This is a genomic window from Nocardia sp. NPDC059240, assembly GCF_042753865.1.
In the GTDB taxonomy this organism is placed as follows: Bacteria; Actinomycetota; Actinomycetes; order Mycobacteriales; family Mycobacteriaceae; genus Nocardia.
The window spans coordinates 1-57671 of the sequence record NZ_JBHZAC010000009.1 but is presented as its reverse complement, the minus strand read 5'-3'; the positions used below and the strand labels follow the sequence as shown (position 1 = coordinate 57671).

The following is a 57671-nucleotide window of genomic DNA, read 5'->3' as shown; positions in this document are numbered from 1 at the left end:
GGACCCTGGCCGAGGCGTTCGAACTGGCCGAGGCCGGCGGGGTGGAGAACGTGCTCGCCCACTGCTGGGCGCTGCGCATGAAGATCGCCGCGCTGCACGGTGATTCGGAGGTGGTGGCCGACGGCGCGGAGCGCGTGCTGGCATTGGCGCGGCCGCGCCGGGCGCAGGCGCTGATCGCGTCGGCGCACTGGCATCTGGGCTTCCATGCGCTGAGCCTCGGTGATCCGGAGACGGCGTATCTGCGCCTGCGCACGCTGGCGCAGCCGGGGCACGACGCCCGGCATCCGACCTATGCCCGTTTGGCCGCACTGGATCTGGTGGAGGCCGCTACTCGGGTGGGCCGCCACGCCGAGGCGCTGACGTACTACGCCGACATCCGGGACTGGGCGATCCGCTCCCGGGCGGACTGGGCGATCTCCGCTGCCTATGCCTGCCGGGCGCTGCTGTGCAACGACGACCGCGCCGACCGGTACTTCCGGCGGGCGCTGGCGGTCCGGCGCAGCCGCCACGATCTGAATCATGTGCGCACTCAACTGCTTTACGGCAAGTGGCTGCGCCGGGCCCGCCGCCGTGCCGACGCCGCCGAGCAGCTGCGCGCGGCAGCGGAGGCGTTCGAGCGGATGGGTGCGCAGCAGTGGACGCTGCGCGCCCGGCAGGAGTTGGAGCTCACCGGGCGGCGGGCCGCGCCGGTCACCGCGCACGGCGAGATCTCGGTGCTGACCGCGCAGGAGCAGCGGGTCGCGCGGCTGGCCGCCCAGGGGCTGACGAATCGCGAGATCGGGACCGAGCTGTTTCTGAGCCCGCGGACGGTGGGACACCATCTCTCGCGGGTCTTCGGCAAGCTGGGACTCAGCGGCCGGGCCGATCTGGGTGACGTCGATTTCGACAACGGCATGCGAATCGTGCGACCGCGCTGAGATTTTCGGACCGCGTTGAGCCTTTCGGGGCGGGCTAGTCCAGGTGGACCGACTCGCCCCAATAGCGTGGGTCCCAGTTGATCAGGATCATCCCGGCCACGCTGCCCGTGCAGCCGCCGCACGCGTTGACCTGGATCAACTTGTCCACGTCGGTGTCCCCCGCGAGCACGGCATGCGTGGACAGCCAGACCGCCCGCAGTTCGAGTGCGGCGGGCCGGCCGCAGCGTACGCATTCCGGCAGGGTGTCGTCGGGGTCGTTGCGTCCGATCCGGACTTCCGGCGTGACGGGTGCGCCGGGCCCCAGGGCCTCATCGAGGAGCGGCGAAAATTCTTTGCGCTCACGGTCATCCACCTCGGCAGGCTAACTATTTCCGGCCGCGTCCGCATCCCACACGGGCGGATGCGGGACTGCCGGGTGCCGGATGTTTGACCGACAGACGGGTGGGAAAGCAATGGGGGAGGATATCGTCCGGCCCGGTAATCGAGTCGCCGAAACTCGTGCGCATTTTAAAGGGCAGTCCGGGTTTTGTAATCGGTCGATGTATCGGTCATCGAATCGGTCGTTAATGCGAGACTCGGAATGTCCTATCTCACAATCGGTCTCGGCCGATGAATCCCGCCTTGTCGAATTTGTCCGGTTCTTGCGAAGCGGGGTAAGTTGCGATGTGCGCGAGATCCGGGTTCTCCCAGGGAGGGAACGAGAACAGGCCGAACTGTCCCGGGTATTGAGCCGGGCGGGTGCGGGCCACGGCGGAGGGCTATTGCTGTGGGGCGATCCGGGCATCGGGAAAACCGCGCTGTTGCATGCCGCGGAGTTGTCCGCCACCGATTTCCGGGTGCTCGCCTGCAGTGGATTGCCGGCCGAATCTCGGCTCGAATTCGCGGCGCTGCACGAACTGCTGAACCCGCTCGCCGATCAGCTTCCGTCGCTGCCCGATCCGCAGTCGCGCGCGCTGGCCCGTGCCTTGGGGCGCGATACCGGTCCGGCCGACCCGTTCCTGGTGGGCGCGGCGGTGGTGACGCTGCTGGCGGCGCTCGCCGCGCGCCGGCCGGTCGCGCTGATCGTCGACGACGCCCAGTGGGTGGACGCGGCGACCGCGCACGCCCTCACCTTCGCGCTGCGCCGCCTGGCCGGCAGCCGGGTGGTGCTGCTGGCGGCGGTGCGGGACTGCCCGGCCACCTCGGTGTGGCAGGCGCTGCCGGTGCTGCCCGTCGCCCCGCTGCCGGACGAGGCGGCGCGTGCCCTGCTGGCCGGACGGACCACGGTGCTCGGCGCGCCCCGGGCCACCCGCATCCTGCGGGTCGCCGCCGGTAATCCGCTGGCCCTGCTGGAGGCGCCGCTGGATGCCGAGGAGCTCGCCGGAATCGGCTGGGGCCCGGTGCCTTTCGGTCCGCGACTGCGCGCCGCCTTCGGACCCGCCCTGGCCGAGCTGACCGACCCCGTGCGCACCCTGCTCACCGTGGTCGCCGCCGAGGACCGCGGCACCCTGTGCGCGATCGTGCAGGCCGCCACCGAACTCGGTGTCACCGGCCCGGATTGGGAGGCGGCGCTGGCCGCCGGACTGCTGGCGGTCACCGACGGGCGCGTGGAGATGCGTCACCGCCTGCTCTGCGGCGCCGCCTACGATGCCGCCGACCCGGCGCGCCGGCGCGCCGTGCACCGCGCTCTGGCGGATGCGCTGCGAGGCCCGGACACCGAGGAATTGCGGACCTGGCATCTGGCCGCCGTGGTCGACGCCTCGGACGAGACGTTGGCCCGGTCCCTCGCGGACGCCACGCCCCGGGTGCGGGCGCGGGCCGGAGCGCTGGCCGCGGCGGCGGTGCTGCGCCGGGCGGCCGCCATCACGCCGGATCCGGTGACGGCCGGGACCCGGCTGGCCGGTGCCGCCCGATTCGCTTGGGAGGGTGGCGATATCGAATCCGCGGACCGTCTGCTCACCCTCGCCGAGGCCCGCGCCGGCGTGGCGGATCTTGCGGCGGCGGGCAACGGCCTGCGCGGTCTGCTCGAATTCGTGGCGGGCAATCCAGTGCGGGCGCGGACACTGCTGTTGCGCGACGCCGATGCCCTCACCGGTTCGCCCGCGGCCGAGCTCGCGGCCGGACTGCGCCTGGTGGCCGAGCGGGCGGCGTGGGCGGCGGGCCAGGCCGGGGACACGCCGCTGGACGGTCAGCTCGAGGCCGTCGCGGCCGCGCCGTCACCGATCGTGGCCGCCCATCTGCTGCCCCCGGCCGCCCAGTTGATCGAGTGGGGACTCGGCGAACAGGCCGTCGAACCGTATCTGAAAGTGGCTGGGGGCCTGCGTAATTCGGGGGATCGGGCGGCGGCGCTCGGGGTGCTCCCGCAGCTGGCCGTGCTGCAGTTCGCCACCGGGCACTGGGAGTCGGGCGAGGAGACCCTGGCCGCGGCGTTCGAGCTGGCCACCGGCGCAGGCGCGGACAATCTGCTGGCCCAGTGCTGGAACCTGCGGGCCCGGCTGGCCGCGCAGCGCGGCGACGCGGACGCGGTGGCCGACAGTGTGGAGCACGCACTGGCACTGGCCCGTCCGCACGCGGTGCCGATCCTGATCGGCGGCGCGTACTGGAACCAGGGTTTTCACGCGCTCAACACCGGTGACGCCGAGACCGCCTACCGGCGGCTGCGTGCGCTCTACGAGCCAGGCCACGAGGCCGCACATCCGAGCCTGGCCCGGTTGGCGACCCTCGACATGGTCGAATCCGCCTGCCGGGTGGGCCGTTTCGACGAGGCGGCGGTGTGCGCCGACGCGATCGTGGACTGGGCATTGCGCTCGCGGGCGCGCTGGGCGCTGAGCATCGCCTATGCCGGCCGGGCGCTGCTGTCGCCGGAGGATCGTGCCGAGCACTACTACCGCCGCGCCCTCGCCGTCGGCGACACCCGGCATACCAGCTTCGGCCGGGCCCGCACCCAACTGCTGTACGGCAAGTGGCTGCGCCGGGCCCGCCGCCGCCGCGACGCCGCCGAGCAATTGCGCACTGCGGCCGACGCTTTCGACCTGATCGGTGCGACGGCCTGGTCCGCGCGCGCCCGCACCGAACTCGACCTCACCGGCACCGGGACCAAGGCCGCGGGCACCGGTTCGACCCCGCTGACCGCGCAGGAGTCGCAGGTGGCCAAGCTGGCCGCCCAGGGGCTCACCAATCGGGAGATCGGCGCGGAACTGTTCCTGAGCCCCCGCACGGCCGGGCACCATATGTCGCGCATTCTCGAAAAGCTCGGTCTCACCAGTCGTTTCGAATTGCGCGGTATCGATTTCGACAACGGCATGCGTTTGAAGCGACCGCGCTGAACCGCTTTCGGTCCTTCAGCGAATTTCCGGCAAGTCAGATTCGGGTGAGTTCGAAGATCCGGAACCGGCGTTCGCCGGCCAGCCGCTGCTCCATCGCATAACCGGGCCAGAAATCCAGCGCCCGCCGCCAGGCCCGATCCCGATCGCCACCTGTCAGCTGCCGCACCTGGACCGGGAAACGCTCGGCTCGCACCCGGAGTTCGGCGCGTTCGGCCCCGAGCAGATTGGCCGACCAGGACGGTTGCTGCGGTTTGCCCCAATTCGAGGACACGATCAGGAAGCGTTTCTCGTCGCCCGGATCGGGAACGTAGAGCAGGGTCACGGTGCGGGGAATGCCGGTGCGCCGTCCGGGCACGGTGATCTGCAGGGCGGGCAGGCCCGCCACGTCCAGGATCCCCTTGCGATCCTTGGTGATTCGCCTGGTGAAGTCCTCCAGCGCGAAGACGGCCGGTGCGGCGCGCATGACCAGCGGGCGGCGCGCGAGGGCGCGGCCGAGCCGGGGCAGCGGATTCCAGCGGGCGGGCGCGTCGGGTCTGCGACGCCACTCAGCGAATGCCATGCCCCGATTATGTTGCTACTTGTCCACGCCGGCGCGCGTCACGGCGCCCAACGTGCCCTATCCCACTCGTCCTGCCAATCATGCGGATCGGCGGGCGAGCGGTCCTCTTCGTGTTCCTGCGCCAATTTCTCGTGCCCGTTCCGTGTGGGCGCGCCTTTCTCCGGCCTGGTCTGGCCGGCGGCGGCCGCTTCGGGGATTTCTTCGCCCATGACATCCCTTCGTGCCGGTTATGCACAAAAGGTATCGAATGGGCGATTTCCTGGCTATCTCAGGTGGCGGTCATCTCACGTGTCGCTGTTGTCCCGGAACCACGGGTCATTGGAATTCAGAGCGGTGAGCAGGCGGCGAATGGCCTCCACCCGTAGCTCCTTGCCGGGCAGCTGGTCGAGCGCGCATTCCGGGTCGGCGGGCGGGCCCAGGTGGGTGCAGCCGCGCGGGCAGTCCTCGATGGCGTCGGCAAGATCGGAGAACGCCCCGATGACGTCGTCGGGCGTGATGTGGGCCAGACCGAAGGAACGCACGCCGGGCGTGTCGACGATCCAACCGCCCTCCGGCAGCGGCAGCGCCACCGACTGGGTCGAGGTGTGCCGACCCTTGCCGACCCCGGACACCACACCCACGGCGCGATTCGCGTCCGGCACCAGCCGATTCACCAGCGTGGACTTGCCGACGCCGGAATGGCCGATGAGCGCAGTGAGCTTGTCGTCGAGCAGCTCCAGCACCGGCTCCACCGGATCCTCGATGCCCGCGTAGACGATGGTCAGATCCAAATCCTCGAAGGCCGAAGCGAATTCGGAGGCGGCGTCCAGATCGTGCTTGGTCAGGCACAGAATCGGTTGCAGCCCACCGACATACGCCGCCACCATGGCGCGCTCCACGAACCCGGTGCGCGGCGGCGGGTCGGCCAGCGCCACCACGATGAACAGCTGCTCGGCATTGCCGACCACCACCCGCTCGAACGGATCGGTGTCATCGGCGGTGCGGCGCAACACCGTTCGCCGTTCGGCCACCCGCACGATGCGGGCCAGGGTGTCGGGCTTACCCGACAGGTCGCCGACCACGTCCACCAGGTCGCCGACCACGATCGGGGTGCGGCCGAGCTCGCGCGCCCGCATGGCGGTCAACGGCCGGTCGGGGTCCCCGTCCAGCACGCACCCCCAGCGCCCGCGGTCCACCGAAACCACCATGGCCACTTCGGCATCCAGATGCTGCGGCCGGGTCTTGGTGCGCGGGCGGGTGCCTTTGCCCGGGCGCACCCGGACATCGGTCTCGTCGTACTCGCGCCGCCTCAGTGCCCTGCTCCGGCCAGCATCTCTTCCCAGAGTCCGACGAAGTTCGGCAGGGTCTTGCCGGTGGTGCCGATGTCCTCGATCTCCACGCCCGGCGTGACCAGGCCGATGATCGCGCCCGCCGTGGCCATCCGGTGGTCGGCGTAGGAGCGCCACTGCCCGCCGGTGAGCGGGTTGGGCACGATGGTCAGCCCGTCCTCGGTCTCGGTGACCTTGCCGCCCAGGCGGTTGATCTCGGTGGCCAGCGCCGCCAGCCGGTCGGTCTCGTGTCCGCGCAGGTGCGCGATGCCGCGCAACCGCGACGGCGAATCCGCCAGCGCCGCAAGGGCCGCCACGGTCGGGGTCAGCTCGCCCACGTCGTGCAGGTCGATGTCGATCCCCGCCAGCCGTTCCGGCCCGCGCACGGTGAGCACACCGTCGAAGATGCGCGCCTCCGCACCCATGCGCACCAGGATCTCGCGGATCACATCGCCCGGCTGGGTGGTGTAGCGCGGCCAGTGCGGAATGCTCACCTCGCCGCCGGTGATCGCCGCGGCCGCCAGGAACGGGGTGGCATTGGACAGGTCCGGTTCGATCTCCCAGTCCACCGCGCGGATCTTGCCGGGCGCGACGGTCCAGGTCTGCGCCTTGCGTGGATCCTTGGGCGCGTCCACCCGAACATCGGCGCGCCGCAGCATCTCCACGGTCATCTCGATGTGCGGCATGGACGGCAGCGGCCCGCCGTCGTGATTGACCGTGATGCCCTGCTCGAACCGCGCCGCCGACAACAGCAGCCCGGACACGAATTGTGAGGAGCCCGAGGCGTCGATGGTGACCGGCCCGCCGCGCAGCGTGCCCGTACCGTGCACGACGAACGGCAACTGATTGCCGTCGATGTCGAGGCCGAGTGTCCGCAGCGCGTCCAGGATGGTGCCCAGCGGCCGCACCCGCGCCTGCTCGTCGCCGTCGAAGGCGACGTCCCCGTGCGCCAGCGCCGCCACCGGCGGCAGGAATCGCATGATGGTGCCCGCCAGCCCGCAATCGACCATGGCACTGGAGAATTCGGCCGGCGGGGTGACGGTGAGCGTCTCACCGTCACCCTCGATGCCGGTGCCCATGGCCCGCAGCGCCGCGATCATCAGATTGGTGTCGCGACTGCGCAGCGCGCCGGTGAGGGTGGACGGCCGATCCGCCAACGCGGCGAGAATCAGCGCCCGGTTGGTAATGGATTTCGACCCGGGCAGGGTCACGGTCGCGTGGACGGGAACTCGGACATGGGGCGCGGGCCAGAAAGTCACGTCCCCATCCTCGCAGACCCGCCTCCCCGAGTCTCTTGCCGATGAGTCAGGTTGGGGGGCCGGTCGCGTTGCGGACCACCGCTGGGAGCCGTACCCGGCTTCGCCCGTACCCGGTGAGTTACCCCGAACGTTACGAAATCAGTGGCCCGTTCGCGGATCGGGCAAGATCAAAGGCTGCGCGCGGTCCACAGCAGCCTGGCGTATACGTATATGGGTACGTATGCTTGTTCGGGTGATCGATCCCATCAGCCTCGTTGTCGGTGGCGCGCTCGTCGGTGGTGGCTGGCTCGCGGGCCGCTTCGGCTCCCGGCGCAAGAAGCCCGAGGCGGCCACGTTCAGCCCCGCCGTCTGCGGGTGCGGCCACGACCTCGCCCTGCACGACCGCGCGGCGGGCCACTGCCACGCCGAGAACTTCCGCAAGACCGGGAACGGCTTGAAAGCGTGGGCACGCTGCAACTGTCAGCGCTACACGGGGCCGACCCCGCTGGAGGAGTTCTTCAGCCCGACTCCCTTGCCACCCAGTCCATAACGCCGCAACGCCGGTCCCTGCGACGGGACCGGCGTTGCGACAGTAGATGTTTCGTTACTTTGCGCGTCCGTGGATGAACGGCACGATCTTGCGCAGCAGCTTCATGGTGCGGTCGGTCCGCGTGTAGGACAGCAGCGCCATGCCCGGAATCACGAAGCGCTGCTCCGCGATCGAATGCGGACGCGAGAACTCCAGCAGGCCCGGCGCACCGTGGATGCGCCCGATGCCGGACTCGCGCACGCCACCGAACGGGAGTCCGGAGATGGCCGCGTAGGACAGCACCGAGTTGACCGAGGTGCAGCCGACATCCAGCCGCCGAGCGATCTCCATGCCCTGCTTCTTGGAGTACACCGCCGAGCCGAGCCCGTACTTGCTCTTGTTGGTCAGCTCCACGGCCTCGTCGACGCCGCTGACCGTGCGGATGGTGACGGTCGGCCCGAAGGTCTCCTCGCACACCGCATCCGAGGACTCGTCGGTGTCCACCAGGATGACCGGTTCGATGTAGGGGCCCTTGACGGACTCGGGCCCGCCGAGGACGGCCTTGCCGCCGTTCTTGATCGCGTCCTCGATGTGGCGGCGCACGATATCGATCTGGCTGGGCATGGTCATCGGGCCGTAGGAGGCCTTGGCGTCCGAACCCGGCTTGATGTCGGTGAGGATGCGCTTGACCTCGGCGATGAACTCCGCGGCCACCGACTTGTCCACGTACACGCGCTCCACGCCCGCGCAGGTCTGGCCGGAGTTGGCCGTCGCGCCCCAGGCGACCGCGTCGGCGGCGGCCTTGATGTCGGCGTCCGCGGCCACGATCACCGCGTCCTTGCCGCCGCACTCCAGCAACACGGGGGTCAGCGTCTCGGCGGCCGAGGCCATGATCTTCTTACCGGTCGCGGTGGAACCGGTGAAGGCCAGCTTGTCGACACCGGACTTGACCAGTGCCGCGCCGGTCGCGCCGAAGCCGTTGATGGCGACGAACACGCCGTCCGGCAGGCCCGGATTCGCCTCGGCGAACGCCTTGGCCACGAAATTGCCGATGCCGGTGGAGTATTCACTCGGCTTGAACACCACGCAGTTGCCCGCGGCCAGCGCGTAGGCGATGGAACCGTTCGGGGTGTAGACCGGGTAGTTCCACGGTCCGATGATGCCGACCACGCCCAGCGGGCGGTATTCCAGGTGCGCGGCGAAATTGGCCATGAACGCGCCCGGAGCGACCTTGCGCGGCTTGAGCACCTTCTCGGCGTTGGAGGCGGCCCACTTGATGTGCTCCAGCGCGAGCATCAGTTCCAGGAAGGCGTCGTCGAGCGGCTTGCCGTTCTCGGCGTGGATCAGCTCGCACAACTCGTCGGACTTCTCGACCAGCTTGCTGCCCCAGCGCAGAATGTGCTTCTTGCGTTCGGCGTAGCTGAGCGCGCCCCAGGTGGCGGCGGCTCCGCGCGCCTTGGCGACGGCCGCGTGCACCGCCGCATCGTCATCGATCGGGTAGGTGGCGAGGGTTTCGCCGGTCGCGGGGTTGACCGAAGTCAGCGTGTCGGCCTGATCGAGCGGGGCGGTTTCGGTGGCAGTCATGAGTGTCGGCGATCCCTTGTGAGAGGTTGTTGAGACGAACGTCTCACACCGGTCAAGTGAAGTCAATTGCCATCACATCGCATGCGATTCATTCCTGGTGAGTGTCGGTGGCCGGTGGCAGCATGGTCGACATGTGCGGTAGGTACGCGACAACGACGAATCCCGCCAAGCTGGCCGTCGAACTCGACGCTATCGACGAGACCGGCGACTCGGGCTTCAATCCCAACTACAACGTGGCACCCACCAACCAGGTGCTCACGGTCGTGGAACGACACGACCGCGACCACCCGGAGGATCCGGCCACCCTGCGCGTGCGAGCCATGCGCTGGGGCCTGATCCCGGTGTGGACCAAGACGGCCGAGCCCGGCGTCCCGGTGAAGGGCAAGCCGCTGTTCAATGCCCGCGCGGACAAGGCCGCCACCACGGCCTCCTTCCGCGATGCGGTGAAGAAACGCCGGTGCCTGGTGCCGATGGACGGCTGGTACGAGTGGGTGACCGAGGCCGATTCGCTCGGAAAGGCCGTCAAGCGGCCGTATTTCATGTCCAAATCCGACGGCGGGCGGCTGTACATGGCCGGGCTGTGGTCGGTCTGGCGGGATCGCAGCCTGGGCGATGAGGCGAAACCCCTGCTGTCGTGCACGATTCTGACCACCGATTCGGTCGGGGCGCTGACCGATATCCACGACCGCATGCCGCTACCCATGCCGCGTGAGCATTGGGCGGCCTGGCTGGACCCGGATCACCCGGCCCCGGAGGAGTTCCTGGAAACGCCGTCACCCGCAGCGGTTTCGGACATTCTGATCCGCGAGGTGCCGTCGCTGGTGAACAGCGTGAAGAACAACGGGCCCGAGCTACTGGGGGCCGTGAACGAACAAGCCGGTCAGATCACGTTGATCTGACCGGCCCGCGAGTTGTTCGAATCCGCTACCCGCACTTGACCGACGGGATCGGGATATTCAGCGTGCACTTGAGCGTGTCCGCCGCCGAATCGATGATCTTGGTGATGACGCCGCCGCCGAGCTTCTCGGCCTTGTCGACGTGCTCGTCCTTCTTCGGTTGCTGTCCGCTGTCCGGTGCTCCCGGGTTGGGGAAGCTCGGATTGTTCGGCGCGGCCGTCGCGACGGTGGCCGTGAACGGGGCGGTTCCCAACGCGAGTGCCAGGGTTCCGGCCACGACAGCGGTGCGAATGGACAACCTCATCACATCCTCGGGTTCGAATCGGACCTTGTGGACAAAGGGTTCACAACTAGCTCACTGCTCGTTCCCAAGTAACTCACAGAAAGTCGTTCGAATTGTGAAATGACAATGCCCCCGTCGCGTCATTGCGGCGGGGGCATCGGCTATTCGATTGTTGTGCGCCAGGTCAGACCGTGGCGGCTGCCGTCTCGGACTCCTTGCGGGCCCCGATGCCGCCCGCGGACCGCAGCGGCACTTCCTTCCAGAACAGCACCAGGATGAAGCCGATCAGCGACACCACGGTGGCCGAGAGGAACACCCGGTCCATGGACTTGGCGAAGCCCTCCTTGAAGGGATGTGCCAGCGCCGGATCCAGCTTCTGGATGACCGAGCTGTCGTTCAGCACCTGACCCACGGCGGCGGGAGCGGTTTTCTTATCCGACAGCTGCTTGATGACGTCCTGGTCGGTCTGGCTACCGCCGCCCTTCTGCACGTTCTCGGCGGCAATCGAGAACGAGGTGCCCGGGTGGTTTGCGCTCTCCAGCGACGACGTGATGTTCGGCGCCAGCTGCGTGAACAGCACCGACAGGAACACCGCCACGCCCAGCGTGCCGCCGATCTGCCGGAAGAAGGTCGCGGCCGCGGTGGAGACGCCCATGTCCTTGGGCGGCAACGCGTTCTGCAGCGCCAGGGTCAGCGGCTGCATCAGGTTGCCCAGGCCGAAGCCGGTGATGGCCATGAAGATCATCACGACCCACAGCTTGGTGTCGGCCGAAACCAGGTGCAGCAGGAACAGACCCGAGGTCAGCAGCGCCGCGCCGACCGGCGGGAAGTACTTGTAGCGTCCGGTCCGCGAGATCAGCTGACCGGCCAGGATCGAGCCGGTCATCATGCCCGCCACCAGCGGCAGCATGAGCAGACCCGCCTTGGTCGGGCTCGCGCCCTGGACCACCTGCAGGTACTGCGGCAGCAGGGTGATGCCACCGAACATGGCCGCACCGACCACCACCGAGATGACCACGCCGAGGGCGAAGGTGGAGTTCTTGAACATGCGCAGCGGGATCAGCGCGGCGTCGCCCAGCTTGGCCTCGACGGCGATGAAGGCGGCCACGCCGATCGCGCCCAGCGCGTAGCAGAGGATGGCATGTCCACTGGTCCAACCCCATTCGCGGCCCTGTTCGGCGACCACCAGCAGCGGCACCAGGCCGACGATCAGCGCCGAGATGCCCATCCAGTCGATCGGCACCTTGGTGACGGGACGCTTGGGCAGCTTGAGCACGCGGGTCACCACGGCCAGCGCGATGATGCCGACCGGCACGTTCACCAGGAACACCCAGCGCCAGCCGGTGACGCCCAGGATGTGGTCGGTGCCCGAGAGCAGACCGCCGACGACCGGGCCGACGACGCTGGAGGTGCCGAACACGGCCAGGAAGTAGCCCTGGTAGCGAGCGCGCTCACGGGGAGACACGATGTCGCCCATGATGGTCAGCGCCAGCGACATCAGACCGCCCGCGCCCAGGCCCTGGAAGGCCCGGAAGGCGGCCAGCTCGTACATCGACGTCGCCATCGAGCAGGCCAGCGAGCCGACCACGAAGATGGAGATGGCGGCCAGGTAGAACGGCTTGCGGCCGTACATGTCCGAGAGCTTGCCGTAGAGCGGCGTGGCCAGGGTCGAGGTGATCAGGTAGGCGGTGGTCACCCACGCCTGTGCCGAATAGCCGTGCAGCTGATCGGCGATGGTGCGGATGGAGGTCGACACGATGGTCTGGTCGAGGGCCGCGAGCAGCATGCCCATGACCAGGCCGCTCATGATGACCAGGATTTGCTTGTGGGTGAAGCCGGCCGAATTGACTTCGGGCTCAGCGGCTTCCGCTGTAGTAGTCACGAATTGTTCTCCGCAGGTGCGTAATAGGACTGAAGGTCTTTGTGGGCGGCCATATCGGCGAGCATGCGCTGCCGGGTCACCTCGTAGCCGTCGACGAAGCGGTGCAGCAGGTTCGAGAAGGTGTCTCGTTCCTCGGCGGTCCAGCCGTCGAGCATGTGCCGTAGCGAGTCGTTGCGGCGGGTGCGGATCTGGGCGGCCACCGCGCGGCCGGTCTCGGTCACGTCCAGCACGCTGACGCGGCCGTCGGCCGGATCGGCGCGGCGTTCGATGAGACCGCGTTTCACCAGGCTCGCGACCTGCCGGCTGATGGTGGAGGCGTCGGAGTAGAGCGCCTCGGCCAGTGCGCCGGAGCGCATCGGGCCACCGTGGATCAGCTGGAACAGGATGGCGAACGCCGCGGGTTCGATCTCGCCCTGGGTGAGGGTCGCGATCTGCGCGTTGGTGCGGTCGCGCAGTTTGGTGAGCCGGGCGATCTCGTAGGCGATGGCATCGACGAGGCTGTCGTCGATGGTGCTGCCGAGGCCGTCGTCGATGGTGTCGGTAATCGCCGGTTCATCGTCGTTCACGGTCGGTCTCACCTCCTTGCTTCGGGCAACTTCTTGTATCCGTCAACTAGTTGTACGGCGCAAGTATTCCGATTTGGTTGCCCGATGGCAAGTTTTTTCCGGAGGTTGTGTCTCCGCTCACGGGGCGGCGACGGAAGCTGTCACCGCATTCGTGAGTCGTACCAGGTCAGCGGGGTTCAGCTCGATCTCCAGCCCGCGCTTGCCCGCGCTGCACAGCACCCGATCCCACTCCAACGCCGACGCATCGATGACCGTCGGCAGCCGCTTCTTCTGGCCCAGCGGCGAGATCCCGCCCAAGACATAGCCGGTAGTGCGCTCGGCCTTGGCCTTGTCGGCCATCGCGGCCTTACCGCCGCCCAGTGCGGCCGCCGCTGCCTTCAGCGACAACTTGGTCGGCACCGGCAGCACCGCCACCGCGAGTCCGCCCGAACCCAGCTCGATGACCAGCGTCTTGAAGATCTGCCCGGCGGTGACCCCGAGCTGCTCGGCGAGCGCCTCGACCGCCTCCGCTCCGTACGAGTCATGGTGCGGGTCATGGGAATACGCGTGCACCCGATGCTCGACTTTCGCCTGTACCAGTGCCTTGATCGCGGGGGTCGAAGCAGCAGCCATGGGCTCACCCTAACCATCGAACGCAACCGGATTTCCGGTGCTGGGAACAGGGTGAGCGCCGGGTCTGTTGCACGCCATACGCGCTTCGCAGCAACCGCTGGGCCCACGGTCGGCGAACGCAGGCAGCCCATTCACGAAGGAGGAGTCGGGTGACCGTTCTGGTCGAGGAGCGCCCGGTTTGGACCAGTTTCCTGGCCGAATCCCTGTTCGCGGTAGATTCAATTGCTACGGCGATCGAAGGGAACAGCGTGACGAGCGACGACGACAGGGTCGATCGCCAGCGTGATGACGACGCGGACAGCGAGAGCATCGACGCCGGTGACGACCAAGCGGTCGACTACGACGAAGTGAGCGAAAACGGCGCCAGGAGCGCCGAATCCGCTACGGAACTGGCCGCGCGATTCGAGCGCGACGCGCTCCCATTGCTGGATCAGCTCTACGGTGCGGCGTTGCGCATGACCCGCAACCCGGCCGATGCCGAGGACCTGGTGCAGGAGACCTTCGCCAAGGCCTACCAGGGGTTCAAGTCGTTCCGCGAGGGCACCAACCTGCGGGCCTGGCTGTACCGGATCCTCACCAACACCTACATCAACTCGTATCGGAAGAAGCAGCGCCAGCCCGCGCAGTATCCGACCGACGAGATCACCGACTGGCAGCTGGCGGCCACCGCCGAACACACCTCGCAGGGTCTGCGCTCGGCGGAGATGGAAGCCCTCGAGGCGCTGCCGGACGACGACATCAAGCACGCGCTGCAGGAGCTGCCCGAGGAATTCCGGATGGCGGTGTACTACGCCGACGTGGAGGGCTTCCCTTACAAGGAAATCGCCGAGATCATGGGAACCCCCATCGGCACCGTCATGTCCCGGCTGCACCGTGGCCGCAAGCAGCTCAAGGGCCTGCTCGCCGGTGTGGCGCAGGAACGAGGATTCAACCGGGCGGGCACCGATGCACGCGAGGAGGTAACCCAGTGAGCGACGATATGGACGATCTGGACTGCTCGGCGGTGCTCGCCGATGTCTGGCTGCTCCTGGACAACGAGTGCGACGCCGCCGTGAAGGACCGGCTGCGTGAGCACATCGACCGCTGCTCGCCGTGCATCGAGGCGTACGGCCTGGAGGAGAAGCTCAAGTCGCTGCTCAACCGCAAGTGCGGTGGCGACCGTGCGCCGGACTCGCTGCGGCAGCGCCTGACCATGGAGATCCGGACCAGCTACACGGTGGTCGAGACCCGGACCGACACGGCCGAATAACAGATATACACAAACAGTTGAGCGGCACCACTTCCCGTCGGGATGTGGTGCCGCTCAACAGTTTTCGAGCTATTACCGCAGCTCAGGCGTTCGGCCGCTTGCCGTGGTTGGCTGCGTTCTTCTTGCGGCCACGCTTCTTACGTCCACGCTTACCCATAGGTAATCTCCCTTCAGTCGGTCGCCATTCTTTCACGTGTGGTTGGCTGTACCTTCAGGGGCTACAGGTCACTCGAAAGCGAGAGGTGTTCATGGCTGAGGAAGTGCTGGCCGAGATGGTGTCGACCGTGCAGGAGATCCTGGTCTCCGTCGGCGACGAAGTGAAGGCCGACGATCCGGTGGTCATGCTCGAGTCGATGAAGATGGAGATCCCGGTCATCGTCGAGGGTCCCGGCACCGTTGCCTCGATCAACGTCAAGCCCGGCGATGTGCTTCAGCCCGGCGATCTGATCGCCGTCATCTCCTGACAGTTCTCCCTCGAGAGCACGCAGCCGCAAGCCCCCGACCCGCTGCTGACACACCCTGTCCGTATCGCGTGGGAACATACACCCGACGTGGGAACAGAGGAGTGTGGGTGAATGTCGACACTGAGTGATCTATTGGCAGAGCACACCGACCTACCGGGTGCGGCCGTCGACCATTTGCAGCGGGTGGTGGGGGACTGGCAGCTGCTGGCGGATCTGTCGTTCGCCGATCTGCTGCTGTGGGTGGGGACCGGTCCGATCGCCGAGGGCGCGGAGGTGGTGTGCGTATCGCAGTGCCGCCCGACCACCGCGCCGACCGTGCATCCGGAGGATCTGGTCGGCAGCCTCGCCACCAAAGAGGCGAATCCGCATGTGTTCGAGGCACTGCTGAACGCCGATATCGTCCGGTACGAAACCGATACCGCCCTGACCGGCGTCTATCACCCGCATCCCGTGCACGCGGTGCGCGAGGCGATCCCGGTGCGGGTCGGCGACGACATCATCGCCGTGCTCGGCCGCGACACCGATGTGCAGCGCCGCAAGATGCGCTCCAGCCTCGAGATCGCCTACATGTCGTGCGCGGACGACCTGTGCCAGATGGTCGCCGACGGCACCTGGCCCGCGCTCGAGGATCGCACCGGCGCGCACTCCAGTCCGCGCGCGGGCGATGGATTCATTCGCCTGGATACCGAGGGCACCGTCAGCTACGCCAGCCCGAACGCGCTCTCGGCGTATCACCGCATGGGTTTGCAGAACGATCTGGTCGGCCAGGATCTGGCCCTGACCACCCGTTCGCTGATCACCGACCCGTTCGACGCACAGGAGGTGGTCGGCGACATCCAGGCGGCCCTGGCCGGAAAGGCCGGGCGCCGAATGGAAGTCGAGGCACGCGGCGCGACCGTGCTGTTGCGCACCCTGGTGCTGCGCCCGCACGGCGAGCTGGCCGGGGCGGCGGTGCTGGTCCGCGATGTGACCGAGGTCAAGCGCCGCGACCGTGCGCTGTTGTCCAAGGACGCGACCATCCGTGAGATCCACCACCGGGTGAAGAACAATCTGCAGACGGTGGCCGCGCTGCTGCGCCTGCAGGCCCGCCGCACCGAGAACGAGGAAGCCCGCCTGGCATTGACCGAATCGGTCCGCCGGGTGACCTCCATCGCGTCGGTACACGAAATGTTGTCCATGTCGGTTGACGAAGAGGTCGATCTGGACGAGGTGGTGGACCGCCTCTTGCCGATAATGGCCGATGTCGCGACCGTCCACACCGCCCGGATCAAGGTGCGCCGCGCCGGCTCGCTCGGCGTCTTCTCCGCCGAACGCGCGACGCCGCTGGTAATGGTGCTCACCGAATTGGTACAAAACGCGATCGAGCATGCTTTCGACGCGGGTGAGAACGGGACGGTCACAATCCGTTCCGAGCGTTCGGCCCGCTGGCTCGACGTCATCATCAGCGACGACGGCCGCGGCCTGCCCGATGGATTCAGTTTGGAAGCCTCCGACCGGTTGGGCCTGCAAATCGTCCGCACACTCGTGACGGCCGAATTGGGTGGATCGATCGGACTGCATCCGGGCGCCGATGTCGGCACCGACGCGGTGCTGCGAGTTCCTTTGGGACGCCGCTCCGCGCGTTGATCAATTAAGTTGTTCGACGCATAAGTTCGGGCGTAGTGAAAAATCTGCGCCCGAACTTTCGTTCGAAAGCTCGAATCCCGTTCACCGAGAAATTCGCCCTTTACACACTGAAGCCCGGCACCTGTATTGGTGCCGGGCCGAATTGCGTTGCGGCCCCGAGGCTGGGATGGGCCGTAACGCCTATCGTCTTAGCTGGTCAGACGACGGTACGGGTACGGGTTCGCGCGTTGCGACGCTTCAGCGCGCGACGCTCGTCTTCGCTCATACCACCCCACACGCCGGCATCCTGGCCCGACTTCAGGGCCCAGGAGAGGCAATCAGCGGTGACGGGGCAGCGAGCGCAGACCAGCTTGGCATCGGCAATCTGCGCGAGCGCCGGACCACTGTTTCCCACCGGGAAGAACAGCTCGGGGTCCTCGTCGCGACAGATGGCCTTGTGGCGCCAGTCCATTCCTCTGCTCCTTTGCTAGGGCGCGCGCATGGCGCTGCCCCTTAGGTTTGTGGTCCGTTCACTTGTGCGACTCGAATGTTTCCGCACGGTTGCTTGTGAATGCTTTCACGAACACCGTAGATGTCAATAGATACCTGGTGCACCGTGGGGAAGCTCACGCTGTAAGACCCCTACCCGGGGGTCCGCCGTGTCATTTGTACTCGGTCGAGCGGGTTTTCGCAGCGCAACAGCGATAGTACTCAGGTGTGTCGAACCGGCTAGGGCTTCGGCGCGACCACATCGAGGATATCCGGGACGGCTGTGAAATTCACCATGTTGCGCCGACCGATGAAGTCGCCGTCGATTTGCAAGCCGATCGGTTCCTCCGCCGTGACGGTCACCGCCGGAACATCGTCCTCGCGAAACAATTTGTGGCCCTTGGGATCCGCATCGGTGGACAGCAACTGGCGGGCGATCATGAGGGTCGGCACGACGCTCATGGTGCGCATGGCAAACACCCCGAGACCCGATTCGAAGGTTGTCTCCGGGTTGGTGACCACGGGCGTGTTGTCGAGATAAGTCCAGGGACTGGCATTGGTCACGAATGCGTAATGGACATCCGTAACCGGTTCGTGACCCGGAATGTCCAGGGTCACTTGCGCGGCATGGCGTTTCGCGCGGAAGAACTGCTTGACCGTGGTGCGCAGATAGCGGGCGGGCGTGGCCGCCTTGCCGTTCGCGCGCTTGTCGTCGATGGCCTCGCAGACATCCGCGTCCAGGCCGACGCCCGCGCTGAAGGTGAACCAGCGATCATCGGCGACGCCGAGTCCGATGCGGCGGTCGGCATCGTCGGCGAGCAGATCGATGAGCTGATTGGTGGCGGTCACCGGATCCGGCTCGATACCGAGCGAGCGCGCGAACACATTCGCCGAGCCGCCCGGAATGACGCCGAGTCGCGGCAGCCATTCGCGCTGCGGCTGACCGGGCAGCGGCAGGAAGCCGTTGATGGTCTCGTTCACGGTGCCGTCCCCGCCGTGCACGACGATCAGATCCATGCGGGTGTCGGCGGCCCAGCGGGCCAATTCGGCGGCGTGGCCGCGGTGCTCGGTCTGGCGGACGGTGAGCTGAGTGCGGGATTCCAGGGCGTGAGCCAGCAGATCGCGAGTGGACCGAGTGGTCGAGGTGGCATTCGGGTTCACGATGAGAAGCGTCCGCACGTGATGCAGCCTACTGAGGTCCCGCGCGACCCGACCGCCCGAGTCTCTCGGAAACGAGTGAGCGGGTCGGTCCGAAACGGGTGGGCGGGTCCAGGATTCGACAACGACGCTCGGTCGTAGGCTGGGCGGGTGGCTGAGCAGAACAACGGCGAGAACACGGCGGCGGACGAGATCGAGGCGGTGCCGACGACGGTTCGCGTCGCGGGGGCGCTGGTCGCGCTCGAGGGCGCGGCGGGCCTGGTCGCGATGGTCGTGCTGATCATCGTCGGGGCCGACGGGCACGCGCAGAGCTCGAAGAACAGCTATCTCACCGCCGGGTACGCGGCCATTCTGGGCGGCGCGGTGCTGGCTGCGGGGATCGGGCTGATGCGCGGCAAGCGGTGGGGGCGGGCCATCGCGACGCTGACCCAGCTGTTGCTGCTGGGTGTCGCGTACTTCATGTTCACGTCCGACCGGTTCGAATTCGGCCTGCCGCTGGGGCTGCTGGCGGTCGCGGCGCTGGGCGCGTTGTTCGCGCCCGCGTCGAACCGGTGGATGGCCGCCGGGTACGGGCTGTCGGAGGACTAGCTCCGGCGGTAAGGGCGGCTCAGCGGCCCGCAGCCGGACTTTTGGACGCTCGCCCACCTTGGGTGAGCGAGCGCTTTTCCCGAGGCGTCAGTCGTCCGCGTGCGACGCCAGGCGGGACAGGGCCGAACCGGTCAGCCGGTAGCCGGTCCATTCGACCTGATGCTCGGCCCCGATGGACTCGTAGAAGTCGATGCTCGGGGTGTTCCAGGTGAGCACCGACCAGTCGACGCGGGCGTAACCCTGCTCGACCGCCTCGCGGGCCAGGGTGGCCAGCAGGCTCTTGCCCAGGCCGTGGCCGCGCGCCTCCGGCTTGACGTAGAGGTCCTCCAGATAGACCCCGTGCACGCCCTTCCAGGTGGAGAAGTTCAGGAACCAGATCGCGCAGCCCACGACACCGGCGTCGGTCTCGGCCACGTGCGCGTAGAGCGCCGGCGTCGGGCCGAACAGTGCGGTCTCGAGCTGAGATTCGGTCAGGGTGCACTCGTCGGGAGCCTTCTCGTACTCGGCCAGATCATGGACGAGTCGCACCAGTGCCGGAATATCGGCGAGGGTGGCACGGCGGATCATTCGGCGGCCCCTTCCTGCGGGTCGAGTGGCGGAACCAGATTGTGGGTGAGGATGGTTCGCGCCTGGTGATCGTGTCCCAGCACGGTAACCGCGGCGGTCGACATGAAGAATCGGCGGCCTTCGAGCACCTCGAATTCGCACCAGCGGGCGATGAGCACGCGGGAGAAGTGACCGTGGCCGACCAGCACCACATCGCGGGTGGCCAATTCCGGAATGACGGTCGCCAGCACGTGGTCGGCGCGCTTGCGCACCTGCTCGGCGGTCTCGCCCTCGGGGGTCTCGCCGGTGAAGATGGTCCAGCCCGGCGACATCTGCTGGATCTCGGGGGTGGTGAGGCCCTCGTACTCGCCGTAGTCCCATTCGACCAGGTCGTCGTCGATGATGGCGTGGCTCAGCCCGGCCAGTTCGGCGGTGTGGGTGGCGCGGCGGCGCGGACTGGTCAGCACCAGTGGATTGCGTAAATCCAAGTCGTACAGCAGTTTTCCGGCGGCCCGCGCCTGCGCCTCACCGATCTCGGTGAGCGGCACGTCGGTGCGGCCGGTGTGGCGGCGCGCCGCCGACCACTCCGTCTCACCGTGTCGCAGCAATATCAACCGGAATTCGCCACCGCTCATGGAAGCGATCATGCCGGACGGCCGGTCCGAAGTCTCAGGAGGCAGGCCCGCCGACGCCGTAGAGCTGGGTGCCGCGACGCTCCAGGAACATCGTGCCCGACACCGCCAGTGAGATGGGCTGACCGTGGTAGTCGCTGCGCTGCAACGGGATTCGGGTGAGCTGCGCGCCGGTATTGGGATCCAGCGTGGCCAGCCCGTCGGCGACCGGGACGATGAGCTGCCCGGCCATCAGCGCCGGGGTGCCGAGCACTTTCGCCGCGCCCCACAACGGGTCGAGGGTGCTGGGGTTGAGGGCGATCAGGTTCTCGCCGGTGAACACGAAGTACCCGGTCGACAGCCGCGCGACCATGGCATCACCGGTCATCGGACCCGAAAGCTGGTGGGTGGCAACCAGATTGCCGTTCACGTCGTAGAGCGTCAGCACCGGCGGGGTGGTCTGGGTGCCGGGCAGGTACAGCGCGATCCGGGTGTCGGACACCGCCAGCACTCGCGCCCCGTCCACCGCGCCGCCCGGCTCGTTGAGCACGTGCGAGCTGTATTCCTCGGGGGAGGTGCTGTCCTTGGGTGCCGGGTTGAGAATGGTCAACCGGTCGGCGGCGTCCTTGGGGCAGTGTTCCAGCACCGCCACCCGGCTGGGTGCCGACTCGGCCGAGAGCAGCGTGCAGTCGCTGCGCGGCTGGGTGCGCGGATTCACCGGGGCGTCCACGTAGCCGTATTCGAGGGTGCGGACCAGATCCGACCGCCACATCTCCATGCGGTTGTCGCCCAGGGCCAGCACATAGGTGCCGTCCGGCCACAGCGTGACCGCCTTGTCCATGTAGCTGGAGCGGGCGGCGACGCGGGTGCCGGTCTCGGCATTGAGCAGCGTGGTCTGGCTGCAGCCGCGATCGTCCTTGTAGGTGGCGATGACGGTGCCGAACTGGACTTCCGCCTTGCACAGCGGAATATCCCGCTCGTAACGCCAGACCTGTTCGCCGGTGCGCGGATTGCGCCCGGTGACGGTGCCACCGTCGGCGGTCACGGCCACCCCGCCCACCACGAGCGAGCGCATGGCCGACCCGTCGGGCTGGTTCCAGAGTTCCTGCACTTGGCTGGGCACCGGCCCGCCCGTCGCGGGCGCCGGCAGATCAACCGCCGCCGATTGCGCATGCGTCCCGCGCACGCCGCTGGTCAGCACCACCGCCAGTATCGCGATCGCCACCACAGCGGCAATCGCGACAGCGGTGAGAATATCGGCGCGCGTCCGCCGCTCCGGTGCGAGCACGACAGCGAGACTAGCCGATCCGCCCCACCCCGCGACGGCGGCGAGCACGTCCAGGCCCCCGAATCCACCCCACCCCGGCCTACCAGTCACGCCGGACCAGCCCGAACTGCATACGGCGACATCCGATTCGACCCGCCGTGCCCCGCCGGGGTGATGGCCGCCGAACGCAAACCGGCGCGGTCGCCACCGGAGTGACGACCGCGCCGGCGCGCGCTGATTCGTGGTTAGGCCGAAGCGGCCACCACGTCCGCGGTTTCGGCGGTTTCGGCCTTCTTGCGACGAGTCCGCTTCACCGGAGCCGCAGCCTCACCGTTGGTGGCGGTGCCCGATTCGGCGACCTCCGTGACGGCGACGGCCTTGCGGACCCGTTTGCGCGGGGCTTCCACGGCCTCCGGCGCGGTCTCGGCCGTGGAGGCCACGGCCTTGCGAGTGCGCTTGGCCGGGGCCTTCGGAGCCTCGGCGACCGGCGCGTCAGCGGCGGCCGCTTCGGTGTCGGCCTTGCGGGTCCGTTTGCGCGGGGTGGCCTTCGGGGCCTCCTCCACGACCTCGGCGACGGCCGCCTTGCGAGTGCTCTTGCGAGCCGTCTTCTTCGGCGCTTCACCGTCCACCGCGTCGGGGGCGGTGACCGCCACGTCGGCATCGCTGCTCGCGGCCTTGCGGGTCCGGCTGCGCGGCGCCTTCAGCACCGGCGCGGCCGAATCGGCCTCGGCCGCAGCCGATTCCGCCGCAACCGCAGCGGTTTCGGCAGTGGCTTTGGTGGTGCGGCGGGTCCGCTTGGCCGGTGCCTCGGCAACCGGCTCCGCGGCGTCGGCAACGACCTCGGATGCAACAGCCTCGGCTTCGACCGCCTTCACGGCCTTCCGGGTCCGCTTGCGCGGCGCTTCCTCGGCCGCGGCCGGCTCGGCGACGGCAGTGGTTTCCGCGGCGACCGATCCCTCGGCCACAACGGCCGATTCGGGCTTGACGGCCTTACGGGTGCGCTTGCGGGGTGCCTCGGCGATCTCCGCGACGCCTGCGACCGCAGCCGAATCCTCCACCGCCGGAGCGGTTTCCGAGGTGGCGGCCTTGGTGCTGCGGCGCTTGCGTGGCGCGGTCGGCTCGGCGGCGACGGTGTCTGCCACTGCCGGGGCGGTGGTCGCCACGGTGGCGACGGGAGTCTCGACGTGCGAGAACAGCCCGGCGGGTGCGGTGGCCGGCGCGCTTGCGGCCGGAACCGCGTTGCCGTTGACCGGTTCGACGGTGGTGGTGTCGAGCTCCGCCGCGCCGCGGTTGCGGCGGTTGCGGGTGCGGTTGCGGCGGGAGCCGTTGGTGGCCTCGGACGAGTCCGCGGTGGAGACCTCGGGCGCGGCCGAAACCTCGGTCGCGTCGGCGGTTTCGGTGGCGGTGGCCGCCACGGCGATGTCGGCCGGGGCGTTGCCGCCCTTGCCGCGGCGGCGGCGACGCTTGCGGCGGCCCGACTTCTCCGGGTCGCCGGTCGAATCACCTTCGGCCGCAGGGGCTTCGGTGGTCACCGTGGTGGCTTCGGCCACGCCGTCGGCCTGGCCGCCGCGGGTGCGGCGGCGGTTGCGGGCGCGGGGGGCGCGACGTTCGCGGTCGACGACGACGGCTTCCTCGTCGCGGTCGCGTTCCACGGGCCGCTTGCGGACGATGCCGGTCACGCCCTCGGGGATGCCGAGTTCCGAATACAGGTGGGGGGAACGGGAATACGTCTCCACCGGTTCCGGGATGCCCAGTTCGAGGGCCTTGTTGATCATGCCCCAGCGGGTGAGCTCGTCCCAGTCCACCAGCGTGACGGCGACACCCGTCTTGCCCGCGCGGCCGGTGCGGCCGATGCGGTGCACGTAGGTCTTCTCGTCCTCGGGGCACTGGTAGTTGACGACGTGGGTGACGTCGTCGATATCGATGCCGCGGGCGGCCACGTCGGTGGCGACCAGCACGTCGATCTTGCCCTCGCGGAACTTCTTGAGCGCCTTCTCACGGGCGATCTGTCCGAGGTCGCCGTGCACCGCGCCGACGGCGAAGCCGCGCTCGGCCAGATCGTCGGCGACCTTCTGTGCGGTCCGCTTGGTGCGCGCGAAAATCATTGTCGCGCCACGGGTTTCGGCCTGCAGGATGCGGGCGACCAGCTCGCTCTTGTCCAGCGCGTGTGCGCGGTAGACGAACTGCGCGATGCGGTCGTGCACCGCGGACTCGTGATGCTCCTCGGCCCGGATGTGGGTGGGCCGGTTGAGGAAGGTGCGGGCCAGGGTGATGATCGGGCCCGGCATGGTGGCCGAGAACAGCATGGTCTGGCGCTGATCGGGAACCATATTGAGAATGCGCTCGATATCGGGCAGGAAGCCCAGGTCGAGCATTTCGTCGGCCTCGTCGAGCACCAGCACCTGGACCTTGCCCAGGATCAGGTGGTTCTGCTGGGCCAGATCCAGCAGCCGGCCGGGCGTGCCGACGACCACGTCGACGCCGGAGCGCAGCGCCGCGATCTGCGTGTCGTAGGGGCGGCCGCCGTAGATGGCGTGGACCCGGACCTTGGTGCCGGTGACGTCGGCCAGGTACTTGCTGGCGTTCTCCAGGTCGGAGGTGACCTGCATGCACAGCTCGCGGGTCGGCACGATGACCAGGGCGCGCGGGGTGCCGTCCAGGGTCTTGGTGCCCGAGCCCTCGGAGGCGATGCGGTTGAGCAGCGGCACACCGAAGCCGAAGGTCTTGCCCATGCCGGTGCGGGCCTGGCCGATGAGATCCTCACCGGACAGCGCGAGCGGCAGGGTGAGTTCCTGAATGGCGAAGGTGCGTTCGATGCCGAGTTCAGCGAGGGCCCGGACAATTTCCGGCCGCACGCCCAATTCGGCGAAAGTGGGAGCGAGGTGGGTGTCGTCGAGTTCCGCGGTCAGCAGCGTCTCCGCCACACCCGGTTCCTGCTCTACGGTGATCTTGCTCAGGGTTCTTGCCTTTCCTCGTTTATCGCGTCTCGCGCGCACGAGGCGTGGGGCGGACCCGGTCGGCCCGCGACGACCACTTGATCCGTTTCTCGCCGCTGCTGGGATGCCCTCTCCGGTGGATGGGCGTCGACCTGGCGCGGCGGTGCTGTGAGGCGGATCGGAGTGCGCGCACATTTTCTCTGGACTACGGGCATGAATTTCCGCCGTCCGCGGAGATTGTAGCGTGATACGGCCTTCGCCCTGATTTCCGCCACCGCTAATGTGCAGCGTTATTGCGCTGGTAGGCGTGCTTATCGAGGGGTGGGTGTGCTGCTGCGTCGTTTCGCATTGGCGTTAATGATTGCGGCGCACCATAATTCGTCAGGAGCGGCCGTGCGGGCTCCCGGCGCGGCAGTTGAGTTGCTCACATGAGTGATACACGTTGTACCACTATCTGCGAAGGTTGTGCCGTGAGCTTGGCAGACACCGTGACTACCGCCGCCCAGAATCTGTGGGCACTGACCTTCGGCGAAGGCATCTCAGCCCCCGAGCCGACCCCGTCGACGGTGCTGTCCGATGCGCCGCACCGCGAGTTGCGCCGCTACGACGGTGCGGGCGCCGATGATCCGGCCGTGCTGCTGGTGCCGCCGCTGGCCGCGCCCGCCTTCTGCTTCGATCTGAGCCGTGAGCAGAGCCTGGCCCGCTTCCTGCTGGAGTCCGGCCGCGCTCCCTACCTGGTCGACTACGGCGACATCACCTTCGAAGACCGTCGCATGGGCTTCGAGACCTGGGTCGAGGACATCCTGCCCGAGGCGATCCGCCAGGTGTCGGCCGATCGCGGCGGGCGTCCGGTGGATCTGGTGGGCTGGTCCATCGGCGGCACCCTCGCCCTGCTGACCGCCGCGGCCGACCAGACCCTGCCCATCCGGTCGGTGACGGCAGTCGGCGCGCCGCTGAGCTATGACCACATGGTGGGTGCGCGCGAATTGCGCACGCTGGCGCGCATCGACGGCGGCCGGACCGCGACCGCCGCCATTCGCGCCGCCGGCGGCGTATCCGCGCAGCTGACCCGGATCGCCTACCGTGCGACCGCGTGGGAACGGGAACTCAAGCGCCCCTACTTCATTGCCAGCAATCTCGCGGACACCACGACGCTTGCTCGAATGGAGACCATCGACCGGTTCCAGAACGCCATGCCGGGTTATCCGGGGCGCTTCTACAACCAGCTGTGGGGCCGCTTCATTCTCAACAACGACATCGGCAAGGGCGTGGTGCACCTGGCCGGTCGGGAGATCGCGCTGGCCGAGATCACCCAGCCGGTGCTGCTGGTCGGCGGCCCGAACGACGCGATCACCGCGGCCGCCGCGGTCGAGCACGGCACCGAGACGCTGACCGGTTCGGCCGAGGTGCGCTACGAGACCGCGCCCGGTTCGCACCTCGGCATTCTCATCGCCCGCGACACCACGTGGACGTATCTGGACAAGTTCCTGCGCGACCTGGCCTGACCGGAACGGCAGTACTCAGATGCCGGGAACCTTTGGGAACGGCCGCTTTTCGGGCCAGGACCCGGCATCGAGCCTGCCGATCCGATAGCCCTTCGCCATGGCGGTGTCCACGATCTGCCGTCCGATGAGCTCGTACACCGCCTCGGTCGCATATCGTGGCGATGCTTCAGATAGCGGTCGATCTCCTGCGTCAGATAGCTGAGTGCGCCGTTCTTGGGTGGCGTCTTCCAATCCGAGGTGGCGATCGCGCAGCCTTCGGCATAGTTGGCGTAGCGCACCGGGGACAGCTCACCGAAGTCCGTGCGCAGCACCAGCGGGTCCTTGGACAGGCTGCGGTGCGGCGCGGTCGCTTGATCGGTCTGTTCGACGTCGCCGCGGGAAGCTCCCAACGACCGGTAGGTTTGAATTTTCAAGTGGCGCAAGGCCATTCGGGCAATTCGAGCGTAAGTCTGATGATGTGTCACCGATGGTTGAATGCGCGTCATTTTCTGCCGCTAGGGTGGGGTCCCATGGGAGCAAACTCGTCCACTGCGCTCGGTGCCGCCACCGGGTCTTCTGACGACAACAACCAGGAGTCGTCCGACGGCCGCATTTCCGCCGAACACCCCGGAGTCACCGACCTGTTCGCGGTTCTCGCCTACGGCGAGATTTCCGCCTTCTATCGTCTCGCCGAAGAGGCCAAGCTCTCGCCCAGCCTGCGTGGCCGGGTGGCCGTCGCCAAGATGGCGGGCAATGAGATGGAGCATTTCAAGACGCTCGAGGCCGCCCTCGCCGACCGCGGCGTGGACATCTTCGACGGTATGGCCCCGTTCGTGCGGGCGCTGGACGCCTATCACGCCTCCACCGACCCCTCCACCTGGCTGGAGTCGATGGTGAAGTTCTACGTCGGTGACGGCATCGCCGCCGACTTCTACACCGAGATCGCCGGCGCCCTGGCTCCCGAGGTCGCCGACGTGGTGCGCGATGTGCTGGCCGAGACCAGTCACTCGGAGTTCGTGATCGAGGAGGTGCGGACCGCGGTCGCGCAGAACCGGTCCGAGCGCGACCGGCTGGCGCTGTGGGGTCGCCGCCTGCTCGGCGAGGCCATCACCCAGGCGCAGTACGTGATGGCGCAGCGCGATGAGCTCACCGAGTTGGTGCTCACCGCCACCGGCGACCTGAGCGGTATCGCGACCCTCTTCGAGCACATGCAGAACAGTCACGCGGAACGCATGCGCGTGCTCGGTCTGGCCTGACGCTCGCTCCCAGCTCCCGCCCTGTTCGCTGACAGCGCAGGCGGTCGCGGCCGACCGCTGTCCCGGCTGCGCTAGCGTGATCAGGACAGCACTAGGACTCTAGGTTCGGAGGTTGGCCGTGGAGGTCAAGATCGGCATTTCGGATAGCCCGCGTGAGCTCGTCATCAACAGCTCGCAGACGCCCGCCGAGGTCGAGGCGGCCGTGACCGGCGCTCTGCAGGGTGAGGGTGGCGTTGTGGCGCTGACCGACGAGAAGGGCCGCAAGTTCCTGATCCAGGCCAGCAAGGTCGCCTATGTCGAGATCGGCACCCCGTCCTCGGGTCGGGTCGGCTTCGCGGCTGTCTGAAACGGCTGAACCGGACGAAAAGAATTGCCCCGCCGAGTTTCTCGGCGGGGCAATTCTTATTTGATTGGACGAGAGAACGTTTCTCTCATTCGATCGATCGGATTGTCTCAGTCGATCGGGTGGAGGGGCACGTGCTTGAGCCCGCCCCAGCAGAGCGCGACGGTGGTATCCACCGCGTCATCCTTCGAAATCGGGCGGTCCGCCTCGAGCCAGTAGCGCGCGCTCAGCTGACTCGCGCCGACCAGGCCGACGGCCAGCACCCGGGCCCGGTAGGGCTCCAGACCGGAATCGTGGGCGACGAGGTCGAAGACCGCGTCCACGCAGGCCTCGGTGGCCTGCTCGACCCGGCGCTGCACCTGCGGCTCGTTGGTCAGATCGGATTCGAAAACCAGTCGGAAGCCCTGGGTTTCGTGATCGACGAAGTCGAAGTACGCCTGGACGGCGGCGCGCACGCGCTGCTTGTTGCTGGTGGTCGAGCGCAGCGCCTGGCGCACGCTGGACACCAGGGCGTCGACGTAGTTCTGCAGCACGGCCAGATACAGCTCGAGCTTGCTCGAGAAGTGCTGGTAGAGCACCGGTTTGCTGACCCCGGCGCATTGCGAGATCTCATCCATACCCGAGGCGTGATAGCCGCGCTGCACGAAGACCTCGCTGGCTGCGGCGAGTAGCTGTGCCCGGCGCGCCTCCCGAGGAAGGCGGGTGCCGCGCTTGCTCGTCGCCTCGGATGACATGCGGTGCGAAGTCATCCGGTCCACGAGGTCAGTCATTTCCGATCTCCCAGTTGATTCCCGGCGGGAAGGATGTTCACCGGGCGGTATCCACCGAACGATACTCGCTCGGGGGGCCGGTGCAGATCCAGGTTCCGAATATTGTGGCGTCGATTATGCGAGGCCGATCACAACTGTGTAGCACATCTTCCGAATTGTGAGATCTGCCCCATTGGGGTGAGATATCTCGCAGCAATACCGGCCCCCAACCCCGCGCCCGAGTGCATCGGGTCGCACTGTGAGAGTCTGTGTGTCGTGACCGACCATGGGGGTAGCGATTCCGGCGGGCGTGGAACCACACGTCGGGGGAGACCCACCGGGCCGATCTACGATCCGCTCGGTTTGTATTCGGACAGCGCCCCATCGCAGACCGGCCCGTCGGTATCTCCCGCGGTCAACGCCCCGGTCGTCCAGTCACCGGTGACCCAGGTTTCCTCCCATCAGCCGCTGCGGGCGCGCTGGGACCCCACCGCTCCGCCCGCCGACGGCCCCAATCGGCAGCGCCCCGACCGCGAGACCAAACGCCAGAGTCCGCTGGGCCGCTTCGTGAACACCTACGGCTGGCGCGCCTACGCACTGCCCGTGCTGCTGGTGATCACGGTCCTGGTGGCCGTGGATGCCTTGCGCCACACCGGCGACAGCGATACCGGACTTCCGGGCTTCGGTCATCTGAGCGCGCACACCGACAAGCCCAGCGGCATCTACGGCGGGCCCAAGGGTGACGGAAAGTACGCGGTGGACCTGCCTTCCGGCGTGGTCCCCGCGGGCGGCTCCTACACCGATACCGGCAAGGGCACCTGGCATGTGGTGCCGGGTACGACCGGTCAGGTGGGTACCGGCTCCGAGCACGTCTTCAACTACACCGTCGAGGTGGAGGACGGCGTGGACACCGCGAGCCTCGGCGGCGACGACGCCATCGGCAAGATGGTCGACGCGACGCTGGCCAATCCCAAGTCCTGGACCCATGATCCGCGTTTCGCCTTCCATCGCATCGACACCGGTAATCCGGATTTCCGCGTCTCGCTCACCTCACGCGACACAACTCGCAAGTCCTGCGGCTTCGAGATCCCGATCGACTCCTCCTGCTACAACGCCGATCTCGGCCGGGTGCTGCTCTCGGAGGTGCGCTGGGTGCGCGGCGCGCTCTCGGACGAAGGGGATGTCGGGTCGTATCGGCAGTACCAGATCAATCATGAAGTGGGACATGCCATCGGCTATCACGAGCATCAGCCGTGCGAGACCGACGGCGGCCTGGCCCCGGTGATGATGCAGCAGACCTTCGGGATCAAGAACAACGACATCGCGAAGCTCGATCCCGAAGGCGTGGTGCCGATGGACGGCAAGTCCTGCCGCTTCAACCCTTGGCCGTATCCCCGCGGCTAGGGGACAGCGCGATCAGGCGGCGGCGGCCACCGGTTCGGTGGCCGGAACCGCCGAACTCCGTTGCCGGACGGTGACACCCAGGCCCACCAGGGCTCCCAGACCCGCGCTCGCCGCCGTGGCGAGGATCGCGGCCCGGAAGCCGTGCTGTACCGCGACCGTCGTGCCGTAGCCACCCGTAGCGGTGAAAACCGCTGAGGTGACCGCGATTCCGAGGCTGCCGCCGAACTGCCGGGTGGCGTTGTAGATGCCCGAGGCAGTGCCGATGGCTTCGGGTTCGACCGAGCTGATGGCGGCGTTCTGCACTGCGGGCATGGCGGCCGAGATGCCCACTCCGGCGAGCAGCATGGGCACGACCAGGGCCGGATATCCGGCACCGGTTCCGGCGGCCAGGGCGATCCAGCCGAAGCCGACGGCCGCGAGCAGCAGGCCGCTCACGACCAGTCGCCGCTCACCGACCCGGGCCATGGCCGACCCCGAGAGCGGTGCGATCACGAAAAGCGTTGCGGTCCAGGGCAGCAGGCGCAGGCCGGAGCCGAGTGGGCTGTTGTGCAGCCCGGCCTGCAGGTACTGGGCGAAGAAGAACGCGGTGCCGAACAGCGCCGCGGTCATGAGCACGCCCGCCAGATTCGCGGCGCTGAAACCGCGATGGGCGAACAGCCGCAGCGGAATCATCGGCTGCCGGGCCCGCGACTCCCAGCCGACGAAGGCGGCCAGCAGCACCGCGCCGCCGATCAACGCGCCCAGCACCTCGGCACTGGTCCAGCCGCTGGTGTTGCCGCGGACCAGGCCCAGGATCAGGCCGAGTACGCCGAGTCCGGAGAGCACGACCCCGATGATGTCGACATCCCGTGCGGGCCCGGTGCTTTCGGCCACGAACCGTCGCACCAGCGGGATCAGTGCCAGCCCGATCGGCACGTTGAGCCAGAAGATCCACTCCCAGGTGAGTCCCTGCACGACCGCTCCGCCGACCACCGGTCCGCCGAGGATGGCGAGCCCGACGACCCCGGAGAAGATACCCATGGCCTTCCCCCGCTGTTCGGGTGGGAAGGCCACCCCGACCAGCGCGAACGAGGCGGGCATGATCATTGCCGCGCCCGCGCCCTGCACCGTGCGGGCCGCGATCAGCCAGTCGATGCCGGTGCTCAGCGCGCAGGCGGCCGAGGCCGCGGTGAACAGGACCAGCCCGGCGATGAGCAGGCGCCGGCGGCCGAATCGATCGCCGAGTACGGCCGCCGTGAGCAGCAGGACGGCCAGGGCGAGGGTGTAGGAGTTGAGTGTCCAGCCCAGTGCTTCCAGGGAGGCACCGAGTTTGACGCGAATGGTGTTGAGCGCGGTGGTGACGACGAGCGCGTCGAGCCCCACCATGAGGGACGCCACCGAAGCCAGGGCGAGCGTCCAGCGCTGATGCGTGGTCATGGCTGACCTTCCGAGCGAGTAGGGGTGTTGCCGGTACGTACTCGCGGGTCGGCGAAAACTCATCGCTCGACGGGGAGCAGTTGCCGTGCTAGCAAGGTGGGATGACCGCCACTGTCGACGACGTGGTCGCCGTCGCTGATTCACATCGTTCGGAACTGCTCGCCTACTGCTACCGGATGACCGGTTCGCTGCACGATGCCGAGGATCTGGTGCAGGAGATCCAGGTGCGTGCCTGGAAGGCGGCGAAATCCTATGATCCGCAACGGGCTTCGATCCGAACCTGGCTGTATCGGATCGCCACCAATGTCTGCCTGACCGCGCTCGCGAGCGCCGAAAGGCGGGTGCTGCCGGTGGATTTGGCGGAGCCGAATCCTGTGGTGGGACCTGGTCGTCTGCCGCCCGCCCGCGAAATCCATTGGCTGGAACCGTTTCCGGACGCGATGCTCGGCGACGGTGACCCGGCCGCGGTGGTAGCGGCCCGGGAGAGCGTGCGGCTGGCGTTCGTGGCCGCCTTGCAGCATCTGCCGCCGCTACAACGTGCGGTGCTGATCCTGCGGGATGTGCTGGCACTGCGCGCCGCCGAGGTGGCCGGGCTGCTCGACACCACGACGGCGGCGGTCAACAGTGCGCTCCAGCGGGCGCACGCCCAGTTGCCCGGCATCGACGCCGGTCCCGGCGAACTCGCGGATGCCGAGCAGCGCGAGTGGCTGGCCCGCTACGTCGAGGCCTTCGAGACCATGGATATCGATGCGCTGAAGCGGATTCTGCGCGAGGACGCTCTCCTGCAGATGCCGCCTTTCGTGGCCTGGTTCCACGGCCGCGATCCGGTCACGGCCTTCCTGGCCGGGGTCTTCGCCCGCGGCGAGGGCTTCCGCATGGTGCCGGTCCGGGCCAACGGCCGCCCGGCGCTGGCCGCCTACGTCCGAACCGACGGCGAGATCTACCAGGCCGCGAACCTGCACGTCCTGACCCTCGACCACGACGGCATCGCCCGTATGGATCTGTTCCACGACCCCGACCTGTTCCGCCTCTTCGACCTCCCGGCCTGGCTCTGACCCGCGTCCGGTCCGGCCGGAACCGGGAAATAGACTCGGGGAAGAACACCGTCCGTCCCGGTGTTGCAGCAATGGCCGCGAGTATCCCGGCGAATTCGATTGAGGAGTCCGAAGACGTGTCATCGCATGCCTCCCTGCCGCCCCTGGTGGAGCCTGCGGCGGAGCTGACCCGGGACGAGGTCGCCCGCTACAGCCGCCATCTGATCATTCCCGACCTGGGGACCGTCGGGCAGAAACGCTTGAAGAACGCCCGCGTGCTGGTGATCGGCGCGGGCGGGCTCGGCTCTCCTGCACTGCTGTATCTGGCCGCCGCGGGCGTGGGCACGCTCGGCATCGTCGAGTTCGACGAGGTGGACGCGTCGAACCTGCAGCGTCAGATCATTCACGGCGAATCCGATATCGGCCGTTCCAAGGCCGACTCCGCCCGCGATTCGATTCTGGAGATCAATTCCGGAATCAATGTGGAGCTGCACAAGATTCGCCTCGAGCCCGACAACGCGATCGAGCTGTTTCAGCAGTACGACCTGATCGTCGACGGCACCGACAACTTCGCGACCCGCTACCTGGTCAACGATGCCGCCGTGCTGGCGGGCAAGCCGTACGTGTGGGGTTCCATCTACCGCTTCGAGGGCCAGGTCTCGGTCTTCTGGGAGGACGCCCCCGACGGTCGTGGCATCAACTACCGCGATCTCTACCCGGAGGCTCCGCCGCCGGGCATGGTCCCCTCCTGCGCGGAGGGCGGCGTGCTGGGCGTGCTGTGCGCGTCGATCGGTTCGATCATGGTGACCGAGGCGATCAAGCTGATCACCGGCATCGGCGACCCGCTGCTGGGCCGGCTCATGGTGTACGACGCACTCGACATGTCCTACCGGACCATCAAGCTGCGCCGCGATCCCGAGCGTGAGCCGATCACCGAACTCATCGACTACGACGCGTTCTGCGGCGTGGTGTCGGAGGAGGGTCAGGCCGCCGCGATCGGTTCGACCGTGACCGCGCGCGAGCTCAAGGAGATGCTCGACGCGGGCAAGGATGTCGCCATCATCGATGTGCGCGAACCGGTGGAATGGGACATCGTCCGGATCGAGGGCGCGACCCTGATCCCGAAGGACCGCATCCTGTCCGGCGAGGCCCTGGCAGAACTGCCGCAGAACACGCCGATCGTGTTGCACTGCAAGACCGGTATCCGCTCGGCGGAGGCCCTGGCCGCGTTGAAGAACGCCGGTTTCTCCGACGCCACCCACCTGCAGGGCGGAATCATCGCCTGGGCCAACCAGGTTGACCCGTCGTTGCCGGTCTACTGACCGAATAGGGGTCCGGGAGTAGGTCTTCCGGACCCCTGTTTCAGGTCCTGACACGCAAAATTTCCGGCAACTTCCCGAGTTCGTTCCGGGTGGTCGGTTATCCCGCGTGGCGTCCGATTCCCGCCTCTTTACGGCGGTACCGTACGCGCGTGACCATGACAGCTGTGGAACCTCCCGAGCACGTGCGCTCGACCTTCGGGTTGCGCGAGGAAGCGCCGGTTCCGCTGGGCAATTGGGACGGCGGCTGGCGACTCGGCGACGTGGTGCTGAGCCCGGTGACCGATCACGCGCGGGCCGCCTGGTCGGCGAAGGTGCGCGAGACGCTGCGGGTGGACGGTATCCGCCTGGCCCGCCCGGTCCGCGCCACCGATGGCCGCTATGTCGTTTCGGGTTGGCGCGCCGACACCTATCTCGACGGTCTGCCCGAGCCGCGCCACGACGAGGTGGTGTCGCTGTCGCTGCGCCTGCATCAGAAGACGGTGCAGCTGGAGCGTCCCCGCTTCCTGGCCGCGCAGCCGGTGGCGCCGTGGGCGGATGTGGATGTCTTCGCGGCCTCGGATCGTGCTGCGTGGGAGGCTGTTCCGCTGCGCAGCCTGAAGCTGGGCGGCATGCTGGACTCCACCTCGCCCGACGGTGACCGCAGCCTGACGCTGATCACCCAGCTGTCCACCCTGCGCAAACCGGTGAGCACGCCCGCGCAGCTGGTGCACGGGGATCTGTTCGGCACCGTGCTGTTCTCGAGTGGTTTCGCGCCCGGTCTCACCGACATCACCCCGTACTGGCGGCCCGCCCCGTGGGCCGCGGCGGTGATCGTGGTCGACGCCCTGTCGTGGGGCGGCGCGGACGACGGCCTGCTGGAACGCTGGGCGGATCTGCCCGAATGGCCGCAGATGCTGGTGCGCGCGGTCATGTTCCGGCTCGCGGTCCATGCCCTGCATCCACGCTCCACGCCGGAGTCGTTCCCGGGGCTGTCCCGCACCGCGGACATGATCCGGCTGCTGCTGTAGCCGATCGCACTCATGAAGAAGGCCGCACCGGGCGACGATTCCGGTGCGGCCTTCTCAATCCCCCGAGGGGAGGGGATCTTTGGAAGAGCGCGCTTCCAAAGCTTGCGTCGTGCTTTACACGTTGGCGTGCGCCAGCGAGGGCACCCGTCCGACCGCGAACGACGACCGCAGGTAGAACCACCAGGTCAGCGCGCCCATGGCCAGGTACGCCACCACGTATCCCCAGAAGGCCGGATTCATGCTGTGGTAGTGGGTGTTCGACAGTCGCAGTGCCTGCTGCAGCACCCAGCCGCCCGCCGCGCCGACCGCGCCGATGACACCGATCGCCGCGCCCGCCTGCCGCTTCGCCGACACCAGTGCTTCCGCGATGTCCCCGCCGGTCTCCGAAGCGCGTTTGCGCGCTTCGGCGGTGAAGATCATCGGGATCATCCGGTAGGTGGAGCCGTTGCCGATGCCGCTGAACACGAACAGCAGCAGGAACGAGATCAGGTACAGCGGAAAGCTCTTGGCGGACAACGACGCCACGATGAGCGCCGCCGAGACCGCCATGCCGCCGAAGACATACAGCGTGATCTTCGCGCCGCTGAGCTTGTCGGCGATCCAGCCGCCGAAGGGCCGGCTCATGGATCCGACGAGCGCGCCGAGGAAGGCGAGGTTGCCGAGCGTGCCCATCCAGCCGATCTTGGCGAGGCTGGGGAAGTTGGCCTTGAGCAGGGTCGGGAAGGCGAAGGAGAAGCCGATGAAGGAACCGAAGGTGCCGATGTAGAGGACGGCCATCACCCAGGTGTGCGGGTTCTTCAGGGCCAGCTTGTAGGACGAGCCATCGGATTTCGCGCCGGAGAGCGAGTCCATGTAGCGCAGCGCGCCGAACAGGGCGATCAGGATGAACGGAATCCACATGAGCACCGCGAGGGTGATGCCGAACCGGTAGCCGCCCGGGTTCTTGGCGAAGATGTGCGTGCCGAGGGTGATGATCAGCGGCACGAACAACTGGGTCTGTGCCACACCGAGATTGCCGCCCGCGGCATTGATGCCCAGCGCCGCGCCCTTCTTACCCTCGGGGAAGAAGAAGTTGATGTTGGCCATCGAGGAGGAGAAGTTGCCGCCGCCGACGCCGGCGAGGGCCGCCAGCACCATGAACACCCACATGGGTGTGCTCGGGTGGTTGATGAAGTAGGCGATGCCGAGGGTGGGGATGAGCAGCATGGCCGCGCTGAAGGCGGTGAAGGCCCGGCCGCCGAAGCGCGGGATGGCGAAGGTGTAGGGGACGCGCAGTGCCGCACCGACCAGGGTCGGGGTGGAGGTGAGCAGCAGGGCGTTGTTCACCGCGTCGGGGTTCTTCGCGCCCAGGAAGGCGAATCCGGCCGAGCCCATGGCGGTCACGATGCTGGCCCAGATGACCCAGATGCTGAAGCCGAGGTTCTCCGCGAACACGGAGAACATCAGATTCTTGCGGGCTGTTTGTTTACCCCCGTTTTCCCAGAATTCATTGTTGTCCGGTTCCCAGCGGTCGATCCACCGCCCGCGTTTCTGGAAGGTGAAGGCGGTGTCGGGTGCCTCTACAACGGTGGCCATGAGCAGGTGTCCTCTCGGCTGTCGCGACCGCCCTCATCAATCGGTTCCCGGTAGGGGAGGGGAACCGGTGCGGTCGCGTTCAACCGTAGGAACTACTTTTTACGTGCGAATGGCATTCGGTGACAGGAAAGGTAATTCCAGCTCACTTTTCGGCGTGCCGCGCGGTGACGTTCCGGTTACTCGAATTTCGTATCAAGCGTCCGGTATTCGGCCATCAGCGAGTTGAGGAAGCAGTTCGCGGTGCGGGCCGCGCGTTCCGGATCGCCGTCGATCACCGCCTGCACCAGTTCGGCGTGTTCCTCGTGATAGGTCTCGCCCTCGCGCTCGGACCGGAATCGGATCCCCTCGGCGATGACGGGCAGCAGTGAGTCGTAGAACTCCAGGTATACCGCATTGTGGCTGGCGACGACGATCGCGCGGTGCAGTTGCACATCGGCCTCGATGGCGGCCTCGAAGTCGGTGTCCCAGTACCGGGTTCGGTCCTCGACCAGTCGCCGCAGGGTTGCCATATCGGTCTCGTCGCGGCGGGTGGCGGCCAGCCGGGCGGCGGTGGTGTCGAGAGCCTGCCGTAGTTCGAGCAGATCGCGCTGATGCGCGTCGGCGAAGTAGGACGACAGCGTCCCGCCGAGGCTGGAGGTGGAGATGACGTAGGTCCCCGAACCCTGTCTGCGTTCCAGCATGCCGGCATGCACGAGCGCCTGTACGGCCTCGCGCACCGTATTACGGCCGGTGCCGGTGAGTTCGGTGAGTTCGGGCTCGGTGGGGATACGCGAGCCGACGGCCCAACGGCCGGAACGGATTTCGGCACGAAGCTGCTCTGTCACCTGGGCGATGAGGCTCGTGCGCCGGACTGGTTGCACGGGGGACAGCGTACCCTGCCTCACATTCGTTGCATCACATCATCGGGTCATCCTATGATTTCGTGGTGACTGCGACGATGGATGAGACGATGACAACCTCGCGGGGGACCGCCCCCGCGCCCCGCCGACCCGCCGCCATCGATCGCACCCCGCTCCCGCACGAACTCTCCAAGCGCTCGCTCTTCGAGGGCCGCCTGCTGGTCTTCGCCGCGATCGTGATGTCCGCGCTGACCCTGCGCGTCGCCGTCACCGCGTTCACCCCGCTGGCCGGGCGGATCGGCCACGACATCGGCTATTCGACCGCCGTCGTCGGTGTGTTCGGCATGCTGCCGACCGCCATGTTCGCCCTGGGCGGGCTGATCACGCCGATCATCTCGCGTCGCCTGGGCCTGGAAATGACCGCGCTGGTCGCCATGCTGATGACCGGCGTCGGCCAGGTGCTGCGGGCCATCGTGCCCAATACCTGGGAGCTGCTGGCCTTCTCGGCCTTCGCGCTGGCCGGCATGGGCATCGGCAATATCGTGATCCCGCCGCTGGTGAAGCGGTACTTCTCCGACCGGCTGGCGGTGCTCAGCTCGGTCTACATCGTGATGGTGCAGCTGGGCACGGTCTTCCCGGCGCTGATCACGGTGCCGATGGCCGACGCGCACGGCTGGCGGCTCTCGGTGGGCATGTGGGCCGCGCTGGCCTTCGCCGCCGCGCTGCCGTGGATCGCCGTGCTGCGGGTCCGCCGTCAGCGTGCGCTGGTCGACACCACCGAATTGGCCTCCGAGGCAAGCGTCTTGCCTTCCGGCGCCACCGAATCCGGCAAGGTGTGGCGCTCGCCGCTGGCCTGGGGCATGGCCTTCATGTTCGGTATGACCTCGCTGATCACCTATTCGCTGTTCACCTGGATGCCGACGATCTTCAGCGATGCCGGGGCCAGCGCGTCCTTCGGCGGCAGCATGGTCGGCATCTTCGCGCTCATCGGCCTGGTCGCCGCGCTGGGTGCGCCGGTCGTGGTGGGCCGCATGGCCAATCCGTTCCCGGTGGTGATCGGCTGCGCGGTGTTCTTCCTGATCGGTTTCGCCGGTCTGCTGTTCGCGCCGATGGCCGCCCCGCTGCTGTGGGTGCTGGCACTGGGGTTGGGCCCGTCGACCTTCCCGATGGCGCTGACGCTGATCAACCTGCGCACCCGCACGGGTGCCGGTTCGGCCTCGCTGTCCGGGTTCACCCAGGGCGTCGGCTACTCCGTGGCTTGCCTGGGCCCGCTGGTGTTCGGTGCGCTGCATTCGATGACCGGTGGTTGGCTGGCTCCCTTCGGCTTCCTGGTGCTCGCGGTCGTCGTTCTGATCGTCGGCGGCTGGGTGGCGTGCAAGCCGCAGTTGCTCGAGGACACCTGGAACTAGCGGTTCTCCGCCATTCGAATAATTTCACCGTTCGAGTTGCCGAGCCGTGAGGTTGGGGCCATGCTTTGTGGCAAGGCTCTCACCTCACGGCTCGGATTCGTGTTTCCTGGTGATATGTAGCCTGCGGAAACCGTTGTGTCACACGGGCGAAACATAAGCCCACTTCTCACGCCGAATGGTCGGATTTCGTGAGCAACCGTTGATTTAACGGTCATTTCGCGCATCATCACCGCAATACCCGTTTTCTACCTTGAGGCCATCCAGATTTCAGGAGGGCCTCTTGTTGACGACGCTGACCCGCAAGCGCGACATCGAGCATTGGGATGCCGAGGATGTCGCCGCTTGGGAAGCCGGTGGTAAGAACATCGCGCGCCGCAATCTGATCTGGTCGGTCTTCGCCGAGCACGTCGGGTTCTCGGTGTGGTCGATCTGGTCGGTCATGGTGCTGTTCATGCCGACCGCGACCTTCCACATCGACCCGGCCGGCAAGTTCTTCCTGGGCGCGGTACCGACTCTGGTCGGTGGCCTCGCGCGGATCCCGTACACCGTGCTCACCGCCAAGTTCGGCGGCCGCAACTGGACGATCGTGAGCGCGCTGCTGCTGCTGATCCCCACGCTGCTGGCGCTGTACTTCATCAACCAGCCGGGCACCTCCTACACGACCTTCCTGATCGTGGCGGCCTTCGCGGGCCTGGGCGGCGGCAACTTCTCCTCCTCGATGTCCAACATCAACGTCTTCTACCCGCAGCGGCTCAAGGGCTGGGCCCTGGGCATGAACGCGGGTGGCGGCAATATCGGTGTGCCGGTCGTGCAGCTGATCGGTCTGGCGGTGATCGCGACCCTGGGCAACGCCTACGGCAATGCCTCGGTGGTGTGCGCGGTCTACCTGGTGCTGATCGTGGTCGCGGCCATCGGCGCGGCGCTGTTCATGGACAACGTGAAGAACCAGAAGGCCGACCTGTCCTACATGCTCAAGGCGCTGAAGGTGCCGCAGTCGTGGGCCATCGCGTTCCTGTACATCGGCACCTTCGGTTCGTTCATCGGCTACAGCTTCGCCTTCGGTCAGGTGCTGCAGATCAGCTTCAAGGCGGGCGGCGCGAGTGTCGCGGCGGCCACCCTGCACGCCGCGCAGATCGCCTTCATCGGCCCGCTGCTGGGTTCGCTGGCCCGCCCCTACGGCGGCAAGTTGGCCGACCGCATCGGCGGCAGCAAGGTCACGCTCTTCACCTTCCTCGCCATGACGGCGGCGGCCGTGGTGGTCGCGGTGTCCTCCACGATGGGCGATCACGCCGGGTACCCGAAGGGCGGCGTGATGGTGGCGCTGATCGTCGGTTTCACCGCGCTGTTCGTCATCTCCGGCATCGGCAACGGTGCGGTCACCAAGATCATCCCGTCGGTGTTCGAGGCGAAATCCCGTTCGCTGGAAGGTGATTCGGCCTCCCGCGCGGCGTGGGCCCGTAACACCTCCGGTGCGCTGATCGGCTTCGTCGGCGCGATCGGCGCACTGGGCGGCGTCGGCATCAACCTGGTGCTGCGCAGCTCCTACGCCTCCACCAAGTCCGCGACCACCGCCTTCTGGGTCTTCATGGCCTTCTACGTGGTGTGCGGCCTGGTCTGCTGGGCGGTCTTCATGCGCCGTCCGAGCCTGCGGGCTCTCGCTCCTGAAACCACCGACGCCGATGTCGTCGTCGAGGCCGAAGCACTGGTGCTCGAGGCCGAATCCGGCACCGCCGGAACCGATTCCCCGTCCACCTCGTCGGCTCGCGCCTGACGTCCATTCGCGAAAGAGGGACCGTCATGACCCACAGCATCGAACGCAAGACCGTCGTCGTCGTCGGACACGGCATGGTCGGACACCGTTTCGTGGAGGCGCTGCGCTCCCGCGACGAGGCCGGGACCTGGCAGGTCATCGTGCTCAGCGAGGAGAAGCTGGCCGCCTACGACCGCGTCGGGCTCTCCTCCTACGTGGGCACCTGGGAGACCTCGGCGCTGGCCCTGCCCGGCAACGAGTACGCCGGTGACGATCTCGTCGAGGTGCGCCTGGGCGTGAAGGCCGACGCCATCGACAAGACCGACCGCAAGGTCACCACCTCCACCGGCGAGGTGATCGCTTACGACGCACTGGTTCTCGCGACCGGCTCGTACGCCTTCGTGCCGCCGGTCCCCGGCCACGATCTGCCGGGCAACTACGTCTACCGCACGCTCGAGGATCTCGACGGGATCCGGGCCGCGGCCGAGGCGGCCGGTCCGGGCGCGGTCGGCGTGGTGGTCGGCGGCGGTCTGCTCGGTCTGGAAGCGGCCAACGCGCTGCGCCTGCTGGGCATGACCCCGCACGTGGTCGAGTTCAACAAGTGGCTGATGCCCGCCCAGATCGACGAGGGTGGCGGCGCGATCCTCGAAAAGCTGGTCACCGAGCTGGGTTTGAGCGTGCACACCGGCGTCGGCACCTCCAGCATCGAAGCGGTCGAGGGCGCGCCGGTGGCCGAGCAGCTCAAGGTCACCTTCTCCGACGGCAGCGAATTGCGTTCCGCCCTGGTGGTTTTCGCCGCCGGTGTGCGGCCGCGTGACGAGATCGCCCGCAGCGCCGGCCTGACGGTCGGCGAGCGCGGCGGTGTCATCACCGACCTGGGCCTGCAGACCTCGGACCCGAACATCTACGCCATCGGCGAGGTCGCCGCGGTCGAGGGCGTCTGCTACGGCCTGGTCGCCCCCGGCTACAGCACCGCCGAGGTGGTCGCCGACCGCCTGCTCGGCGGCGCGGGCGAGTTCCCGGGCGCGGACCTGTCCACCAAGCTGAAGCTGCTCGGTGTGGACGTCGCGAGTTTCGGTGACGCGCACGGCCGTACCGAGGGCGCGCTCTCGGTGGTCCTGCACGATGCTGCCAAGGGCACCTACGCCAAGCTGGTGGTCTCCGACGACGCCGAGACCCTGCTCGGCGGTGTGCTGGTCGGTGACGCCACCCAGTACTCGGCGCTGCGCCCGCTGGTCGGCCGCCCGCTGCCGGCCGACCCGGCCGCGCTGATCTCCCCGGCCGGTGCGGAACTCGGTGCGGACGCCCTGCCCGACGACGCCCAGATCTGCTCCTGCAACAACGTCTCCAAGGGTTCGATCTGCGGCGCGATCGCCGACGGTGCCTGCGACGTGCCCGCCATCAAGAGCTGCACCAACGCCGGAACCTCCTGCGGCGGTTGCGTTCCCATGCTCAAGAAGCTGCTGGAGCAGTCGGGCGTGGCGGTCTCGAAGTCGCTCTGCGAGCACTTCGCGCAGTCGCGCGCCGAGCTGTTCCACATCATCCAGTCCACCGGCATCCGCACCTTCTCGGGCCTGATCGCCAAGTACGGCACCGGAACCGGCTGCGACATCTGCAAGCCGACCGTGGCCTCGATCCTGGCCTCGACCTCGAGCGATCACATTCTCGACGGCGAGCAGGCCGCGCTGCAGGACACCAACGACCACTTCCTGGCCAACCTGCAGAAGAACGGCACCTACTCGGTGGTGCCGCGCATGCCCGGCGGTGAGGTCACCGCCGACCAGCTCATCACCATCGGCCAGATCGCCAAGGAATTCGACCTGTACGTGAAGGTCACCGGCGGTCAGCGCATCGACCTGTTCGGCGCGCGGGTGGAGCAGCTGCCGCTGATCTGGAAGCGCCTGGTCGACGTGGGCATGGAATCCGGTCACGCGTACGGCAAGTCGCTGCGCACGGTGAAGTCCTGCGTCGGTTCCACCTGGTGCCGCTACGGCCAGCAGGATTCGGTCGGCATGGCGGTGCTGCTCGAAAAGCGTTACCGCGGTTTGCGTTCCCCGCACAAGCTGAAGCTGGCCGTGTCGGGTTGTGCCCGCGAGTGCGCCGAGGCGCGCGGCAAGGACGTCGGCGTCATCGCCACCGAGCACGGCTGGAACCTGTACGTGGGCGGCAATGGCGGTCTGACCCCCAAGCACGCGGTGCTGCTGGCGGGCGAGCTCGACGACGAGACGCTCATCAAGTACATCGACCGCTACCTGATGTTCTACATCCGCACCGCGGACCGGCTGCAGCGCACCGCGCCGTGGCAGGAGGCCCTCGAGGGCGGCCTGGACTACCTCAAGGCGGTCGTCTGCGAGGACAGCCTGGGTATCGCCGCCGACCTGGAGGCCGCCATGGCCAAGCATGTCGAGGGCTACAAGGACGAGTGGGCCGCGGTGCTCGAGGACGAGGGCAAGCTCTCGCGCTTCGTGTCCTTCGTGAACGCGCCCGAGGAATCCGACCCGACCATCGGCTTCGACGAGACCGGTGAGCGCAAGGTTCCGGTACTGCTCGGCATTCCGGACATGCCGGTCGGTATTGCCAAGGTCACCGAGTCCGCCACGCACGGGAAATGACTGCTTAACCGCTTGGAAACAGGACGTCGGTACCAATAGGTACAGGCCGTTCGGAGGAGACTTACCGATGACCGTGATCGACACACCCGGCACCGCGACCAGCATTTCCGGCTGGACCCAGGCTTGCCGACTGGACTACCTGATTCCGGGCCGCGGCGTGGCGGTTCTCTTGAAGGGCGGCCGCCAGGCAGCCCTGTTCCTCAGCACCGACCAGACCCTGTTCGCGGTCGGCAATATTGATCCCTTCGGCCGGGCGGCGGTCATGTCCCGCGGCATCGTGGGCGACCGCGGCGGTCTGCCGGTGGTCGCGTCACCGCTGCTCAAGCAGGCGTTCTCGCTGATCGACGGGCGCTGCCTCGACGATGACGCGGTGGCCCTGCCGGTCTACGCGGTGCGCGTGGAGAACGGAGTGGTCGCGGTGTCCAACGATCCCGTGGAGTTCCCCGGCGGTACGGCATGACCGAGGTCGACGGCGGTACCCCGCTCGCTGGATTCACGGTCGGCATCACCGCTGCCCGCCGCGCCGACGAACTCGGCACCCTGCTCGCCCGCCGGGGCGCGAATGTCGTTTCCGCCCCGGCCATCCGAATCATCCCGCTGGCCGACGACACCGAGCTGGAGCGCGTGACGCGCCAGCTGGTCGCCGACCCGCCGCAGATCACGGTGGCCACCACCGGGATCGGCTTCCGCGGCTGGATGGAGGCCGCGGAGGGCTGGGGGCTGGCCGAAGCGCTGGTCGCCACCCTGGCCTCCAACCGCATGCTGGCCCGCGGCCCCAAGGCCAAGGGCGCCATCCGCGCGGCGGAGCTGCGCGAAGAATGGTCTCCCGCTTCCGAATCCAGCGCCGAGGTGCTCGATCACCTGCTGGCCCAGGGCGTCGAGGGCGTCCGCATCGCGGTGCAGCTGCACGGCGCGACCACCGAATGGGAGCCGGTTCCGGACTTCTGCGAGGTGCTGCGCATGGCCGGCGCGGACGTGGTTCCGGTGCCGGTCTACCGCTGGATTCCGCCCGAGGACCGCACCCCGATGGACCGCCTCATCGAGGGCATCGTCACCGCCGGACTGGACTGCGTCACCTTCACCAGTGCCCCGGCGGTCGCGTCACTGCTCATGCGCGCCAAGGAGACCGGCCTGCTCGAGGCCGTCCTGCACGCCTTCCGTACCCGGGTGCTGCCCGCTTGCGTCGGCCCGATCACCGCGGCCCCGCTGGAAGAACTGGGCGTCACCACCTCCATGCCCGGCCGTGCCCGCCTGGGCGCGCTGGCCCGCCACGTCGCCGAGGAACTGCCCCGGCGCGCCAATCGAATTCAGGCCGCCGGGCACCTGCTCAGCGTCCGCGGCGGCTGCGTCGTCGTGGACGGGCAGGTCCGTCAGCTGGCCCCGGCCCCCATGGCATTGATGCGCTCGCTGGCGCGTCAGCCCGGCCGCGTGGTGTCGCGCGAGGATCTCCTCGCCGCCCTCCCCGGCGGCGGCGATGACACCCACGCCGTGGAGACCGCCATCGCCCGCCTGCGTGCGGGCCTGGGCACCCCCAAGGCCATCCAGACCGTCGTCAAGCGCGGCTACCGCCTGGCCCTGGACCCGGCCGAGTGCATCGACAACCCGCACCCGGAACCGGTGGCTCCCGCTGCCCGCCAAGGCTTCCCGGCCCACTCGCCGGGACTGGGTGGTCGTCGCGAGATGCCGGGCCGGGTGGCGAACGGCCGTCCGGTGCCCGAGGTGTCACCCACGCCCGCCGTTGTCCGCCGCCCCGCCCCACCGACCGCCACGGGCGGTGCCCGCCCGATTGTCGCGGCCCCGTCGGCCGTGGCGCGGCCGAATGTCGCTCCGGCGACCGGGGTGGCTCGGCCGGCGCATTCGTCCGGAACCACCCTGCCGGGTTCGGTTGCACGCCCGCCGGTTTCGCCGCGTTCGTACGGATTGCCCGGCTCGGTGCCCGGCTCCGGTGCGGGCCGTCCGGCGCGAGGTGCGTGGTGAACGCCCCGGCGCTGATCCTGGTCGCGCACGGCACCAGGAGTGCGCGGGGTGTGGAGATGATCGCCGAGTTGGCGGGGGCGGTGACGCGGGAGCTGGGTGCTTCGGCGTTCGCGGAGGCCACCCGCTACGGCGCACAGACAGGTGCCGGTGCCGATTTCGGGGCCGCATCGGCATCGTTGCGTGAGATCGCGATCGGTGCGCCGCCGCGCGTGCGCACCGCGTTCGTGGATGTGCTGGGGCCGTCCCCGGCGGAGGTGTTGCGGGATCTGGATTCGGTTCCCGCCGTGGTGGTTCCGGCGTTCCTCGCCTCGGGCTACCACGTCTATCAGGATGTGCCGCGAGAGGTGGCCGCGAGTGCGCATGACGCGGTCGCGGTCACCCAGGCGATGGGCCCGGATCCGGCGCTGGCGGAGGTCATGCACCTGCGCCTGCGCGCCGCGGGCTGGCGACCGGGTGACGCGGTGGTGTTCGCCGCCGCCGGTTCCTCGGATTCCCGTGCGCGCCACGATGTTCAGCGCGCCGCCAACCTGCTCTCGGACCGCATCGGCACGCCCGCCCACCTCGCGTACATCGCGACCGGCGAGCCCCGGGTGCCGGAAGTGGTGGCGGCGGTCCGGGCTTCGGGTGAGCGTCGCGTCTTCATTGCCTCCTACCTGCTCGCCCACGGCCTGTTCCATCAGCGCCTGCACGAGGCGGGTGCGGACGGCGTGGCCGAACCGATCGGTATCCACCCGGCCGTGGTGCGTTTGCTGGTAAGTCGCTACGTCTCTGCGACGCACGCCCTTTCGGTCGCTGAAGTCGCCTGAAACGAATCGCCCAAAACTCCGATGGCTTGGCGGTTGGGGAAAGTCGTGCCACGATTTCTGGTGACATTTCCAAATTGATTGGGAGGACCCCCTCTTGAAGAAATTCGCTGTCACCGCCGGGCTGATCGCCGCATGTGCCGCCGGTACTTTCGGTACCGCTTCCGCCGACGACGGCCAGGGTGTCGTGGTGGGCGTGGACCCCTCGGGCGCTTGCGCTTTCTACCACCTGACCGATGATCAGTGCGCTCAGGCGCTGCAGCCGGGCGTCGGCGCGACCTTCAATGGTCAGGCGTGGACCGGTTACAACGTCGGCGTTCACTGAAACGTCTGAATTTCACAATTCGATGTCGGGGTCGGCACCTTCGGGTGTCGGCCCCAATCGTTTGCCCTGTGATTCCCGCCACGATTGCTAGCCGTTCGCTATCGCAATGCAACGTTCCCAGTCGAATCACAGGCCAATCTCGCCCCGAATCCCGTTCCCGCTGACCGGAATCGTCACGTCCCGGGCCCGCCGCCCTGCGGCAAGATCCTCGCATGCCCGCCGATCACCCCGCTCGCCGCGCCGGCCTGGCCTCCCAGGCTGCCGTTCGCGCCAAGTGCAAGAGTGAGTGGCTTACCCTTTTCGCGACGGATGCCACGGTCGAGGATCCGGTGGGCATCTCCCCGTATGACCCCGTCGGCCACGGGCATTCGGGTCACGAAGCAATCGCCGCCTTCTGGGACAAGGCGATCGAACCCAGCAAGATCGAATTCCACTGGGCCGATTCCTTCGCCTGCGGAAATGAGGCCGCATTCACCGGAACCATTCGCAGTGCCCGCCCCGAGATCGTCGTCGAGGTCGATCTGGTGGCCGTCTATCGGGTGAATGCGGACGGGAAAATCATTGCGCTGCGCGCATTCTGGGAACTGGATCGCGCACGTCGCGTGGCGTGATCGACGCGTCCTGCCGGAGCTATGTCCCGGGGGTCTGTAGCGCCGGGAACCAGATGTCCGTCAGGACGGTAGCGGCTTCTTCTGCGGAGACGTCGATGGTGCCCTGCATGGCCCAGCGGGTGAAGAACCGTTCGAGTTGGGCGACAAGCAGTTCGACGCGCAGGCGGGCTTCCTCCTGGCGGTCGGCGGGCCAGCGCGACAGGTAGGAGCTCATCACATTGGGGAGGGCCATGATGCCTTCCCTTGCTACCTCGCGGAATTCGGGTTCGAGCGCGGTGGCCTCGTCCCAGGCGGGGAGTAGGTCCTTGTATTCCTGGAACCAGTCGATGGCGCGGCGCATCCAGGCGGCGAATTCGTCGCGGGAGCCGGTGTCCAGGACGTGGTCGAGGTCCTCGTAGAAGTGCTGGACGCTGGGCAGCGTGCCCTGTTCGGCGATGGCGCGCAAGACATCCGGTTTACCGGTGAAGTGCAGGTAGAAGGTAGCGCGGCTGCAGCCGACGGCGGCGGCGATGTCGTCGACGCGGACCGGCGCGTAGCCCTGGGTGGTGAACAGTTGGGTGGCGGCCTCGATGAGCTTGGTGCGGGTGAGGCGTTTCTGTTCATCGCGCAGCGAGGTGCGGCGGGCGGGTTCAACGTCTGGTCGGGTCACGCCCTGAATGATAGACGCAAGTCGACTCACTAGACACTCTGTCTAGTGAGTGTTAGCGTGTGTGGCAGATCACGTCCGGCAGGGGAATGTGACCCATCGCCGAACCAGGAGAGTGAATTGGCTGCGCTATCTGCCCAGAATCACCAACTGCCCAGGGTTGCCGTCATCGGCGCGGGGCCGTCGGGCATCACCGTCGCGAAGCGGCTCGCCGAATACGGCATCCCCTTCGACTGCTACGAAGCCTCCGACGAGGTGGGCGGCAACTGGTACTACAAGAACCCGAACGGGATGTCGGCCTGCTATCAGAGCCTGCACATCGACACCTCGAAGTTCCGGCTGCAGTTCGAGGACTTCCCGGCGCCCGAGGAGTGGCCGGACTTCCCGCACCACACCCAGTTGCACCAGTACTTCAAGGATTACGTCGAGCACTTCGGCCTGCGGGATCGAATCCACCTGAACCACAAGGTGATCTCGGCCGAGCGTGACGCCGAGGGCCTGTGGGTGGTCAGCACCGACAAGGGCACCACCGAGACCTACGACGTGCTGCTGGTCTGCAATGGCCACCACTGGGATCCGCGCACCCCCGACTACCCGGGCGAATTCAACGGCGTGCTCATGCATTCGCACGCCTACAACGACCCGTTCGACCCGGTCGACATGCGCGGCAAGCGGATTGTCGTGGTCGGCATGGGCAATTCGGGCCTGGATATCGCCACCGAGCTCTCGCAGCGCTTCATCGCCTCGAAGTTCTACCTGTCCGCGCGTCGCGGTGTATGGGTGCTGCCCAAGTACGTCAACGGCCAGGTGGGCGACAAGCGCTCGATGCCGGCCTGGATTCCGTCGAAGATGGCGTTGAAGATGAAGCAGCGCTTCGTGGTCAAGAACCGCGGGCACATGGAGGATTACGGCCTGCCCAAGCCGGATCACCTGCCCTTCGAGGCGCATCCCTCGGCCAGCGAGGAATTCCTGCACCGCGCCGGCTGCGGCGACATCACCTTCAAGCCCGCCATCACCAAACTCGACGGCGACAAGGTGCATTTCGCGGACGGCAGCATCGAGGCGGTGGATGTGGTGGTGTGCGCCACCGGATATCACATCAGCTTCCCGTTCTTCGGTGACAAGGCGCTGCTGCCCGACGAGCGCAACAAGTTCCCGCTGTACCGGCAGATGGTGAAGCCGGGCGTGGACAATCTGTTCTTCCTCGGCCTGGCCCAGCCCATGCCGACCCTGGTGAACTTCGCCGAGCAGCAGTCGAAGCTGGTGGCGGCGTACCTGACCGGCAATTACCGGCTGCCGTCGGAGACGGAGATGGCCGAGGGCATTCGCGAGGTCGAGGAGAGTCGCTCGGGGCGGTACTACGACTCGCCGCGGCACACCATCCAGATCGAATTCGAGCCGTACGTGCGCGATCTCCAGAAGGAGATGGCGCGCGGCGCGAAACGCGCCGAGGCGCACGGGTTCGCGCTGCCGGTGCGGGCGCGTGCGTCCCAGGCGCAGGTCTAGGAGGAGTGCGGATGAGCAACGTGGCTGGTATCTGTACCGATGAATTCGCGGCTGTGCGTGCGGCTTTCACCGAGCAGGTGGAGTCGGGAGCGGAATTGGGCGCTTCGCTGTGTGTGACGGTGGACGGCGAGCCGGTGGTCGATCTCTGGGGCGGTTACGCCGATCCGGGGCAGACCAAGCCCTGGACCGCCGACACCTTGGTCAACACCTTCTCCATCACCAAGACCATGGTGGCGCTGAGCGCCCTGCTGCTGGTCGACCGTGGTGAGCTGGATGTGCACCAGAAGGTGGCCCACTACTGGCCGGAGTTCGCCGCCAACGGCAAGGCCGATATCGAAGTGCGGCACCTGCTGTCGCACACCTCGGGCGTCTCCAGCTGGGAAGCCCCGATCGCGCTGGCCGATATCTATGACACCGAGGCGGCCGAGAATCGCCTGGCGACACAGGCGCCTTGGTGGGAGCCGGGTACCGCGTCGGGCTATCACGCCATGAACTACGGCCATCTGATGGGCGGCATCGTCCGCCGGATCACCGGCCGCTCGCTGGGCCGGTTCTTCGCCGAGGAGCTGGCCGGACCGTTGGACGCCGACTTCCACATCGGCACCGCAGCAGCGGATTTCGAGCGCATCGCGGATCTTGTGCCGCCGGAGCTGCCCGAGTTCGACCAGTCCCTGCTGCCGCAGGACAGCGTCATGTTCAAGACGCTGTTCCAGCCGCTGTTGGACTTCCCGGAATGCGGTACACCGGCTTGGCGGCAGGCCGAACTGGGCGGCATGGGCGGGCACGGCAATGCCCGCTCCATCGCCCGGCTGCAGTCGCTGATCAGCAATGGCGGGGAGCTCGGCGGCCGGAAGTTCCTGTCGGACAAGACCATCGAGCTGATCTTCGAACCGCAGTCCGACGGCGTGGATCTGGCGATCATGCTGCCGCTGCGCTTCGGCATCGGCTACGGCCTGCCGCAGCCGCAGACGGCCCCGCACGTGCCGGACGGCAAGGTGTGCTGGTGGGCCGGCATCGGTGGCGCGATGGTCGTCAACGACCTGGAGCACCGGGTCACCTTCGCCTACGCCATGAACCGGATGGCGGCGGGCCTGATCGGCTCGGATCGGGCCGACGCCTATCTGCGGGCGACCTTCGACGTGGTCCGGGGGTGGGCATGAGACGTCCTATCCCAGAAAGTGGTACGGCGGCACCAATAGTTTGCGGTTCCCTCCCGCGCCACCGTCCCGCTGCGGCAAGCTGCGAAGGTTGGCGCTTCGACCCCCGAGGACTTGACTCATGACCAATGCCATTGATCTCCAGGCGCTCGCGGCCCAGGTCGCGGGCAAGCTGACCGGGCCCGGCGGGCCGTTCGAGATGGGGGTCGAGCAGGTGCTGGGCGCGCCGCAGCCGGTGTTCACCCATCGCCACGGATCGCTGCTCGAGCTGCTGGAGGACTCCCGCGAACTGGGCGACCTCGACTATCTGGTGTCGGCACGCACCCGCTACACCTTCGCCGAGCACTACGCCGCGGCCGGTGCGCTGGCCGCGGCGCTGTCGGAACGCTACGGCGTCGGCAAGGGTGACCGCGTCGGCATCCTGGCCGCCAACGCCCCCGAATGGGTGCTGACGTTCTGGGCCGCGCAGCGGCTGGGCGCGATCCCGGTCGGCTACAACGCCTGGTGGGTGCCGCGCGAGATCGCCTACGGCCTCGAGCACTCCGCCCCGAAGGTCGTGATCGCCGACGCCAAGCGCGCCGCGCTGGCCGCCGAGACCGGTACCGACATTCCGGTCCTCACCATGGAGACCGATCTGCCCGCGCTGATCGCGGAATTCGCGGGCGGCAACCCGAGCGCCGAAGTCGGCGAGGACGATCCGGCGATCATCCTGTACACCAGCGGTACCACCGGCCGTCCCAAAGGCGTGGTGCACACCCAGCGCAATATGGTGGCCGTCGCCGACTACCACCGCTTCATGGACGCGCTCTCGGCCGGTTTCCGGGGCCAGACCTGGGACGGTTCCCCGGCCGCGCGCCGCTACCTGGCCACCATGCCGCTGTTCCACATCGCGAGCCTGCACAATCTGTCGATCCCGCGGCTCACCACCGGCGACGCGGTGGTCTTCCCGACCTCCGGCGAGTTCGACGCGGAATCGCTGCTGGCGCTGGTCGAGGCGGAGCGGGTCACCAACTGGGCGGCCGTGCCGACGCTGGCGAGTCGCATTCTGGCCGTGGACATCTCGAAGTACGACCTGTCCTCGCTGACCGCGTTCTCGCTCAACTCGGCCCCGGCGTCCCCGGCGCTGGTGCAGCGGCTGCGCGAACGCTTCCCGGTCGCCCTGCAGGGTCTGACCACCAGCTACGGCTGCACCGAGTCCGGGACCGCCGCGACCGTCGCCACCCCGCCGGAACTGGCCGCCGACAACGAGACCGTGGGCCGCGCCGTGGTCGGTGTCTCGCTCGAGGTGCGCGATCCGGACGGCAAGGTGGTGCCCGACGGCGAGGAAGGCGAGATCTGCATCCGCAGTCCCTATGTGATGCTCGGCTACTGGAACAACGAGGACGCGACCGCCGCGGCCATCGACGAGAACCGCTGGCTGCGTACCGGTGACTACGGCACCCTGCGCCAGGGCAAGCTCTACATCTCCGGCCGCCGCTCGGATCTGATCCTGCGCGGCGGCGAGAACGTCTACCCGCAGGAGATCGAGAACGTCCTCGACGAGCATCCGGCGGTGCGCGAGTCGGCCGTGATCGGCGTCCCGCACGAGGATCTCGGTCAGGAGGTGGCCGCGATCGTCGTTGTGGACCAACCGGATTCGCTGAGCGAGGACGAACTGCGCGATCATGTGGCCAAGCAACTGGCCTACTTCAAGGTGCCCGCCCGCTGGGTGGTCACCGCGGAACCCCTGCCGCGCAATGCCACCGGCAAGGTGCTGCGCCGCGATCTCTCAGTGGGGGAGTGAATTCTGTTGTACGACACCATTATCAAGAACGGCCGCTGGTTCGACGGGACCGGTGCGCCGTCGGCCATCCGTAATCTCGGCATCCGCGACGGCCGGGTGGCGGCGGTCTCGGCCGCACCGCTGGACGAAACCGGTTGTGCGCGTGTGATCGACGCGACCGGGCGGTGGGTCATGCCCGGCATGATCGACATCCACACCCACTACGACGTCGAGGTGCTGCTGGACCCGACGCTGTCGGAGTCGTTGCGGCACGGGGTGACCACGCTGGTGCTGGGCTCCTGCTCGCTGTCCACCGTGCACGTGGACGGCTCGGACGCGGGCGACCTGTTCGGCCGGGTCGAGGCGATTCCACGCAAGCACGTGGTCTCGGCGGTCGACGGGCTCAAGACCTGGAACAGCGCGCACAGCTATGTCCAGGCGCTGGAATCCCTGCCGCTGGGGCCGAATATCGCCGCCTTCATCGGACATTCGGATATCCGGACCGCGCAGCTGGGTCTGGTGCGGGCCACCGATCCGGACGTGACGCCGACCGAGGCGGAGCTGACGGCGATGGAGCACAAGCTGCGCGAGGCCCTGGACGCGGGCTTCGTGGGCATGTCCTCGCAGCAGCTACTGTTCGACAAGCTGGACGGGGAGGTGTGCCGCTCGCGCACGCTGCCCTCGACCTATGCCACCGCCAAGGAACGCCGGCGGCTCAATCGCATTCTGCGCGACCGTAAGCGGGCGCTGCAGGGCGGTCCCGATGTGGCGCGCCCGCAGTCGCTGGTCGCCATGGCGGCCAGCAGCCTCGGGATCTTCCGGCCGAATCTGAAGGTGAGCCTGCTCTCGGCGGCCGACATCAAGGCGATTCCCGGTGTCGTGAAGGTTTTCCCGCTGATCGGCAAGATCCTCAACCGGCTCGGCGGCGACTTCCGCTGGCAGCATCTGCCGGTGCCGTTCGAGGTGTACTCGGACGGCATCGATCTGCCGGTGTTCGAGGAATTCGGTTCCGGCGCAGCAGCATTGCACCTGTCGAACCAGCTCGAGGCGCGCCAGGAGTTGTTCGCGGATCCGGCGTACCGGCGGGCCTTCCGCAAGGATTACGACAAGAAGTGGGGCCCGCGCGTCTGGCACCGGGACTTCTTCGACGCCGAGATCACCGAATGCCCGGATCCGAACGTGGTCGGCAAGACCTTCGGTCAGGTCGGGCTGGATCGCGGCGGCATCCACCCGGTGGACGCGTTCCTGGACCTGCTGGTCGAGCACGGGTCGGGGGTGCGCTGGCGCACCACCATCTCCAATCACCGGCCCGAGGTGCTGAACGCGCTGGCCGCGGATCCCAGTGTGCAGCTGGGCTTCTCGGACGCGGGCGCGCACCTGCGCAATATGGCCTTCTACAACTTCGGTTTGCGTTTCCTGAAGCGGGTGCACACCGCGCAGCAGGCCGGACGGCCGTTCCTGACCGTCGAGCGGGCCGTGCACCGGGTCAGCGGCGAACTTGCCGACTGGTACGACCTGGACGCCGGTCACCTCCGCGAGGGCGACCGGGCCGATGTGCTGATCATCGATCCGGCCCGCCTGGACGACAGCCTGGAAGAGTACGCCGAGAGCCCGATTCCCGAGTACGACAACCTCTCCCGCATGGTCAACCGCAATGACGAGACCGTCACCGCGGTCCTGGTCAACGGCGAGTTCGTGTTCGGACTGGGAGAGAAGGCCGCCACGCTGGGCAAGGAGCGCAGCGGCGAGTTCCTGCGCGCCGGACGGTACCAGGGTCAGGTCACCGAGTTGAAGGGCGGAATCCGTTGAACGCGAATCGATTCGACGGCAAGGTCGCGGTCGTCACCGGCGCGGCCTCTGGTATCGGCGCGGCGATCTCCGCCGCGCTGATCGCCGAGGGCGCGCAGGTGGTCGGCCTCGATATCGACGAGGCGGGCCTGCAGAAGCGGGCCGCCGAACTGGGCGAGGCCTTCGTGCCGACGGTCGCCGACGTCACCGACGAGGCATCGGTGGAGGCCGGAATCGGCGTTGCGGCCGAGCGTTTCGGCCGGCTCGACGCCGCCTTCAACGCGGCCGGAGCCTCCCGCATCGGCGCGGTCACCGACCTGCTCGAGGCCGACTGGGACTTCACCATCGACCTGATCCAGAAGAGCGTCTTCCTGTGCACCAAACATGAAGCCCGCCTGATGAAGTCGACCGGCGGTGGCGCGATCGTCAATATCTCCTCGCTGGACGCCCGCGTGCCCATGCCCGGTGGCAGCCCGTACTCCACGGGCAAGGCGGGCGTGGTCATGTTCACCAAGAACGCGGCACTGGAACTGGCCCAGCACCGCATCCGGGTGAACGCCATCCTCCCCGGCCTGGTGGACACCCCGCTGGTGGCGGCGGTCATGGGCTACGAACCGGCCAAACAGATGTTCCTCGACCGCATTCCGATGGGCGTGGCCGCCACCCCGGAACAGATCGCCGGACCCAGCCTGTTCCTCGCCTCCGAGGACGCCTCCTACATCACCGGCATCGACATGGTGGTGGACGGCGGCTGGGAGTTGAGCAACTTCCCCAACTTGGCGAAGCTCGCGGGCTGATCTCCTGTTGTGATCGGACCAGCCGAGACGCCGCCCTGGGCCACCGAAACACGTTCCGGCCCGGGGCGGTTGGCCCGCCGCGTGCGGGCGGCGGTGCGTAGCTGCTGCGGGGTGATGCCGTACCAACGGCGCACCACCCGCGTCAGCGCAGACTGCTCGCGCAGGCCGATAATGGTGGTGATCCGGCTCATCGGCAGGTCCGTCTCACACAGCAGCCGCAGGGTGGCGTCGCGGCGCGCGGCGTCGAGGACCTCGGTGAAAGTCGTTCCCTCCGCAGCCAATGCGCGCTGCAGGGTGCGTTCGTGCACGGTCAGCATGCGGGCCACGGTGTCGATATCGGCCCGGGATTCCAGCATGGCGCGGTCGATGGCCAAGCGGACCCGGGCGGTCATGCTCGGGTCGGTCTCGGGATAGTTGCGTTCCAGGAAGTCCATGGCCAGCCGGTGCAGCATCGGATTGCGGCCGTCGATCGGACGGTCCAGCAGCTCCGCCGGGAAGCGGAATACCGTGGTGGGCATGTCGAAATGGACGTCCGCGCCGAAGAATTCGGTATAGCGGGCGGCGGGTGCGTGCGCGGGATGCGGCAGCAGGACGGTCCGCAGCCCGTATTCGCCGGTGGTGGCGTGCAGCAGGTGCCGGTGAATGAGGGCGGCGGCCTGGTCGATGCCCTGGCCGAGGCTGGACACCTCCGCGACATCGCGGTAGTTGAGCGCGAGTGTTCCGCTGTGCCCGTAGGGGTCCGGCACCAGCCCCACCGAGATGCCCTCGTGCTGCACGGGCAGGAAGCGGGCCGCGCAGGCGATGCCCTCGCCGACGGTGGCGGCATTGCTGACCGCGACGGCCACCAGCCCGAGCACATCGGTGCCCTGGCGGGCGCCGAGCCGCAGTCCCAGATCGGGGCAATCCAGTTCCGCCGCTGCGACTTCGAGGACCCAGCCGAGGGATTCCGCCGGGACCAGGGCATCCTCGCTGTGCACGGCCTCCGGTGCGATGCCGAAACGCCGCAGCAGTTCGTCGCCGTCGCCGCCGAGCTCGTCGACGAGTTCGCGGCAGCCACGCAGGCTGGCAGCGCGCGCCATGATCGCCATCGAGCCGTCACTCTCCCACCGATTAACACTTCCAGTCGGGACCGTAACTTAATCCGCCAATTGTCTGGGACGCAAGGGTCCCACTCCACCCTGTCGCGCTGGGGTAAAACGATGTCGCCCTCGGGCGAGCGTTTATTACTCGCGAGTAGCAACAATCTGGCCATGGATTCTGTGAGAGGTGGGACACAGTGAGGCTTGCGCTGATGCGGCCGTCGAAGCTGGTCGTGAAGGGGCTGGTGATCGCTTCCGCGATCCTCGCGTGCACCCCGTTCCTGGCCCCGACGGCCTCGTCCGATACCGCGTTCACCGGCATTGACGGCGGTGCCTACGCGCCCGGCTGGACCGCGGCGGTCGACGGCCCGCAGCCGTACAACAGCATTTCGCCCGATCTGGCGGTGCCGATCACCATGGACGACGGGACCGTGCTGAAGGCCGACATCATTCATCCCGCGAACAACGGCCGCGCCGCCGACGGGAAGCGGCCGGTGATCGTGCAGTTCCAGGGCTACGGGAAGCTACCGATCCTGGTGGGACAGGCGGTGATCAGCGCCGCGGACAGTTTGGGCATCAAGAAGCCGCTGGAGGATTGGGCCGGTTCGCTGAATCTGCCGGGCGTCGGACTGGATGGTCTCTTCGATATCACCCGGCAGCTCGATGCCGGCGCGATCGAGGCGGCGCTGCAGGACTGGAAGCTCGCGAACGCCGGTTACACCCTGGTGCAGGTTGATTTGAGGGGTACCGGCACCTCGGGCGGCGACTGGCAGGTCTTCGGCGATCGTGAGAAGCAGGACGCGGCCGAGGTCATCGACTGGGTCACCCGCCAGCCCTGGAGCGACGGCAACGTCGGCACCATGGGGATCTCGTTCACCGCGATCAGCGCGCTCGAGGCCACCGACCGCAAGCCGCCCGGGCTGAAGGCGGTCTTCGCCTACGAGGGCAGCGGCGACATCTTCAACGACATCGCGGGCGCGGGCGGCGCGGTCGGCGTCGGGTTCCTGGTGCCGTGGCTGATCGGTGTCAACGCGCTCAAGATGATTCCCGACGTGACCTCGATCCTGGTCGGAAAGTTCGATCCCGCACAGCAATTGCAGTGGTTGAAGGACCGCATCGCCGATCCGCTGACCCTGGTCGACATGGTCGTCAACGGGTACACCGCGCTGTCCCCGGACCAATTGACGGCGCGGACACGGCAACTCGTCGATCCGAACTCGCCCTTCCGCAAGGGGTTGAAGGCCGACGTCAGCCATATCGAGGTGCCGACGTTCATGGTCGGCGCGTGGTTCGACATCTTCGGGACCACCCCCACCGACACCTTCGCCTCGATTCCACTGCCGGAAGAACAGAAGAAGCTGGTCATGGGCGACGGCTATCACCTCGGTAGCGGTGTCGCCGGCTTCGGGCATCCGGGGATGCCACCGCGACTGGATGTGTTGCAGCGGGCCTGGTTCGACCACTGGCTGCGCGGAATCGACAACGGCATCGAGAAATACACGCCGCTGACCTTCAAGCAGCAGGGCGCGGGCTGGACCGACGCGCCGGAATTCCCGCGCGCCGAGGCGACCTACCGGCGGATGTATCTCAATGACATTCCCTCGGGAACCAGCCCGAATTCGCGGTACGACGGCGGATTGTCCGAGACAGCGCGGCAAGGTGGTGTCAACGACCTGACCGTGGCCCCCGGCGTGCTCAGCCTGTGCAGTCGTGACGGCGCGCGCATCTCCGCGGGTGTGCTCGCGATCATTCAGGCGTGCGGGGACGATTCCCGGATCTGGGAGAACGACGGCTTGACCTTCACCAGCAGCCCCGTGGGGCAGGCGACCACCATCTCCGGGCCGCTGAACGTGCATCTCAACGTGGTCGAGGACGCCGCCGACGGCTACTGGGTGTCCACGGTCAACGATGTTGCCCCCGATGGCAGTTCGCGCGAGATCGCCACCGGCCAGCTGGTCGCGTCGATCCGGCAGATCGACGAGGACAACAGCAAGACCTCGGCCAACGGCGACTATACCGAGCCGCACTATTTCCTCGATCTGACTCGGCGGGAGCCGACGGTGCCCGGCGTCCCGGTCACCCTCGATATCGCCCTGACCCCGATCGAGGCCGTGCTGCAGCCCGGCCACCGGCTGCGCGTCGACGTCTACGCCAGCAATTTCCCGAAGGCGTTGCCGCCCTTGTTCTTCCTGGCCGACTCCGGTCTGAAGCCCGAACACGTGCGGCTCGATCCCGACGCCCCCAGCTGGGTCAACGTGCCCCTGACCGCTTCGATCCCCGACTAGTACCGGGGATCGAAGCGACCGCGGGGCAGCCTAGAGCAGTGCCGCCGGGAAGGTGGGCGGGGTAGGGGCGACGCGGGGTACCCCCGCGGGGGGGGGGTGTTTTAAACAAAATACCCAGGCCACCCCAAAAACAAGGTATATAAA

Annotated in this window: 50 protein-coding genes and 2 pseudogenes (1 of these 52 running past the window's edge); 30 read left to right on the top strand and 22 right to left on the bottom strand. The window is 67.7% G+C overall.

Annotated elements, in window-relative coordinates:
• Nucleotides 1-917, top strand: the 3' portion of a protein-coding gene (locus ACFXHA_RS30135; RefSeq protein ID WP_379362359.1) for a LuxR C-terminal-related transcriptional regulator. The gene continues 1705 nt to the left of window position 1, outside the view; only the last 917 of its 2622 coding nucleotides appear in the window; its start codon lies beyond the left edge, outside the window; it ends in the stop codon at nt 915-917.
• A 34-nt stretch (nt 918-951) separates the two neighbouring features.
• Here ACFXHA_RS30135 and ACFXHA_RS30130 read toward each other — a convergent pair whose 3' ends face one another.
• On the bottom strand, nt 952-1269 hold the full coding sequence (locus tag ACFXHA_RS30130; protein WP_379362358.1) for a hypothetical protein: 318 nt from the start codon (nt 1267-1269) through the stop codon (nt 952-954).
• A 313-nt stretch (nt 1270-1582) separates the two neighbouring features.
• Here ACFXHA_RS30130 and ACFXHA_RS30125 point away from each other — a divergent pair, with 313 nt between their 5' ends.
• Nucleotides 1583-4222 (top strand): AAA family ATPase, encoded by a 2640-nt coding sequence (locus ACFXHA_RS30125; RefSeq protein ID WP_379362357.1) that lies wholly within the window; start codon nt 1583-1585, stop codon nt 4220-4222.
• Nucleotides 4223-4256: 34 nt separating this feature from the next.
• On the opposite strand, the gene ACFXHA_RS30120 is transcribed toward ACFXHA_RS30125, so the two are convergent.
• The 3 genes from ACFXHA_RS30120 to aroA all read right to left on the bottom strand — a co-directional run bounded on the left by ACFXHA_RS30120 (nt 4257) and on the right by aroA (nt 7347).
• Entirely contained in the window at nt 4257-4781 is a 525-nt protein-coding gene (locus ACFXHA_RS30120; protein WP_379362356.1) for a nitroreductase family deazaflavin-dependent oxidoreductase, read from the bottom strand.
• Nucleotides 4782-5065: 284 nt separating this feature from the next.
• On the bottom strand, nt 5066-6103 hold the full coding sequence (gene rsgA / locus ACFXHA_RS30115; protein ID WP_379362687.1) for a ribosome small subunit-dependent GTPase A: 1038 nt from the start codon (nt 6101-6103) through the stop codon (nt 5066-5068).
• Nucleotides 6070-7347, bottom strand: coding sequence for a 3-phosphoshikimate 1-carboxyvinyltransferase (gene aroA, locus ACFXHA_RS30110; RefSeq protein ID WP_379362355.1), 1278 nt, complete (start codon nt 7345-7347; stop codon nt 6070-6072). The genes rsgA and aroA overlap by 34 nt, the downstream gene beginning before the upstream one ends.
• A gap of 232 nt (nt 7348-7579) precedes the next feature.
• Here aroA and ACFXHA_RS30105 point away from each other — a divergent pair, with 232 nt between their 5' ends.
• Nucleotides 7580-7876, top strand: coding sequence for a hypothetical protein (locus ACFXHA_RS30105; RefSeq protein ID WP_379362354.1), 297 nt, complete (start codon nt 7580-7582; stop codon nt 7874-7876).
• A 54-nt stretch (nt 7877-7930) separates the two neighbouring features.
• On the opposite strand, the gene ACFXHA_RS30100 is transcribed toward ACFXHA_RS30105, so the two are convergent.
• A complete protein-coding gene (locus tag ACFXHA_RS30100) occupies nt 7931-9439 on the bottom strand; it encodes an aldehyde dehydrogenase family protein (RefSeq protein WP_379362353.1) in 1509 nt (502 codons plus the stop codon).
• Nucleotides 9440-9570: 131 nt separating this feature from the next.
• Here ACFXHA_RS30100 and ACFXHA_RS30095 point away from each other — a divergent pair, with 131 nt between their 5' ends.
• Entirely contained in the window at nt 9571-10338 is a 768-nt protein-coding gene (locus tag ACFXHA_RS30095; RefSeq protein WP_379362352.1) for an SOS response-associated peptidase, read from the top strand.
• A 25-nt stretch (nt 10339-10363) separates the two neighbouring features.
• Here the strand turns inward: ACFXHA_RS30095 and ACFXHA_RS30090 are convergent, their stop codons facing one another.
• From ACFXHA_RS30090 to ybaK, 4 genes are all read right to left on the bottom strand, one after another.
• The gene (locus ACFXHA_RS30090; protein WP_379362351.1) at nt 10364-10639 is read right to left on the bottom strand and encodes a hypothetical protein; all 276 of its coding nucleotides are present in this window, start codon (nt 10637-10639) and stop codon (nt 10364-10366) included.
• Between the two features lie 163 nt (nt 10640-10802).
• Nucleotides 10803-12425 carry an MDR family MFS transporter gene (locus ACFXHA_RS30085; protein ID WP_379362686.1) on the bottom strand — a complete coding sequence of 541 codons (1623 nt, stop codon included), beginning with the start codon at nt 12423-12425 and terminating at the stop codon, nt 10803-10805.
• Between the two features lie 71 nt (nt 12426-12496).
• The gene (locus ACFXHA_RS30080; RefSeq protein WP_379362350.1) at nt 12497-13066 is read right to left on the bottom strand and encodes a MarR family winged helix-turn-helix transcriptional regulator; all 570 of its coding nucleotides are present in this window, start codon (nt 13064-13066) and stop codon (nt 12497-12499) included.
• Between the two features lie 117 nt (nt 13067-13183).
• Nucleotides 13184-13678: a Cys-tRNA(Pro) deacylase gene (ybaK, locus tag ACFXHA_RS30075; protein WP_379362349.1), complete on the bottom strand. Its 495-nt coding sequence runs from the start codon at nt 13676-13678 to the stop codon at nt 13184-13186.
• Nucleotides 13679-14025: 347 nt separating this feature from the next.
• Between ybaK and ACFXHA_RS30070 the strand changes: the two genes are divergently transcribed.
• On the top strand, nt 14026-14649 hold the full coding sequence (locus ACFXHA_RS30070) for a sigma-70 family RNA polymerase sigma factor (RefSeq protein ID WP_379362685.1): 624 nt from the start codon (nt 14026-14028) through the stop codon (nt 14647-14649).
• A gap of 8 nt (nt 14650-14657) precedes the next feature.
• Nucleotides 14658-14927 carry a mycothiol system anti-sigma-R factor gene (rsrA, locus tag ACFXHA_RS30065; RefSeq protein ID WP_379362684.1) on the top strand — a complete coding sequence of 90 codons (270 nt, stop codon included), beginning with the start codon at nt 14658-14660 and terminating at the stop codon, nt 14925-14927.
• A gap of 82 nt (nt 14928-15009) precedes the next feature.
• Here rsrA and ACFXHA_RS30060 read toward each other — a convergent pair whose 3' ends face one another.
• On the bottom strand, nt 15010-15084 hold the full coding sequence (locus ACFXHA_RS30060; protein ID WP_153805149.1) for a 50S ribosomal protein bL37: 75 nt from the start codon (nt 15082-15084) through the stop codon (nt 15010-15012).
• A gap of 91 nt (nt 15085-15175) precedes the next feature.
• On the opposite strand from ACFXHA_RS30060, the gene ACFXHA_RS30055 reads away from it, so the two are divergent.
• Both ACFXHA_RS30055 and ACFXHA_RS30050 read left to right on the top strand, forming a co-directional pair.
• Nucleotides 15176-15391: a biotin/lipoyl-binding carrier protein gene (locus ACFXHA_RS30055; RefSeq protein ID WP_213559751.1), complete on the top strand. Its 216-nt coding sequence runs from the start codon at nt 15176-15178 to the stop codon at nt 15389-15391.
• Between the two features lie 111 nt (nt 15392-15502).
• A complete protein-coding gene (locus ACFXHA_RS30050; protein WP_379362348.1) occupies nt 15503-17017 on the top strand; it encodes a sensor histidine kinase in 1515 nt (504 codons plus the stop codon).
• Nucleotides 17018-17213: 196 nt separating this feature from the next.
• Here ACFXHA_RS30050 and ACFXHA_RS30045 read toward each other — a convergent pair whose 3' ends face one another.
• On the bottom strand, nt 17214-17468 hold the full coding sequence (locus tag ACFXHA_RS30045) for a WhiB family transcriptional regulator (protein WP_011211115.1): 255 nt from the start codon (nt 17466-17468) through the stop codon (nt 17214-17216).
• Nucleotides 17469-17725: 257 nt separating this feature from the next.
• Nucleotides 17726-18664: a diacylglycerol/lipid kinase family protein gene (locus ACFXHA_RS30040; protein ID WP_379362347.1), complete on the bottom strand. Its 939-nt coding sequence runs from the start codon at nt 18662-18664 to the stop codon at nt 17726-17728.
• A gap of 129 nt (nt 18665-18793) precedes the next feature.
• Here ACFXHA_RS30040 and ACFXHA_RS30035 point away from each other — a divergent pair, with 129 nt between their 5' ends.
• On the top strand, nt 18794-19231 hold the full coding sequence (locus tag ACFXHA_RS30035) for a hypothetical protein (RefSeq protein ID WP_379362346.1): 438 nt from the start codon (nt 18794-18796) through the stop codon (nt 19229-19231).
• 87 nt (nt 19232-19318) lie between these two features.
• On the opposite strand, the gene ACFXHA_RS30030 is transcribed toward ACFXHA_RS30035, so the two are convergent.
• The 4 genes and pseudogenes from ACFXHA_RS30030 to ACFXHA_RS30015 form a co-directional block, all read right to left on the bottom strand.
• Nucleotides 19319-19798: a GNAT family N-acetyltransferase gene (locus ACFXHA_RS30030; RefSeq protein WP_379362345.1), complete on the bottom strand. Its 480-nt coding sequence runs from the start codon at nt 19796-19798 to the stop codon at nt 19319-19321.
• Nucleotides 19795-20412: an acid phosphatase gene (locus tag ACFXHA_RS30025; protein WP_379362344.1), complete on the bottom strand. Its 618-nt coding sequence runs from the start codon at nt 20410-20412 to the stop codon at nt 19795-19797. The genes ACFXHA_RS30030 and ACFXHA_RS30025 overlap by 4 nt, the downstream gene beginning before the upstream one ends.
• 34 nt (nt 20413-20446) lie before the next feature.
• Nucleotides 20447-21676 (bottom strand): PQQ-binding-like beta-propeller repeat protein, encoded by a 1230-nt coding sequence (locus tag ACFXHA_RS30020; RefSeq protein WP_379362343.1) that lies wholly within the window; start codon nt 21674-21676, stop codon nt 20447-20449.
• 1531 nt (nt 21677-23207) lie between these two features.
• Nucleotides 23208-24651: pseudogene (locus tag ACFXHA_RS30015) on the bottom strand (DEAD/DEAH box helicase); the annotation flags it as partial.
• Nucleotides 24652-25061: 410 nt separating this feature from the next.
• Between ACFXHA_RS30015 and ACFXHA_RS30010 the strand changes: the two are divergent.
• The 3 genes from ACFXHA_RS30010 (at nt 25062) to ACFXHA_RS30000 (ending at nt 27677) form a co-directional block, all read left to right on the top strand.
• Nucleotides 25062-26096 (top strand): alpha/beta fold hydrolase, encoded by a 1035-nt coding sequence (locus ACFXHA_RS30010; RefSeq protein ID WP_379362342.1) that lies wholly within the window; start codon nt 25062-25064, stop codon nt 26094-26096.
• Nucleotides 26097-26605: 509 nt separating this feature from the next.
• Nucleotides 26606-27331, top strand: coding sequence for a ferritin-like fold-containing protein (locus tag ACFXHA_RS30005; protein WP_379362341.1), 726 nt, complete (start codon nt 26606-26608; stop codon nt 27329-27331).
• 118 nt (nt 27332-27449) lie between these two features.
• Nucleotides 27450-27677: a DUF3107 domain-containing protein gene (locus ACFXHA_RS30000; protein WP_379362340.1), complete on the top strand. Its 228-nt coding sequence runs from the start codon at nt 27450-27452 to the stop codon at nt 27675-27677.
• 107 nt (nt 27678-27784) lie between these two features.
• Here ACFXHA_RS30000 and ACFXHA_RS29995 read toward each other — a convergent pair whose 3' ends face one another.
• A complete protein-coding gene (locus ACFXHA_RS29995; RefSeq protein WP_379362339.1) occupies nt 27785-28444 on the bottom strand; it encodes a TetR/AcrR family transcriptional regulator in 660 nt (219 codons plus the stop codon).
• Between the two features lie 420 nt (nt 28445-28864).
• Here ACFXHA_RS29995 and ACFXHA_RS29990 point away from each other — a divergent pair, with 420 nt between their 5' ends.
• Nucleotides 28865-29827 carry a DUF3152 domain-containing protein gene (locus tag ACFXHA_RS29990; protein ID WP_379362338.1) on the top strand — a complete coding sequence of 321 codons (963 nt, stop codon included), beginning with the start codon at nt 28865-28867 and terminating at the stop codon, nt 29825-29827.
• 12 nt (nt 29828-29839) lie between these two features.
• Here the strand turns inward: ACFXHA_RS29990 and ACFXHA_RS29985 are convergent, their stop codons facing one another.
• Nucleotides 29840-31243 (bottom strand): DHA2 family efflux MFS transporter permease subunit, encoded by a 1404-nt coding sequence (locus ACFXHA_RS29985; protein ID WP_379362337.1) that lies wholly within the window; start codon nt 31241-31243, stop codon nt 29840-29842.
• A 101-nt stretch (nt 31244-31344) separates the two neighbouring features.
• Between ACFXHA_RS29985 and ACFXHA_RS29980 the strand changes: the two genes are divergently transcribed.
• The 3 genes from ACFXHA_RS29980 to ACFXHA_RS29970 all read left to right on the top strand — a co-directional run bounded on the left by ACFXHA_RS29980 (nt 31345) and on the right by ACFXHA_RS29970 (nt 34606).
• Nucleotides 31345-32298 (top strand): sigma-70 family RNA polymerase sigma factor, encoded by a 954-nt coding sequence (locus ACFXHA_RS29980; RefSeq protein WP_379362336.1) that lies wholly within the window; start codon nt 31345-31347, stop codon nt 32296-32298.
• Between the two features lie 116 nt (nt 32299-32414).
• Nucleotides 32415-33599, top strand: a complete 1185-nt coding sequence (gene moeZ, locus ACFXHA_RS29975; protein WP_379362335.1) for an adenylyltransferase/sulfurtransferase MoeZ — start codon at nt 32415-32417, stop codon at nt 33597-33599.
• Between the two features lie 155 nt (nt 33600-33754).
• Nucleotides 33755-34606, top strand: a complete 852-nt coding sequence (locus tag ACFXHA_RS29970; RefSeq protein ID WP_379362683.1) for a TIGR02569 family protein — start codon at nt 33755-33757, stop codon at nt 34604-34606.
• A 114-nt stretch (nt 34607-34720) separates the two neighbouring features.
• On the opposite strand, the gene ACFXHA_RS29965 is transcribed toward ACFXHA_RS29970, so the two are convergent.
• Complete coding sequence (locus ACFXHA_RS29965; RefSeq protein WP_379362334.1) at nt 34721-36181, bottom strand: MFS transporter; 1461 nt, start codon at nt 36179-36181, stop codon at nt 34721-34723.
• A gap of 176 nt (nt 36182-36357) precedes the next feature.
• On the bottom strand, nt 36358-37041 hold the full coding sequence (locus tag ACFXHA_RS29960) for a FadR/GntR family transcriptional regulator (RefSeq protein WP_379362333.1): 684 nt from the start codon (nt 37039-37041) through the stop codon (nt 36358-36360).
• Between the two features lie 218 nt (nt 37042-37259).
• On the opposite strand from ACFXHA_RS29960, the gene ACFXHA_RS29955 reads away from it, so the two are divergent.
• The 8 genes and pseudogenes from ACFXHA_RS29955 (at nt 37260) to ACFXHA_RS29920 (ending at nt 46507) form a co-directional block, all read left to right on the top strand.
• Nucleotides 37260-38429, top strand: coding sequence for an MFS transporter (locus tag ACFXHA_RS29955; protein ID WP_379362682.1), 1170 nt, complete (start codon nt 37260-37262; stop codon nt 38427-38429).
• 280 nt (nt 38430-38709) lie between these two features.
• Nucleotides 38710-40200, top strand: a complete 1491-nt coding sequence (locus ACFXHA_RS29950) for a nitrate/nitrite transporter (RefSeq protein ID WP_379362332.1) — start codon at nt 38710-38712, stop codon at nt 40198-40200.
• Nucleotides 40201-40238: 38 nt separating this feature from the next.
• Entirely contained in the window at nt 40239-42791 is a 2553-nt protein-coding gene (nirB, locus tag ACFXHA_RS29945) for a nitrite reductase large subunit NirB (protein WP_379362681.1), read from the top strand.
• Nucleotides 42792-42858: 67 nt separating this feature from the next.
• Entirely contained in the window at nt 42859-43251 is a 393-nt protein-coding gene (gene nirD / locus ACFXHA_RS29940) for a nitrite reductase small subunit NirD (protein WP_379362331.1), read from the top strand.
• Nucleotides 43248-44393, top strand: a pseudogene (locus ACFXHA_RS29935) (uroporphyrinogen-III synthase); the annotation flags it as partial. The gene nirD and the pseudogene ACFXHA_RS29935, both read left to right, overlap by 4 nt.
• 371 nt (nt 44394-44764) lie before the next feature.
• Nucleotides 44765-45574 (top strand): sirohydrochlorin chelatase, encoded by an 810-nt coding sequence (locus tag ACFXHA_RS29930; RefSeq protein WP_379362330.1) that lies wholly within the window; start codon nt 44765-44767, stop codon nt 45572-45574.
• Between the two features lie 94 nt (nt 45575-45668).
• Nucleotides 45669-45896, top strand: coding sequence for a hypothetical protein (locus tag ACFXHA_RS29925; protein WP_379362329.1), 228 nt, complete (start codon nt 45669-45671; stop codon nt 45894-45896).
• Between the two features lie 212 nt (nt 45897-46108).
• Nucleotides 46109-46507 (top strand): nuclear transport factor 2 family protein, encoded by a 399-nt coding sequence (locus tag ACFXHA_RS29920; RefSeq protein ID WP_379362328.1) that lies wholly within the window; start codon nt 46109-46111, stop codon nt 46505-46507.
• A gap of 19 nt (nt 46508-46526) precedes the next feature.
• Here ACFXHA_RS29920 and ACFXHA_RS29915 read toward each other — a convergent pair whose 3' ends face one another.
• The gene (locus ACFXHA_RS29915) at nt 46527-47156 is read right to left on the bottom strand and encodes a TetR/AcrR family transcriptional regulator (protein ID WP_379362327.1); all 630 of its coding nucleotides are present in this window, start codon (nt 47154-47156) and stop codon (nt 46527-46529) included.
• Nucleotides 47157-47273: 117 nt separating this feature from the next.
• Between ACFXHA_RS29915 and ACFXHA_RS29910 the strand changes: the two genes are divergently transcribed.
• From ACFXHA_RS29910 to ACFXHA_RS29890, 5 genes are all read left to right on the top strand, one after another.
• A complete protein-coding gene (locus tag ACFXHA_RS29910; RefSeq protein ID WP_379362326.1) occupies nt 47274-48659 on the top strand; it encodes a flavin-containing monooxygenase in 1386 nt (461 codons plus the stop codon).
• A gap of 11 nt (nt 48660-48670) precedes the next feature.
• Nucleotides 48671-49819 (top strand): serine hydrolase domain-containing protein, encoded by a 1149-nt coding sequence (locus tag ACFXHA_RS29905; protein WP_379362325.1) that lies wholly within the window; start codon nt 48671-48673, stop codon nt 49817-49819.
• A 118-nt stretch (nt 49820-49937) separates the two neighbouring features.
• On the top strand, nt 49938-51599 hold the full coding sequence (locus ACFXHA_RS29900; RefSeq protein ID WP_379362324.1) for a class I adenylate-forming enzyme family protein: 1662 nt from the start codon (nt 49938-49940) through the stop codon (nt 51597-51599).
• Nucleotides 51600-51602: 3 nt separating this feature from the next.
• Nucleotides 51603-53387, top strand: coding sequence for an amidohydrolase family protein (locus tag ACFXHA_RS29895; RefSeq protein ID WP_379362680.1), 1785 nt, complete (start codon nt 51603-51605; stop codon nt 53385-53387).
• Nucleotides 53384-54163, top strand: coding sequence for an SDR family NAD(P)-dependent oxidoreductase (locus ACFXHA_RS29890; protein ID WP_379362323.1), 780 nt, complete (start codon nt 53384-53386; stop codon nt 54161-54163). The genes ACFXHA_RS29895 and ACFXHA_RS29890 overlap by 4 nt, the downstream gene beginning before the upstream one ends.
• Here the strand turns inward: ACFXHA_RS29890 and ACFXHA_RS29885 are convergent.
• Nucleotides 54082-55251 carry an AraC family transcriptional regulator gene (locus tag ACFXHA_RS29885; RefSeq protein ID WP_379362322.1) on the bottom strand — a complete coding sequence of 390 codons (1170 nt, stop codon included), beginning with the start codon at nt 55249-55251 and terminating at the stop codon, nt 54082-54084. The genes ACFXHA_RS29890 and ACFXHA_RS29885 overlap by 82 nt on opposite strands.
• Nucleotides 55252-55439: 188 nt before the next feature.
• Between ACFXHA_RS29885 and ACFXHA_RS29880 the strand changes: the two genes are divergently transcribed.
• A complete protein-coding gene (locus ACFXHA_RS29880; RefSeq protein WP_379362321.1) occupies nt 55440-57527 on the top strand; it encodes a CocE/NonD family hydrolase in 2088 nt (695 codons plus the stop codon).
• The last annotated feature ends 144 nt before the right edge of the window (nt 57528-57671 follow it).

Excerpts from the sequence above, each read along its gene's own strand:
- ACFXHA_RS30120 (WP_379362356.1), bottom strand. The coding sequence starts at position 4,781 with ATGGCATTCGCTGAGTGGCGTCGCAGACCCGACGCGCCCGCCCGCTGG.
- ACFXHA_RS30100 (WP_379362353.1), bottom strand. The coding sequence starts at position 9,439 with ATGACTGCCACCGAAACCGCCCCGCTCGATCAGGCCGACACGCTGACT.
- ACFXHA_RS30095 (WP_379362352.1), top strand. The coding sequence starts at position 9,571 with ATGTGCGGTAGGTACGCGACAACGACGAATCCCGCCAAGCTGGCCGTC.
- ACFXHA_RS30090 (WP_379362351.1), bottom strand. The coding sequence starts at position 10,639 with ATGAGGTTGTCCATTCGCACCGCTGTCGTGGCCGGAACCCTGGCACTC.
- ACFXHA_RS30085 (WP_379362686.1), bottom strand. The coding sequence starts at position 12,425 with ATGAGCGGCCTGGTCATGGGCATGCTGCTCGCGGCCCTCGACCAGACC.
- ybaK (WP_379362349.1), bottom strand. The coding sequence starts at position 13,678 with ATGGCTGCTGCTTCGACCCCCGCGATCAAGGCACTGGTACAGGCGAAA.
- rsrA (WP_379362684.1), top strand. The coding sequence starts at position 14,658 with ATGGACGATCTGGACTGCTCGGCGGTGCTCGCCGATGTCTGGCTGCTC.
- ACFXHA_RS30055 (WP_213559751.1), top strand. The coding sequence starts at position 15,176 with ATGGCTGAGGAAGTGCTGGCCGAGATGGTGTCGACCGTGCAGGAGATC.
- ACFXHA_RS30050 (WP_379362348.1), top strand. The coding sequence starts at position 15,503 with ATGTCGACACTGAGTGATCTATTGGCAGAGCACACCGACCTACCGGGT.
- ACFXHA_RS30045 (WP_011211115.1), bottom strand. The coding sequence starts at position 17,468 with ATGGACTGGCGCCACAAGGCCATCTGTCGCGACGAGGACCCCGAGCTG.
- ACFXHA_RS30030 (WP_379362345.1), bottom strand. The coding sequence starts at position 19,798 with ATGATCCGCCGTGCCACCCTCGCCGATATTCCGGCACTGGTGCGACTC.
- ACFXHA_RS30025 (WP_379362344.1), bottom strand. The coding sequence starts at position 20,412 with ATGAGCGGTGGCGAATTCCGGTTGATATTGCTGCGACACGGTGAGACG.
- ACFXHA_RS30005 (WP_379362341.1), top strand. The coding sequence starts at position 26,606 with ATGGGAGCAAACTCGTCCACTGCGCTCGGTGCCGCCACCGGGTCTTCT.
- ACFXHA_RS29995 (WP_379362339.1), bottom strand. The coding sequence starts at position 28,444 with ATGACTGACCTCGTGGACCGGATGACTTCGCACCGCATGTCATCCGAG.
- ACFXHA_RS29985 (WP_379362337.1), bottom strand. The coding sequence starts at position 31,243 with ATGACCACGCATCAGCGCTGGACGCTCGCCCTGGCTTCGGTGGCGTCC.
- ACFXHA_RS29980 (WP_379362336.1), top strand. The coding sequence starts at position 31,345 with ATGACCGCCACTGTCGACGACGTGGTCGCCGTCGCTGATTCACATCGT.
- ACFXHA_RS29970 (WP_379362683.1), top strand. The coding sequence starts at position 33,755 with ATGACAGCTGTGGAACCTCCCGAGCACGTGCGCTCGACCTTCGGGTTG.
- ACFXHA_RS29965 (WP_379362334.1), bottom strand. The coding sequence starts at position 36,181 with ATGGCCACCGTTGTAGAGGCACCCGACACCGCCTTCACCTTCCAGAAA.
- ACFXHA_RS29955 (WP_379362682.1), top strand. The coding sequence starts at position 37,260 with ATGTCCGCGCTGACCCTGCGCGTCGCCGTCACCGCGTTCACCCCGCTG.
- nirD (WP_379362331.1), top strand. The coding sequence starts at position 42,859 with ATGACCGTGATCGACACACCCGGCACCGCGACCAGCATTTCCGGCTGG.
- ACFXHA_RS29920 (WP_379362328.1), top strand. The coding sequence starts at position 46,109 with ATGCCCGCCGATCACCCCGCTCGCCGCGCCGGCCTGGCCTCCCAGGCT.
- ACFXHA_RS29905 (WP_379362325.1), top strand. The coding sequence starts at position 48,671 with ATGAGCAACGTGGCTGGTATCTGTACCGATGAATTCGCGGCTGTGCGT.
- ACFXHA_RS29900 (WP_379362324.1), top strand. The coding sequence starts at position 49,938 with ATGACCAATGCCATTGATCTCCAGGCGCTCGCGGCCCAGGTCGCGGGC.
- ACFXHA_RS29885 (WP_379362322.1), bottom strand. The coding sequence starts at position 55,251 with ATGGCGATCATGGCGCGCGCTGCCAGCCTGCGTGGCTGCCGCGAACTC.